Origin of the sequence: uncultured Serinicoccus sp., from assembly GCF_947487915.1 — a bacterium.
In the GTDB taxonomy this organism is placed as follows: Bacteria; Actinomycetota; Actinomycetes; order Actinomycetales; family Dermatophilaceae; genus Ornithinicoccus.
Genome location: NZ_CANKYH010000014.1, coordinates 1 through 54,566, shown reverse-complemented (window position 1 = coordinate 54,566; position 54,566 = coordinate 1). Strand labels below are relative to the sequence as shown.

The 54,566-nt window shown below is 72.7% G+C and carries 58 protein-coding genes (1 of these 58 running past the window's edge); 27 read left to right on the top strand and 31 right to left on the bottom strand.

Going from position 1 to position 54,566, the window contains the following annotated elements:
• The 3 genes in view from Q0795_RS16180 to Q0795_RS16170 are tightly spaced (at most 35 nt apart) and all read right to left on the bottom strand, a layout consistent with a single transcriptional unit that may run on beyond the window.
• Positions 1–229: the 5' portion of a maleylacetate reductase gene (locus tag Q0795_RS16180; protein ID WP_298891410.1), read on the bottom strand. Its footprint begins 836 nt before the window's first position; the window shows 229 of its 1,065 coding nt (coding positions 1–229); its start codon is at positions 227–229; its stop codon lies off the left edge, out of view.
• A 35-nt stretch (positions 230–264) separates the two neighbouring features.
• Entirely contained in the window at positions 265–951 is a 687-nt protein-coding gene (locus Q0795_RS16175; RefSeq protein WP_298891408.1) for a phospholipase, read from the bottom strand.
• The gene (locus tag Q0795_RS16170; protein ID WP_298891406.1) at positions 948–1,901 is read right to left on the bottom strand and encodes a VOC family protein; all 954 of its coding nucleotides are present in this window, start codon (positions 1,899–1,901) and stop codon (positions 948–950) included. The genes Q0795_RS16175 and Q0795_RS16170 overlap by 4 nt, the downstream gene beginning before the upstream one ends.
• A gap of 160 nt (positions 1,902–2,061) precedes the next feature.
• On the opposite strand from Q0795_RS16170, the gene Q0795_RS16165 reads away from it, so the two are divergent.
• Positions 2,062–2,751 (top strand): GntR family transcriptional regulator, encoded by a 690-nt coding sequence (locus Q0795_RS16165; RefSeq protein ID WP_298891404.1) that lies wholly within the window; start codon positions 2,062–2,064, stop codon positions 2,749–2,751.
• Positions 2,752–2,818: 67 nt separating this feature from the next.
• On the opposite strand, the gene Q0795_RS16160 is transcribed toward Q0795_RS16165, so the two are convergent.
• A complete protein-coding gene (locus tag Q0795_RS16160; RefSeq protein WP_298891402.1) occupies positions 2,819–3,232 on the bottom strand; it encodes a hypothetical protein in 414 nt (137 codons plus the stop codon).
• A 113-nt stretch (positions 3,233–3,345) separates the two neighbouring features.
• Positions 3,346–4,527: a DUF429 domain-containing protein gene (locus Q0795_RS16155; RefSeq protein WP_298891400.1), complete on the bottom strand. Its 1,182-nt coding sequence runs from the start codon at positions 4,525–4,527 to the stop codon at positions 3,346–3,348.
• A 53-nt stretch (positions 4,528–4,580) separates the two neighbouring features.
• On the opposite strand from Q0795_RS16155, the gene Q0795_RS16150 reads away from it, so the two are divergent.
• Complete coding sequence (locus Q0795_RS16150) at positions 4,581–5,819, top strand: hypothetical protein (protein ID WP_298891398.1); 1,239 nt, start codon at positions 4,581–4,583, stop codon at positions 5,817–5,819.
• A 65-nt stretch (positions 5,820–5,884) separates the two neighbouring features.
• On the opposite strand, the gene Q0795_RS16145 is transcribed toward Q0795_RS16150, so the two are convergent.
• From Q0795_RS16145 to Q0795_RS16135, 3 genes are all read right to left on the bottom strand, one after another.
• Positions 5,885–6,280, bottom strand: coding sequence for a type II toxin-antitoxin system VapC family toxin (locus tag Q0795_RS16145; RefSeq protein WP_298891397.1), 396 nt, complete (start codon positions 6,278–6,280; stop codon positions 5,885–5,887).
• Positions 6,280–6,555 carry a type II toxin-antitoxin system Phd/YefM family antitoxin gene (locus tag Q0795_RS16140; RefSeq protein WP_298891396.1) on the bottom strand — a complete coding sequence of 92 codons (276 nt, stop codon included), beginning with the start codon at positions 6,553–6,555 and terminating at the stop codon, positions 6,280–6,282. Before Q0795_RS16140 ends, Q0795_RS16145 begins: the two co-directional genes overlap by 1 nt.
• A gap of 141 nt (positions 6,556–6,696) precedes the next feature.
• A complete protein-coding gene (locus Q0795_RS16135; RefSeq protein WP_298891395.1) occupies positions 6,697–7,482 on the bottom strand; it encodes a DUF4352 domain-containing protein in 786 nt (261 codons plus the stop codon).
• Positions 7,483–7,651: 169 nt separating this feature from the next.
• On the opposite strand from Q0795_RS16135, the gene Q0795_RS16130 reads away from it, so the two are divergent.
• Both Q0795_RS16130 and Q0795_RS16125 read left to right on the top strand, forming a co-directional pair.
• Complete coding sequence (locus Q0795_RS16130; RefSeq protein ID WP_298891394.1) at positions 7,652–8,941, top strand: histidine kinase; 1,290 nt, start codon at positions 7,652–7,654, stop codon at positions 8,939–8,941.
• Positions 8,938–9,657, top strand: coding sequence for a response regulator transcription factor (locus tag Q0795_RS16125; protein WP_298891392.1), 720 nt, complete (start codon positions 8,938–8,940; stop codon positions 9,655–9,657). Before Q0795_RS16130 ends, Q0795_RS16125 begins: the two co-directional genes overlap by 4 nt.
• Before the next feature lie 134 nt (positions 9,658–9,791).
• On the opposite strand, the gene Q0795_RS16120 is transcribed toward Q0795_RS16125, so the two are convergent.
• Positions 9,792–12,923: a BTAD domain-containing putative transcriptional regulator gene (locus Q0795_RS16120; protein ID WP_298891390.1), complete on the bottom strand. Its 3,132-nt coding sequence runs from the start codon at positions 12,921–12,923 to the stop codon at positions 9,792–9,794.
• A 90-nt stretch (positions 12,924–13,013) separates the two neighbouring features.
• Here Q0795_RS16120 and Q0795_RS16115 point away from each other — a divergent pair, with 90 nt between their 5' ends.
• Together Q0795_RS16115 and Q0795_RS16110 are read left to right on the top strand one after the other, a co-directional pair.
• Entirely contained in the window at positions 13,014–14,213 is a 1,200-nt protein-coding gene (locus Q0795_RS16115; protein WP_298891388.1) for a class I SAM-dependent methyltransferase, read from the top strand.
• A 51-nt stretch (positions 14,214–14,264) separates the two neighbouring features.
• On the top strand, positions 14,265–15,362 hold the full coding sequence (locus tag Q0795_RS16110) for an alpha/beta fold hydrolase (RefSeq protein ID WP_298891386.1): 1,098 nt from the start codon (positions 14,265–14,267) through the stop codon (positions 15,360–15,362).
• Between the two features lie 103 nt (positions 15,363–15,465).
• Here the strand turns inward: Q0795_RS16110 and Q0795_RS16105 are convergent, their stop codons facing one another.
• Complete coding sequence (locus tag Q0795_RS16105; RefSeq protein WP_298891384.1) at positions 15,466–17,001, bottom strand: trypsin-like peptidase domain-containing protein; 1,536 nt, start codon at positions 16,999–17,001, stop codon at positions 15,466–15,468.
• 251 nt (positions 17,002–17,252) lie between these two features.
• On the opposite strand from Q0795_RS16105, the gene Q0795_RS16100 reads away from it, so the two are divergent.
• From Q0795_RS16100 to Q0795_RS16085, 4 genes are all read left to right on the top strand, one after another.
• Positions 17,253–18,656: an HNH endonuclease signature motif containing protein gene (locus Q0795_RS16100; protein ID WP_298891382.1), complete on the top strand. Its 1,404-nt coding sequence runs from the start codon at positions 17,253–17,255 to the stop codon at positions 18,654–18,656.
• 178 nt (positions 18,657–18,834) lie between these two features.
• Entirely contained in the window at positions 18,835–19,056 is a 222-nt protein-coding gene (locus Q0795_RS16095) for a hypothetical protein (RefSeq protein WP_298891380.1), read from the top strand.
• Positions 19,057–19,142: 86 nt separating this feature from the next.
• Positions 19,143–19,484 (top strand): DUF2200 domain-containing protein, encoded by a 342-nt coding sequence (locus Q0795_RS16090; protein WP_298891378.1) that lies wholly within the window; start codon positions 19,143–19,145, stop codon positions 19,482–19,484.
• A gap of 82 nt (positions 19,485–19,566) precedes the next feature.
• Positions 19,567–19,701: a hypothetical protein gene (locus tag Q0795_RS16085; RefSeq protein ID WP_298891376.1), complete on the top strand. Its 135-nt coding sequence runs from the start codon at positions 19,567–19,569 to the stop codon at positions 19,699–19,701.
• A 36-nt stretch (positions 19,702–19,737) separates the two neighbouring features.
• Here Q0795_RS16085 and Q0795_RS16080 read toward each other — a convergent pair whose 3' ends face one another.
• Positions 19,738–20,154 (bottom strand): organic hydroperoxide resistance protein, encoded by a 417-nt coding sequence (locus Q0795_RS16080; protein ID WP_298891374.1) that lies wholly within the window; start codon positions 20,152–20,154, stop codon positions 19,738–19,740.
• Between the two features lie 52 nt (positions 20,155–20,206).
• Between Q0795_RS16080 and Q0795_RS16075 the strand changes: the two genes are divergently transcribed.
• Positions 20,207–20,662, top strand: coding sequence for a MarR family transcriptional regulator (locus tag Q0795_RS16075; protein ID WP_298891372.1), 456 nt, complete (start codon positions 20,207–20,209; stop codon positions 20,660–20,662).
• Positions 20,663–20,735: 73 nt separating this feature from the next.
• Here the strand turns inward: Q0795_RS16075 and Q0795_RS16070 are convergent, their stop codons facing one another.
• The 3 genes from Q0795_RS16070 to Q0795_RS16060 all read right to left on the bottom strand — a co-directional run bounded on the left by Q0795_RS16070 (position 20,736) and on the right by Q0795_RS16060 (position 23,030).
• Complete coding sequence (locus Q0795_RS16070) at positions 20,736–21,314, bottom strand: DUF2231 domain-containing protein (protein ID WP_298891370.1); 579 nt, start codon at positions 21,312–21,314, stop codon at positions 20,736–20,738.
• A 136-nt stretch (positions 21,315–21,450) separates the two neighbouring features.
• Positions 21,451–22,632, bottom strand: a complete 1,182-nt coding sequence (locus Q0795_RS16065; RefSeq protein WP_298891368.1) for an FAD-dependent oxidoreductase — start codon at positions 22,630–22,632, stop codon at positions 21,451–21,453.
• A 77-nt stretch (positions 22,633–22,709) separates the two neighbouring features.
• The gene (locus Q0795_RS16060) at positions 22,710–23,030 is read right to left on the bottom strand and encodes a type II toxin-antitoxin system VapC family toxin (protein WP_366942471.1); all 321 of its coding nucleotides are present in this window, start codon (positions 23,028–23,030) and stop codon (positions 22,710–22,712) included.
• 44 nt (positions 23,031–23,074) lie between these two features.
• Here Q0795_RS16060 and Q0795_RS16055 point away from each other — a divergent pair, with 44 nt between their 5' ends.
• Positions 23,075–25,753 carry a DEAD/DEAH box helicase gene (locus Q0795_RS16055; RefSeq protein ID WP_298891366.1) on the top strand — a complete coding sequence of 893 codons (2,679 nt, stop codon included), beginning with the start codon at positions 23,075–23,077 and terminating at the stop codon, positions 25,751–25,753.
• The gene (locus Q0795_RS16050) at positions 25,750–26,433 is read left to right on the top strand and encodes a haloacid dehalogenase type II (protein WP_298891364.1); all 684 of its coding nucleotides are present in this window, start codon (positions 25,750–25,752) and stop codon (positions 26,431–26,433) included. Before Q0795_RS16055 ends, Q0795_RS16050 begins: the two co-directional genes overlap by 4 nt.
• A 109-nt stretch (positions 26,434–26,542) precedes the next feature.
• On the opposite strand, the gene Q0795_RS16045 is transcribed toward Q0795_RS16050, so the two are convergent.
• The 4 genes from Q0795_RS16045 to ctlX all read right to left on the bottom strand — a co-directional run bounded on the left by Q0795_RS16045 (position 26,543) and on the right by ctlX (position 29,770).
• Positions 26,543–27,454 (bottom strand): TrmH family RNA methyltransferase, encoded by a 912-nt coding sequence (locus tag Q0795_RS16045; protein WP_298891362.1) that lies wholly within the window; start codon positions 27,452–27,454, stop codon positions 26,543–26,545.
• Between the two features lie 240 nt (positions 27,455–27,694).
• Positions 27,695–28,129, bottom strand: a complete 435-nt coding sequence (locus Q0795_RS16040) for an SRPBCC family protein (protein ID WP_298891360.1) — start codon at positions 28,127–28,129, stop codon at positions 27,695–27,697.
• A complete protein-coding gene (locus tag Q0795_RS16035; RefSeq protein ID WP_298891358.1) occupies positions 28,126–28,512 on the bottom strand; it encodes a thiol-disulfide oxidoreductase DCC family protein in 387 nt (128 codons plus the stop codon). The genes Q0795_RS16040 and Q0795_RS16035 overlap by 4 nt, the downstream gene beginning before the upstream one ends.
• Positions 28,513–28,705: 193 nt before the next feature.
• A complete protein-coding gene (gene ctlX / locus Q0795_RS16030; protein ID WP_298891357.1) occupies positions 28,706–29,770 on the bottom strand; it encodes a citrulline utilization hydrolase CtlX in 1,065 nt (354 codons plus the stop codon).
• Between the two features lie 199 nt (positions 29,771–29,969).
• Between ctlX and Q0795_RS16025 the strand changes: the two genes are divergently transcribed.
• Together Q0795_RS16025 and Q0795_RS16020 are read left to right on the top strand one after the other, a co-directional pair.
• Positions 29,970–30,323 carry a YciI family protein gene (locus Q0795_RS16025; protein ID WP_298891355.1) on the top strand — a complete coding sequence of 118 codons (354 nt, stop codon included), beginning with the start codon at positions 29,970–29,972 and terminating at the stop codon, positions 30,321–30,323.
• A gap of 5 nt (positions 30,324–30,328) precedes the next feature.
• A complete protein-coding gene (locus tag Q0795_RS16020; protein WP_298891353.1) occupies positions 30,329–31,612 on the top strand; it encodes a DUF6596 domain-containing protein in 1,284 nt (427 codons plus the stop codon).
• 314 nt (positions 31,613–31,926) lie between these two features.
• On the opposite strand, the gene Q0795_RS16015 is transcribed toward Q0795_RS16020, so the two are convergent.
• From Q0795_RS16015 to Q0795_RS15985, 7 genes are read right to left on the bottom strand one after another with little or no spacing between them, the layout of a single operon-like run.
• Entirely contained in the window at positions 31,927–33,069 is a 1,143-nt protein-coding gene (locus Q0795_RS16015; protein ID WP_298891351.1) for an amidohydrolase family protein, read from the bottom strand.
• Positions 33,070–33,077: 8 nt separating this feature from the next.
• The gene (locus Q0795_RS16010; RefSeq protein ID WP_298891349.1) at positions 33,078–34,568 is read right to left on the bottom strand and encodes a glycoside hydrolase family 3 N-terminal domain-containing protein; all 1,491 of its coding nucleotides are present in this window, start codon (positions 34,566–34,568) and stop codon (positions 33,078–33,080) included.
• Positions 34,565–35,386, bottom strand: coding sequence for a carbohydrate ABC transporter permease (locus Q0795_RS16005; RefSeq protein ID WP_298891347.1), 822 nt, complete (start codon positions 35,384–35,386; stop codon positions 34,565–34,567). Before Q0795_RS16005 ends, Q0795_RS16010 begins: the two co-directional genes overlap by 4 nt.
• Positions 35,383–36,288, bottom strand: a complete 906-nt coding sequence (locus Q0795_RS16000; protein ID WP_298891345.1) for a carbohydrate ABC transporter permease — start codon at positions 36,286–36,288, stop codon at positions 35,383–35,385. Before Q0795_RS16000 ends, Q0795_RS16005 begins: the two co-directional genes overlap by 4 nt.
• The gene (locus Q0795_RS15995; protein ID WP_298891343.1) at positions 36,285–37,589 is read right to left on the bottom strand and encodes a sugar ABC transporter substrate-binding protein; all 1,305 of its coding nucleotides are present in this window, start codon (positions 37,587–37,589) and stop codon (positions 36,285–36,287) included. Before Q0795_RS15995 ends, Q0795_RS16000 begins: the two co-directional genes overlap by 4 nt.
• Before the next feature lie 47 nt (positions 37,590–37,636).
• A complete protein-coding gene (locus tag Q0795_RS15990) occupies positions 37,637–38,401 on the bottom strand; it encodes a GntR family transcriptional regulator (protein WP_298891341.1) in 765 nt (254 codons plus the stop codon).
• Positions 38,398–40,002 carry a family 10 glycosylhydrolase gene (locus Q0795_RS15985; protein ID WP_298891339.1) on the bottom strand — a complete coding sequence of 535 codons (1,605 nt, stop codon included), beginning with the start codon at positions 40,000–40,002 and terminating at the stop codon, positions 38,398–38,400. The genes Q0795_RS15990 and Q0795_RS15985 overlap by 4 nt, the downstream gene beginning before the upstream one ends.
• An 81-nt stretch (positions 40,003–40,083) precedes the next feature.
• Between Q0795_RS15985 and Q0795_RS15980 the strand changes: the two genes are divergently transcribed.
• The 3 genes from Q0795_RS15980 to nagB are packed head-to-tail and all read left to right on the top strand — an operon-like array spanning position 40,084 to position 44,017.
• On the top strand, positions 40,084–42,006 hold the full coding sequence (locus Q0795_RS15980) for an N-acetylmuramic acid 6-phosphate etherase (RefSeq protein WP_298891490.1): 1,923 nt from the start codon (positions 40,084–40,086) through the stop codon (positions 42,004–42,006).
• A complete protein-coding gene (locus tag Q0795_RS15975; RefSeq protein WP_298891337.1) occupies positions 42,003–43,232 on the top strand; it encodes an anhydro-N-acetylmuramic acid kinase in 1,230 nt (409 codons plus the stop codon). Before Q0795_RS15980 ends, Q0795_RS15975 begins: the two co-directional genes overlap by 4 nt.
• Positions 43,232–44,017, top strand: coding sequence for a glucosamine-6-phosphate deaminase (gene nagB, locus Q0795_RS15970; RefSeq protein WP_298891336.1), 786 nt, complete (start codon positions 43,232–43,234; stop codon positions 44,015–44,017). Before Q0795_RS15975 ends, nagB begins: the two co-directional genes overlap by 1 nt.
• A 4-nt stretch (positions 44,018–44,021) precedes the next feature.
• On the opposite strand, the gene Q0795_RS15965 is transcribed toward nagB, so the two are convergent.
• Positions 44,022–45,389, bottom strand: coding sequence for a TIGR00366 family protein (locus Q0795_RS15965; RefSeq protein WP_298891334.1), 1,368 nt, complete (start codon positions 45,387–45,389; stop codon positions 44,022–44,024).
• An 86-nt stretch (positions 45,390–45,475) separates the two neighbouring features.
• Between Q0795_RS15965 and Q0795_RS15960 the strand changes: the two genes are divergently transcribed.
• Positions 45,476–46,204 (top strand): VOC family protein, encoded by a 729-nt coding sequence (locus Q0795_RS15960; RefSeq protein WP_298891332.1) that lies wholly within the window; start codon positions 45,476–45,478, stop codon positions 46,202–46,204.
• Positions 46,205–46,256: 52 nt separating this feature from the next.
• On the opposite strand, the gene Q0795_RS15955 is transcribed toward Q0795_RS15960, so the two are convergent.
• A complete protein-coding gene (locus Q0795_RS15955; protein ID WP_298891330.1) occupies positions 46,257–46,607 on the bottom strand; it encodes a hypothetical protein in 351 nt (116 codons plus the stop codon).
• Between the two features lie 66 nt (positions 46,608–46,673).
• On the opposite strand from Q0795_RS15955, the gene Q0795_RS15950 reads away from it, so the two are divergent.
• On the top strand, positions 46,674–47,036 hold the full coding sequence (locus tag Q0795_RS15950) for a VOC family protein (protein ID WP_298891328.1): 363 nt from the start codon (positions 46,674–46,676) through the stop codon (positions 47,034–47,036).
• 16 nt (positions 47,037–47,052) lie between these two features.
• Here the strand turns inward: Q0795_RS15950 and Q0795_RS15945 are convergent, their stop codons facing one another.
• Positions 47,053–47,994, bottom strand: a complete 942-nt coding sequence (locus tag Q0795_RS15945) for a cold shock domain-containing protein (RefSeq protein ID WP_298891326.1) — start codon at positions 47,992–47,994, stop codon at positions 47,053–47,055.
• Between the two features lie 178 nt (positions 47,995–48,172).
• Here Q0795_RS15945 and cysM point away from each other — a divergent pair, with 178 nt between their 5' ends.
• Positions 48,173–49,060 (top strand): cysteine synthase CysM, encoded by an 888-nt coding sequence (gene cysM / locus Q0795_RS15940; protein ID WP_366942472.1) that lies wholly within the window; start codon positions 48,173–48,175, stop codon positions 49,058–49,060.
• A 37-nt stretch (positions 49,061–49,097) separates the two neighbouring features.
• On the opposite strand, the gene Q0795_RS15935 is transcribed toward cysM, so the two are convergent.
• On the bottom strand, positions 49,098–49,766 hold the full coding sequence (locus Q0795_RS15935) for a TetR/AcrR family transcriptional regulator (RefSeq protein ID WP_298891322.1): 669 nt from the start codon (positions 49,764–49,766) through the stop codon (positions 49,098–49,100).
• Positions 49,767–49,830: 64 nt separating this feature from the next.
• Between Q0795_RS15935 and Q0795_RS15930 the strand changes: the two genes are divergently transcribed.
• A complete protein-coding gene (locus Q0795_RS15930) occupies positions 49,831–50,271 on the top strand; it encodes a VOC family protein (protein WP_298891320.1) in 441 nt (146 codons plus the stop codon).
• Between the two features lie 57 nt (positions 50,272–50,328).
• Here Q0795_RS15930 and Q0795_RS15925 read toward each other — a convergent pair whose 3' ends face one another.
• A complete protein-coding gene (locus Q0795_RS15925) occupies positions 50,329–50,904 on the bottom strand; it encodes a 1-acyl-sn-glycerol-3-phosphate acyltransferase (protein ID WP_298891318.1) in 576 nt (191 codons plus the stop codon).
• A 333-nt stretch (positions 50,905–51,237) separates the two neighbouring features.
• Here Q0795_RS15925 and Q0795_RS15920 point away from each other — a divergent pair, with 333 nt between their 5' ends.
• The 5 genes from Q0795_RS15920 to Q0795_RS15900 all read left to right on the top strand — a co-directional run bounded on the left by Q0795_RS15920 (position 51,238) and on the right by Q0795_RS15900 (position 53,559).
• Positions 51,238–51,465 (top strand): hypothetical protein, encoded by a 228-nt coding sequence (locus tag Q0795_RS15920; RefSeq protein WP_298891316.1) that lies wholly within the window; start codon positions 51,238–51,240, stop codon positions 51,463–51,465.
• Positions 51,466–51,598: 133 nt separating this feature from the next.
• Positions 51,599–51,913 (top strand): hypothetical protein, encoded by a 315-nt coding sequence (locus Q0795_RS15915; RefSeq protein ID WP_298891314.1) that lies wholly within the window; start codon positions 51,599–51,601, stop codon positions 51,911–51,913.
• An 81-nt stretch (positions 51,914–51,994) separates the two neighbouring features.
• Positions 51,995–52,897, top strand: a complete 903-nt coding sequence (locus tag Q0795_RS15910) for an NAD(P)-dependent oxidoreductase (RefSeq protein WP_298891312.1) — start codon at positions 51,995–51,997, stop codon at positions 52,895–52,897.
• A 105-nt stretch (positions 52,898–53,002) separates the two neighbouring features.
• Positions 53,003–53,236 carry a YlcI/YnfO family protein gene (locus Q0795_RS15905; RefSeq protein ID WP_298891310.1) on the top strand — a complete coding sequence of 78 codons (234 nt, stop codon included), beginning with the start codon at positions 53,003–53,005 and terminating at the stop codon, positions 53,234–53,236.
• Entirely contained in the window at positions 53,233–53,559 is a 327-nt protein-coding gene (locus tag Q0795_RS15900) for a type II toxin-antitoxin system PemK/MazF family toxin (RefSeq protein ID WP_366942470.1), read from the top strand. Before Q0795_RS15905 ends, Q0795_RS15900 begins: the two co-directional genes overlap by 4 nt.
• Positions 53,560–53,620: 61 nt before the next feature.
• Here the strand turns inward: Q0795_RS15900 and Q0795_RS15895 are convergent, their stop codons facing one another.
• Positions 53,621–54,355, bottom strand: a complete 735-nt coding sequence (locus Q0795_RS15895; protein ID WP_298891309.1) for a peptidase E — start codon at positions 54,353–54,355, stop codon at positions 53,621–53,623.
• Positions 54,356–54,566 lie beyond the last annotated feature (211 nt).

Here is a 54,566-nt window from a genome sequence, read left to right as displayed (position 1 = left end):
CATCGCGTGCCCGCTCCGCCGGAACGTGCTGGACGACCTCACGGACGTGGCCCGCGACGGCGAACTGCTCGGAGATCTGGTCCACGACCTCAGCAGCGTGACCCCCTCCCACGAGCAGCGGCCGGGAGGCTCCCAGGTCGCGTAGGGCTGCGGCGATGTTCGTCGCGGCCGCGCCGGTGCCGAAGAGCACGCGCTGGCCCAGGGTGGTGTGGTCGAACCTGATCTCCATACGATCCTCTCCCTCGTCCCGCACCGGCGGCGCGGTCATCGGCGTCCTGTGGCGCTCACGGTATGCCGCAGCAACCGGGCTGTGAGCTCGGCCGCCGTGCCGGTGACCTCGTGCTCGCTGCCCGGTTCGATGAGCGAGGTGAGCTGAGCCCCCATACCTCGCAGCCAGCCCTCGGTCTGCGCCATCCGGGTGCGGGGCACCCAGGGGTCGTCCTCGCACCCGGCCAGCAGGGCCGGCGTCGCACCGAAGTCACCCGAGAACGAGACCTCCTCGCGCTCGGCCCCGACGTAACCCCCGGTGAGGAGGACGAGACCGGCATACCTCCTGGGGTGCAGGAGCGCCCAGTGCGCGAGCAGGCAGGCCCCCTGGGAGAACCCGAGCAGCACCACCCGCTCCGGCGGCCACCCCGCGGCGCCGAGGCGACCCAGGTGCTCGTCGACCGCCTCGAGCGACCAGGTGAGCCACGGGTCGTCGTCGGGTCGCTCCTCCATGAAGCCGTACGGGTACCAGCTCTGCCCGGCTGCGGCCGGCGCCAGCCACCGCAGACCCTCGACGTCGAGGCGCTCGGCGAGAGCGCGCATGTCGTCGGGGGACTGGGTGCGTCCGTGCACGGCGAGCACCGCGACCGGCGCGTCCTCCTCCTCGCCCCAGCACTCCGCGCCCGCGGCGAGGTGCGGGTTCTCGCCGGATCGCGGTGGTGCCGGGGCCGCGGAGCTGGTCACACCTCGATCGGTTCGAGCTGGCCCATGATGTGGCTGCGCTCGGACTCGAACTGGGGCGGCAGCATGAACGCCTGGCCGAGCTCCTCGGGGGACTCGTCGCAGTCCCAGCCGCCCTCGTCGTGGGTGACGGCCAGCTCGAAGAGGGCGCCACCGGGCATACGGACGTAGTGGGACTTGAAGTAGGTGCGGTCCTTCAGCTCGGAGATGTCGGTGTAGCCGGCGCCCTCGATGTCGAACTTGACCTGCTCCTGATTCTCCAGGTTGCCGAGGTTCCAGGCGAAGTGGTGGTAGGTGCCCGCGCCGAACCGCCACGTGCCCTGGTCGTCGGTGCGGTTGCCGCGCAGCTCGACCCAGTTGCCGTGCTTGGCGTCGCCGACCCGGAACCGGGCCAGGTCACCCTCCTCCTCGACGTCACCGGCGAGGAAGAACGCCTCCTGGCCGAAGTCGACCGAGCGGTCCTGGTCGTAGACGTGGATGCCGATGCCGTGGATGCCGTGGACCGCGTGCTCGCGGGTCACCCCGTTGCCCTCGTGGCCGACGCGGGGGTCGTCGTCGCTCTCGATGAGCTGGTACTCGATGCCGGACGGGTGCGCGAAGGTGAGCCGGCGGGCGCCGAAGACCTCGACCGAGGTGCTGTCCACCTCGTGGTCCGCCAGCCGCTTCGTCCACCAGTCGAGCGAGCCGTGGGGCACGGCGAGCAGCACCTCGCGGGCCTGGTTGGTGCCGCGGCTGCCGTAGAGGTTGGCCTGCGCCCACGGGAACGTCGTGATCACCGAGGACGGGTCGCCGTTCGCGTTGGAGTAGTAGAGGTGGTAGACGGGCTTCGAGCCGTCGTACAGCACGGTCTTCTTGATGAAGCGCATGCCGAGGATCTTGGTGTGGAAGTCGACGTCCTCCTGGGCGCCGGCGACCGAGAGCGTGACGTGGTGGGAGCCGTTGATGTACGTCATGGGCGAATCTCCTTTGATGTGCACCCAGAGCGGTGACCGACCCGATCGTCGGTCCTCGGACGCTAGCACTCGCGGTCTTGTCGGACAATAGATGCGAGGTATGCCGTTCTTGTCCGGTTTGTGACCACGTCGTCCGATGCTGGGCGCTAGGCTCAGCCGCATGACTGCAGCCACCACGCACCGGGAGGTCACGACGGCCGAGGCGCCGACGTCCCGGTCGGAGCGGGTCCACCAGGAGCTGAGCCGGCAGATCCTCGACCATCAGCTGGCGCCGGGGCAGCGCCTCATCGAGCGTGACCTCATCGATCGGTTCGAGGTGTCCCGGGCGACTGTGCGCGAGACGCTTCGCCAGCTGGCTGCCGAGGGGCTCGTCCAGATCCAGCCGCGGCGCGGAGCGGTGGTGCGGGCCATCGACAGCGACGAGGCGAGGGACCTCTACCGGTTGCGCGCCGCGATCGAGGGGTTGCTCGTCGAGTGCTTCGTCGAGCGCGCCGCCGTCGCCGACGTCCAGCGGCTCCAGGAGGCGCTCGATGCGCTGGACGGCGCGGTCGAGGCCGGGTTGGCGGCCTCCGAGGTGATGCGGGTCCGTGATGCCTTCTACGAGGCGCTGTTCGCCGGTGCGGCGAGCACCGTGCTGCGCGAGGAGCTGGGGACGGTCCAGGCGCGGGTGCGGGTCCTGTGCGTCTCCAGCCTGTCCGAGTCCGGTCGCGGCGCGACAGCGGTCCGCGAGCTGCGGGCGGTGACCCAGGCGATCATCGAGTGTGACGGTCCGCGCGCAGCCGCCCTGATGCGGGAGCACATCGCCTTCGCGGCTGCTGCCACGCTGCGCACCCTTCCGCGTCCCGACTGAGGACGCCGTCCTTGCCCAAGTCTGAGCGTCACGGCCCGGGTATGCCGCGGGATGGTTTCCGCCCGCCTCAGCCCAGCTCTCGGTCGTCCTCTCCCGCGGCCATGTAACGGCGTTGGGTGATCAGGAAGGCGACGTCGGCCTTCCGCGCCAGGCGATAGGTCCCCATACACAGGACGATGATGCCGACGATGTTCATGAGTGCGGACACCACGAACCAGGCAGATCCGTCGCCGTCCGAATACATCGAGGCGTTCACCATCCCGCGGAACCCCAGGACGAAGGGAAGAGCAGCCGCGAGGAGGAGCCCCAGACCCCAGCCGATGAGGCCAGCAGCCGGTGCCGCGGAGGTCCACTTCATGCCCCCGGGACAGGGTTCACCCGAGGCGCTGTGGTGAATAGCGATATCGCCATTCACATCGGTGTTCTGCTCGCTCCTACACGCGTCACAGCTACGCGTGGCGCTGCCGGTCGGTTCGGTCACTGCCCCTCCTGAGTCATTGGCGGTATGCCAGTGCAGTAGAACAGGGGATGTTGGTGCTATCGCGTTCAATCGCCCCACTTGCCCGGTTCGCCCTGCTGCCGGCACTACCTCGACTATGGGCTTTCTGTCCCGCTAGGCGTGGTCGATCCGATCGTCGAGATCACGAGGTGCGCGCCTGGTTGCTCGTCAGACTCTGCCGGGCGCTTCCTGGCCATGATCTCGTCGACCCGTTCGTCGTCAGGCTGCGCGTGGTGCCACTGGCCCGCACGCGGTCCGATGACGGGTGTGAGTGCGTCGATGGTCGGCTTGATGAGGTTGTCGAGGTCCCAGCCCGGGTGCCCGCCCTGTCGCTGCGCGGTGATGAAGTCGACCCTGACGCTCAGCCGGCCCTCCAACGCCCGGCGTCCGTTCATGACCTCGACTGCCGCCTGCTCCACTAGTTGCCGCCACGCCCGTTCGCCTGTCGTGGCGAAGGTTGCAGGTTGTCCCGAGACGAAGAAGCTCACGCTCATGGGTCCCCGTTCGTGGGCATCATCGGAGACACGTGGTGCAGCCTGAGTGATGCGAGGGGTCGTCGCGTGCGTGGGAGGGGGAGGAGCGACGATGTACCCGGAGATGATGTCGCCATACACCTCGAGATCGTCGCGACGGTGGCGCCAGGACCACCCGAGGTAGGCGCAGAAGATGGCGTCGATCTCGTCCTCGATGCCCTCCAGGTGCACGGGTCGCGTGGCGTTGTTCGCTGTCCTTCTGAGCTGCTGCCACCGTTCGTTCTCGACGACGTCCAAGTGGTCGAGATCTTCCATACGGTCCAGCAGCTCCAGGGTCGCCGTCCGTCTCACCTCGACGGTGCGGCCACGCTTTCCCTTGTAGGGCAGGATTCGCCCCAGACGGAAAAGGCCGACCATGGCTGGGTGCGGGTAGACCTCCAAGCAGACGCCGGGCCCGTTCGATCCGGGATCGGGATTCCACCCTCTGCGGTCCGCCAACACCTGTGCCCGCGGAGGATTGAAGTACGGCTTGCTCGTGTTGCTGGCGTGACAACCGGCGTCGTAGCGCCCGAACGCCGCCGTGACCATGCGCTCGCAGGGTCGCTGCCCGTCCGGGTTGTTCACGATGAGGGGGGCGTCCACGGCAATGACCTCAGGGACGGAGGAGGTATGCGTGTCGAGCCAGTCGTCGATCGCTGTGTTGCTCCTCACGGAGGCAGACGCCGCGAGGCGGCCGTCATCATCCAGTGCCGCGAGCCCGGTACGCGCTCGGTCGTTCCATGCCAGGTCGATTCCCACGAACATCTGGGGATTGTGCCAAGAATGGTGGCGCCCAGACCATAGGTACCATCAGCGGCATGGCGAGCGACGGGGCGACGGTCCAGGTATTCGAGGCGGGCGACGGCCTCCTCCTCTTCGGGGACGAGGAAGCCCTCCTTCATATCGACGACCACTCGCTCACCCCCACCAAGAAGATTTCGCGCCAACAACTGGCACGAGTCGCCGGCTACGCCGGAGCGGCGGCAGGGGAGCTCATGGCCAACAGCGGCCGGTGGGTCAAGCTCACCAGCGAGTCTCATGACGCCGTCGAGGCGGCCGGGGGCGTGGAGCGTCTTGTCTCGGGTGTGCTTCGGGGGGACAAGGGGCAGATCGCTCAGCACCTGCGGTTCGACAACCTCGCCGTCGGCGGTTTGCTGACGCCGACGGCCCCCGCCGTCCTCGGCAGCATGGCCGCTCAGTACGCGATCGAGGCCGCCCTCGACGACATCACGGCATACCTGGAGCTCATCGACGCCAAGCTGGACAAGCTGCTGAAGCAGCGCAAGACGCAGACGCTGGGCCAGCTCGGTGGCGTGAGCGCGGTGATCGACGAGGCAACGAGCATCTATGAGCAGACGGGCAGGGTGTCGTCGACCACGTGGTCGAAGGTCCAGAGCAACTCGCTCGCGCTGGCGACGATGCAGTCCGAGGCCATCGCCGAGCTGGCAGGGCTTGCCGAGGAGGTGGCGAGGAGCACGGGTGATGCCGACCAGGCTGCCAAGGTGCTGGGGGAGGCGGCGGACGACGCGGAGTTCTGGCTGGGCGTGCTGGCGCGGTGCATCGCGTTGCAGGACCGGCAGTACGTCCTCGAGCTCGCCCGGGTGTTCGACGAGGATGCTGAGCAGCTCGACAGTCATCGGCAGGGCATCGAGATCGCCCGCGCCGAACGCGTGCGACGCATCGAGCAGGCTTTGCAGGCCATCGCGGCGTCAGTCTCGGACTCCGCTGTGCTGTCGAACCTCTCGACCGTCGTCAACCCGCTGAACGCGCCGCGTGTAGCCCGCCGTGCGGGTGCGATCACCACCCACGTCGCGACCTTCGCCGAGCACGCGGACCTGCAGGTCGCGGGCATCGAGGTGGCGTCGACTCCCTGGCGACGGGCAGCGCGCGGGCTCCTCGATGAGACCTCTGGTGCGGTCGGCAGCGTGGGCACCAGCGCCGTCGGCAAGGCCAGGGGTGCCGGCCAGAGGGTCGGGAAGTTCCGGGACGACCGGGTGCTTCGTCGGGCGCGCAAGATCGAGGAAAGGCGCGGGCTCGGGGCCGACGGCGAGTCGTAGCGCCGTGGACCAGGCAAGACCGGTGATCCCTGGTGAAGCCGTTGTGGTCGATGTCGATTTGATCCTCAGCGGCCCGGCGCGAGGGCGGCGAACCCGAGACGCCGAGCCGCCTCAGCGAGCCGTTCGTCGTAGGTCACCACGCCGAGCAGGTCGTCCTCGAGCATCAGCGCCGCCGCCAGGTGCAGCGCATCCAGCGAGCGAAGCGCCGGTGGCTCGAGGCGGGCCGCCTCCTCGAAGACGCCGGTCTCGAGCCGGAGGACTGTCAGCGTGTCCAGGACCTCTCGGGCCAGCGGAGCCAGTTCTGGCCGCACGCGCCGGACCGCGCGGAAGAGCTCGGTCCGGGCGAGATCGGACGTCACGAGCGCGTCAGCACGGGTCTCGAGCCACTCACGCAGCGCATCGGACTCGGGTTCCGGGGCGACCAGCTTCACGAGCGCCGAGGTGTCGAGATACCAGGCCATCAGTAGCGCTGGTCCTCACGATCCTGGCCGAGAGTCTCCGAGACCGTGGTGCTCGGCGCGCCCTCCGGTCGAGGAAGGTCCGCCAGATCCGCCCGGGGCGCGCGGGCAAGCCCAGCGGCCACGAGCTCGGATGCGCGGCTTGCGCCGAGGGGCACCAGGCGGGCGACCGGCCTTCCGTGGTCGGTGACCACCAACGCCTCCCCGGCGGCTGCCCGGGAGACCGCCGCCGAGGCGTTCTGCTTGAGCTCGCGGATGCCGATCGACTGGTCTGACACGTCGCCCTCCGTCTCGTTGTTTGTGCTACAAAGTAGCACTTTGCATCACGTCCCGGTCGGCTGTGGCGCCGATGTCCGGCGGCGGGCGAGGAAGACGGGCTCGGCCGCACCCTGCGCGGCCGAGCCCGATCGGCATACCCGTCAGCCGTCGAGCGAGACCCGCACCGGCGAGCTGAAGAAGCCGCCCTGCAGGTCGATCGCGGTCGGCACGGCGTCCTCCGGGATGTCGTAGAGCAGCACGCCCTCGACCCGGTTGCCGGGGTTGATCTCGGTGAGGAAAAGGCTCTCCTCGTCGAGCAGCCATGACGCGGACGACGTCGAGTGCTGCCGGTCGGAGTCGTCGATGAGCTTCTGCTCGCTGTCGAGGAAGTACTCCGCCGCGTCGCCGGTGTTCTCCACCGTCACCATGACCTTGACGAACTGACCCTGCGCCTCCTCACCGAACGCGTCGTCCCCGATCTGGGCGAGGCCGCCCTCGACGCCGGTGACGCTCACCTCGAAGTCGCCGATCTGCACGACGTCACCCTGCTGCGGGTCGCCGCCCGCCTCCTCGGCAGGCGCCTCAGCCTCCTCGGCCGGCGCCTCCGCCGCCTCCTCCGTCGTCCCCTCCTCGACGGAGGCCTCGGCCGGCGCCTCCTCCTCGGCAGCGGACTCGTCGGCCGTCGATCCCGACGAGCTGGCCGACGAGTCCGCGCCTTCCTCGGCCGAGCTGGTGCTCGTGGCCGAAGGCTGTGCGGCGCTGTCGGCGGGGTCCTCGTCCCCGCCCATCGCGCCGATGATGATGAAGAGGCCGAGCACCACGAGGATGCCGGTGATGATCTTGTGCCGGGCGAACCAGCTGCGCCTCGGGGGCTCGTCGTGGCCCCAGGTCGTCTGCGGACCGGCAGATCCGGGCTGCGGGGGCGGGGTGTGGTCGGGGGTGCTCATGGGAGCCTCCTTGGTGCTCGCGGGATGGACGTCGTCAGTCCACCCGCGGGCGGCGGAACTCTCATCGGCCGTCCGGGCACATCGCGCTGGCCGATCGGTCAGGTATGCCGTGGCGAGACTGCCCGAGTAGCTGACGGGTCTGTCGGCGCTCGGCTCTAGCCTTCGCGTCATGGAGGACAGGAGCACGAGCGCGAGGGCGCCCCGGGACCGCGGCGTGAGGTACTGGTCGCGCACGGCGGCGCTGATGTTCGCCGCGCTCATGATCACCGTGCTCTCGGTCAGCTCGGCGGAGGAGCGCAACCGGGTCTGGGCGTGGACCGGGCCGGTGGGAGGTGCCGCCGACGCGGTGCAAGGGCTCTCCACGCTGGTCGCCCTCGGCGCCCCGTTCCTGCTGCTCCTGCGCCGCAAGGACCTCGCCAACACGGCCTGGGGTCTGGGCTTCCTGCAGCTGTTCTTCCCCATCGGCCCGGTCATGGCGCTGGTCCTGCCGCAGGTGCTGGTGCGGGAGAAGCGCAATGAGGCCGAGACGCTGGCCTTCCTGCACGTGCTGGGCGGGACGGTGTGGTTCGTGCGCGACGCGCTCGGGCCGACGCCGGCCTCGTCGTTGGTCCGCTTCTTCTCCTCGACCGAGACCGTCCAGACCGACCCGGTCGACTTCAACGTGTATGCCGCGAGCGTCGTCTATCTCGTCGTCATCGTGCTGCCCGTCGTCGTCGGATTCTGGCTGCGGGCCCGGCACGAGATCGACGACACCCGGCACGAGGTCGAGGTCGAGCGGGCCACCGCCGGGGCGCTGTCCGCCGAGCTGTCCCGTCAGGGAGAGCGCGAGCTCATCGCGCGCGAGGTCCACGACGTCATCGGGCACCGGCTCTCCTTGCTGGTGCTGCACGCCGGCGGCATCGAGGTCGCGGCGGGTGACGACCCAGAGCTGCGCAACAGCGCCCGTGCCGTCCGCGACAACGCGCAGCGCGCGATGGACGACCTGCGCTCCCTCGTCGGGGTGCTGCGCGACCCGGTCGCCGGCGCGAGCGACGCGCCGCTGTCGCCGGTGTCCGTCCGCTCGCTCGCCCAGCTGTCGTCGGTCATCGACGACATGGCCGACGCCGGCGTGCCGGTAGCGTCGACGGTCTTCCTGCACTCGGCCGACCAGGCGGACCCGGTCCTGGCGCACTCGGTCTACCGCATCGTCCAGGAGCTGCTCACCAACGCCCGCAAGCACGCGCCGACCGAGCTGGTCCGGCTGCAGGTCTCGGGTGGCCCGGGCGAGGGCATCCGCATCGAGTCGTCGAACCCGACCTCCGCCCGAGTGCCCGTCCTGGCGGGGGTCGAGGGCTTGGGGTCCGGGCTCCGCGGCATCGACGAGCGCGTTGAGATCCTCGGCGGCACGAGCGAGGTCAGCACCGACGGCGGGCGCTTCCGCGTCACGGTGACGCTGCCCTGGTCGGGGGACGCGGCATGAGCGCGCCGGAGGGGTTGGAAGAGCGAGAGCGGCCACTGGGGGAGCGGCCGGTGGGGGAGCGGCCGGTGCGGGTGCTCCTCGTGGACGACGACCCGATGGTCTGCTCAGGGCTGCGGATGATCCTGCAACGCGGCAGCCAGGGGCGGATCGAGGTGGTCGGCTCGGTCGCGGACGGTGACGAAGCGGTCCCGGCGGTCGAGCGCCATCGGCCCGACGTGGTGCTCATGGACGTGCGGATGCAGCGTCTCGACGGGTTGACCGCGACGGCGCGGGTCCGGGCGCTGGCGCGGCCACCGGAGGTCATCGTGCTGACGACCTTCGACAGCGACGACGAGCCGTTCCGGGCGGCGGCCGCCGGGGCCAGCGGCTTCCTGCTCAAGACGGAGTCGCCGGAGGACCTGGTCGCCCACGTGCTCGCCGTCGCCGCGGGGGAGGGAGCGGTGTCCAAGCGCACGGCGCGGCAGTTCATGCAGCACCTGCACACCGTCTCCTCCGCCCCCGAGTGCGTCGAGGCCCGCCAGGCGCTGGCCCGGCTGACGGATCGGGAGCGGGAGGTGGCGACCCTCGTCTCGCAGGGCCTGTCGAACGTCGAGCTGGCCCAGCGCCTCTACGTCAGCGAGAGCACGGTGAAGACCCAGCTGTCCTCGATCCAGACCAAGCTGGGGGTGGGCAACCGCATCCAGGTCGCCGTCCTCGTCGCGCTCGCGTCGGTGTGAGGCGAGGCCTCCGCGCGTCGCGTTCCCTCGGGGTGAGCTGAGGCCCCCGCGTCGCGCTCGCGTCGGTGTGAGGCGAGGGCTTCCCGGCGCGTGGGCCGGCTCGGGTGATCAGCGGGAGGTAGCTCCGGCCGCTCTCAGGCCAGCAGCGTGAGGGCGCGGCGCAGGACGTGGGGCCGCGGTGTCGCGGACGCCATCGCGGCGATCTGCTCCAGCACGCCCGCTCCCACCTCGTCGACCAGACGCTGCCGGATCGCGGCATGCCGAGCGATGTCCTCACCCATCAGGGGAGGAGCCGAGGGATCCTGCTCGGCCGCACCGAGCAGGAAGGCGGCGCCCGAGGCCTCGCCCTCCTCGAGGAGCAGCTCGGCCAGCACCCGGAGCATGGTCCAGATCTGGGCCCAGGACCCGGTGCGCTGCAGGTCACGGAGCAACGCCCCGCCCAGCGTGCGTGCCTCCCCGCCGTGACCGTCGCGCACCAGCCGGGCGAAGAGCGCCAGCCGCGCCACCTTGCTCACCTGGGCCGCGCTGATCTGGGCGGCCAAGGCCGCCGCCTCCCGGAAGCGGTCGGTCGCCGCCTGGGTGTCGGTGACTGCCATGACCTCCCCCTCGGCATACAACGCGAACGCCCGCGAGGCGTCCGCGCCGGAGCCCGCGGCTGCGCGCGCCACGGCGAGGTGGTCCTGCGCTGCCGCCAGGTCACCGGCATACAGCGCCATCAGCGCCCGGGAGGTGTGGCTCTCACCGGCAAGTCCGGGGAGGCGGCCGAGGCGGGTGAACCACTCGGTGCAGGTGGCGGCGTCCCCGCGGTACATCGCCTCCACCCCCAGCACCAGACAGACCATCGGCTCGTCGGCTCCACCAGCGAGCTGGTGCCCGGCCAGCGCCAGTCGGCGCGCCCGGTCCAGCTCGCCGCGCTCCACCGCGACCATCGCGCCCGCCCCCACCCCGTTCGCGACGACCGGTGCGTCACCGACCGCGAGGTCGCGGGGCCCCAGCCGGGAGACCGCCAGCTCGGCGACCGCCAGGTGGAGGTCGCCGAGGTCCGGCGGGGGCACCCAGTGCAGGCACCGTCCCACCGCGCCGGCGGTCCGCAGCGCGACGAGCAGGCCCGGGTCAAAGCGGGCGGTCCTTGTGCTGTCCACCGTGCGGCGCAACGCCGCCACCACGTCCGGCACCAGCTCCTCGAGCCGGCCGGCGAGGAGCGCCCCGTCCTGAGTGGCCCACACCTCGGCCACCTGCTCGCACTCGGTGGCTGCCCAGGTCGCATGTGCCCGCTGCACCGCGACCTCCTCGGTCCCGCGTCCGCGCAGCCGACGAGCGGCATACTCCCGCACCACGCCCAGCAACCGGTGCCGCGCGCGCGGACCCTCCACCCGCGCTGTGACGAGCGAGGCCTCCACGAGTCCGGCCAGCGCCGCGCCTGGGTCCGGGGCGACCTCGAGGCCGGCGTAGACCGCCCGGACCGCCTCGATGTCGAAGTCACCGGCGAAGACCGACAGCCGCGCCAGCAGGACCTGCTGCTCGGCGTCGAGGAGCCGGCAGGACCAGTCGACCGTCCGGTCGAGCCCGAGCCCGTCGGGAGCCGGGGGTGGCGGGCCGTCCTGCGGAGTCACGTGCCCAGTGCCGGCCCGGGCGGGTGCCAGGCTGTCCCCCGGAGTGAGGTGCCCGTCATCGGCGCGGTCGGGTGTCGGCAGCAGGGCCAGGACCTCCTCCAGCCCCAGCGTCACCGTGCGCGCGGCTGCCAGCTCCAGCGCCAACGGCAGCCCGTCGAGACGGCGGCAGAGCTCGCCCACCGCCACCGCGTTGTCCGCGGTGACGCCGAACCCGGGGCTCAGCCGCCGCACCCGGTCGGTGAAGAGGCGGACCGCCGCCGAGGTGCCCAGCCCGTGGCCGTCGTCCGGGCCGGGCACCGCCAGCGGTTCGAGCGGCAGCACCACCTCAGAGCCTAGACCGAGGCGTTGGCGGCTGGTGACGAGCACGTGCGTGCCGCTGCACCGCCGCGCCACCTGGGCGAGCAGCTCGGCGACCTCCCCGAGGAGGTGCTCCGCGTCGTCGACGACCAGCACGTGCGGAGCGATCGTCAGCAGGTCGACGACCGCCTCGGCCGGGTCCGCGATCCGGCGCCCCAGCCGCAGCGCGCCGGCGAGGGTGGTCGCGACCTCGCCGGGCCCGGCGCCGGCGAGCTCGGTCACCACGACCGGCAGCGCCGACTGGCGCGCGATGACGCGGACAGCCTCCCCGGCGAGTCTGGTCTTGCCGACACCGCCCGGGCCCGTCACCGTCGTGAGCGGACCAGCCCGCACCGCCTCCAGGACACGGGCGAGGTCGTCCTCCCGCCCCACCAGGGGGGCCGCTCCCCGGAGCCAGTCCGGCGGCGAGGGCCTGGGCGCTGGCCCTGGTGCGGGTCCCGGTGCGGCCCCCGGTGCGGGCCCCGGTGCTCGTCCTGCCACCGCTGGGCCGTCGACCGGCTCGGCGGTGTCCGAGAGGTCGGGGTCGTCCCGTCGGCGGGGTCGCCCGGCCGGGGTTGCGACGGGGGCCTCCAGCTCGTGCCCCAGCACCCGTGCCTGCAGGTCGACCAGCTCCGGGGACGGGTCGAGCCCCAGCTCGTCGGCCATGCGGCGGCGGTGTCGGTCGAGCAGGTCGAGCGCCTCGGTCTGCCGTCCCAGACGGTAGAGGGCCCGCGCCAGCACGCCGACGGCGCGCTCGCGGTAGGGCTCCTCGGCCAGCAGCTCGCCCAGGAGCGGCACCGCGGCGGCCTCCTCACCCAGGTCGAGCAGGGCCGAGGCCTGCAGCTCGGTGGCGTCGTGCCGCATACCCTCCAGTCGTGCGGCCGCGGCCACCACCGGCTCCCGGTCGGTGAGCGCACCGAAGGGCGGCCCTCGCCACAGCGCCCGGGCCTGCTCCAGGAGAGCTGACGCGCTGGCAGGCTCGGCGGCCCGAGCCCGGGTGACCAGGTCCTCCAGCTCGAGGGCGTCCACCTGCGCCGGGGGAGCCGGTAGGCGGTAGCCGTGCTCCACGGTCTGCACCGCGTCCGGTCCGAGGAGCGCTCGCAACCGGGAGACCACGGTCTGCAGCGCGCCGCGTGGGTCGGCCGGTGGCTCGTCGCCCCACGCCGCCTCGACCAGGGCGTCCGTGGAGACCGGGGCGTCCGCGTGCACGAGCAGGCAGGTCAGCACCGCCCGACGACGTCCGGCGGGGACGTGGACCGGTCGGCCGTCGACGAGCACCTCCAGCGTGCCGAGCACGCCGAACCGCAGCTGGGGCACGTCGACCAGTCTGCCTGACAGTGGGGTGACAGCGCCGTGCAAGCGCGGCGGTCCACGGTGGGACGGTCAGCACGACGAGAGAGAGGCGACATGACCACGCACACAGCACCCCACCACGCCGACCAGGCCGACCACGGCGGTCCGACCGGCGGTCCGACCGGCACCACGGCCGGCACCACGGATGGCACCCCGGCCGGCACCCCGGGCGCCGCTGAGGCGGCCTCGTCCGAGCTCGATCTCGAGCAGGTCGGCGCCTTCGCGCAGCAGATCGCGATGATGCTCGCCGGGGGCGCGACCGCCGCGATGATGGCCGTCGGCGACCGCGTCGGACTGTATGCCGCGCTCGCCGGCTCCGGCCCGGTGACCCCGGCCGAGCTGGCAGCATCGACCGGCACCGCGGAACGGTACGTCCGCGAGTGGCTCGCGCAGCAGGCCGCCGTCGGCATCCTGCTCCACGACCCGGACGCCGGCACCTTCACCCTCCCGGCGGAGCACGCTGCCGTCCTGGCCTCGGACGACTCGCCGGCCGCGATGATCGGGGCAGCCCCGCTCATCAGCGGTCTGCACCGACGGACCGAGCGGCTCAGCGAGGCGTTCCGCACCGGGCACGGCATCCCGTGGTCGGAGCAGGACCCGGCGATCTTCGAGGCGATCGAGCGATTCTTCCGCGTCGGCTACCGCAACAGCCTGCTCTCCGAGTGGGTGCCCGCCGTCGAGGGCCTGTCGCAGCGGCTGGAGGCCGGGGCCACGGTCGTCGATGTCGGTTGCGGTCGCGGGGCCCCGCTGGTGCTGCTGGCCCAGGCGTTCCCCGCCTCGCGCTTCGTCGGCTACGACGCGCACGAGCCCTCTGTCGAGGTCGCCCGACGCCGTGCGCAGGAGCACGGGGTGAGCGACCGGGTGCGCTTCGAGGTCGACGACGCGCAGAGCTACCCGGACCGGGAGGTGGACCTGATCACCTACTTCGACACCTTGCACGACCTGGGCGATCCGGTCGGGGCAGCGGCGCACGCCCGTCGGGCACTCGCTGCCGACGGTCGGCTGCTGCTCGTCGAGCCGCTCGCCGCTGACGACCTGTCGACGACCCTGGCGACGGTGCCGATGGCACCGGTCAGCTTCGCCGCCTCCACCTTCCTGTGCACCGCCAACTCGCTGTCCCAGCCGGTCGGTCTCGCGCTCGGGTCGCAGGCGGGCGAGAGGAAGCTGACCCAGGTGCTCACCGAGGCCGGCTTCGGCACGGTGCGCCGGGCCGCGGAGAACGACTTCAACATGGTGCTGGAGGCCCGGGTCTGAGGGCGCGGCACCTTCCGGCGGCGGACCCTCGCGGCTAGGCTCACGACCACCGTGACCGCGCTCGACGAGGAGTCCGCCATGCCGATCGACAACCCCTTCTACACACCCGAGGTGCAGGGCGCCTACGAGCTCCACAGCCTCGGGCGGTTCGAGCTCGAGGAGGGCGGCGTCATACCGGACCTCGAGCTCGCGGTCGCCACCTACGGCGAACTCAACGAGGCCAGGGACAACGCGATCCTCGTCCCGACCTGGTTCTCCGGCACCCACCAGACCTGGGACCTGACCTACATCGGGGAGGGGCGCGCGTTGGACCCGTCGCGCTACTTCATCGTCGTCGTCAACCAGATCGGCAACGGGCTCTCGACCTCCCCGCACACCGCCGAGGGCGAGATCGCGATGGCGGGCTTCCCGCACGTGCGCATCGGTGACGACGTGCGTGCGCAGGAGCAGCTGCTGCGCGAGACGTTCGGCATCGACCGGCTCGCGCTCGTCGTCGGCGGGTCGATGGGCGCCCAGCAGACCTGGGAGTGGGCGGTGCGTTTCCCGGAGAAGGTGCAGCGCGCGGCGATGATCGCCGGCACGGCGCAGAACACCCCGCACGACTTCCTCTTCACCCAGACGCTCATGGACGCCATCACCTCCGACCCGGGGTGGAACGGCGGCGACTACGCCTCGCCGGCCGACGTGGGCGAGGGTTTGCGCCGGCACGCCGACATCTGGGCGGTCATGGGCCTGTCCACCGAGTTTTGGCGCTCGGAGTTCTGGCGCGGGATCGAGCTGCCCGACGTCACCTGGGACACGTTCGAGGAGTTCCGCGACCGGTTCCTGCGGCCGACGTTCGCCGCGATGGACCCGAACGCCCTGCTGAGTATGGCGTGGAAGTGGCAGCGCGGGGACGTCGCGCGGCATACCGGCGGGGACCTCGCGGCCGCGCTCGGGCGGATCACCGCCAAGACCTTCGTGCTGCCGATCGACGAGGACATGTTCTTCCCGCCCCGCGACTGCGCCCGGGAGCAGGAGCTGGTCCCCGGCAGCGAGCTGCGCACCCTGCACTCGGTCGCCGGGCACTTCGGGCTCTTCGGGTTCGAGGAGTCCTACCTCGCCGAGCTCGACGGCCACCTCTCGGAGCTGCTCAGCGCCGAGGTCTGACGCGCTCCTGCCGTCAGCAGGACCGCACGTCGAGACGCCCTGCTCGCCGCGGTGGCGCGAAGGGAGCGGACCGAGGGTCACCGGGGTCAGCGCGGCTGGTGGCTCACTCGTCCTCCTCCTCGGCCCAGACGCAGGAGCCACCCTCGCCCGGGTAGCGGCCGCCGCAGTCCTCCGCTATCGCCTCGGCCTCGCTCCCGGACGGGGACTGCCAGTAGAGGTCGTCGCAGGCCTGCAGGTCGCCCGCCTCGCACGACCCGACCAGCGTCGCGATCTCACCGGCCTCGGCCTCGCGGTCGACGCAGGAGCCCCAGTAGTCCGCGAAGTGTCCGCCGCAGTCCGCGGCCGTGGCCTCGGCCTCGCTGCCCGACGGGGACTGCCAGTAGAGGTCGTCGCAGGCCTGCATGTCGCCCGCCTCGCAGGCGGAGAGCAGGGCCGCGACGGCGGCCTCCTCCTCCGCCTGGGCCTGCTCCTCGGCGGCCTGGTCTGCCGCCTCCTCGGCGGCCCGGTCGGCCTCGTCCTGGACCCGCTCCGCCTCCCACGCAGCCTCCTGGGCAGCCCACCCGGCGTCCGAGACGCAGCTCCCGTGCGACGCCTCGCTGGTGCCCCCACACGTGGCGGCGAACGCCTCATACCCCGAGCCGATCGGCGAGTCCCACCACAGCGAGTCGCACGCCTCCAGGTCCCCGGCGGCGCACGAGTCCCACAGGGCGTCCAGCGTGGCGTCGTCCCCGTAGGCGTCCGGGCCGCTCGCGGACCAGTCCTCGAAGTCGTCACCCCACTCGTCCGGGAGCTCGGCGACCTCCTCGTCGCAGGACTCCTCCACGGTCTGCGGGTCGTCGATGAAGTCCTGCACCGTGGACCGCAGGGCGTCCGCGGTGAAGAGCAGCGGCACCATCTGCAGCTGGTTGGCCTCGCGCACCATGACGGTGGCGACCCCCGCGACCTCGCCGTCGGTGGTCAGCGCCGGACCGCCGGAGTTGCCGTGGTCCAGGGCGCCGTCGCCCCGGATGGCCTCGCGGGTGGGCCCGTCCATCTGGAAGCTGAGGATGGTGGACGGGGTGACCGAGAAGTCGCCGGCGGGAGCGGGGTAGCCCAGGGAGACGATCTCCTCGCCCTCCCGCAGGTCGTCGGTGTTGGCCCAGTCGAGGGCAGCCCCTCGGATGGGCTCGTCGACCTCGATGACGGCGATGTCGGGCTCGGTCCGGCCGCCGATGACGGTGCCGGTCATCGTGGTCCTGCCGTCCCGGCTCACCAGCTCGGGCGTCGGGTCGATGCTGACGACGTGCCAGTTCGTGACCAGGTGGTGCTCGTCGAGGACCCAGGCCGAGCCGGAGCCGCTCATGTTGCACCCCTCGACCTCGACCTTGAAGACCCCTGAGGCGTACCGGTCGGCGAGCTCGTCGGTGCTGAGGGAGTCGGAGGCCGGCTCCGCCGTGGCGACCACAGGGTCGGGCGTGGCGACGGCGACAGGCTCGGGCTCGGGCGGGGCCGCGGTGGTGTCACCACGCAGCGTCATGCCGAGATAGACCCCGCCCAGCCCGATGACGACGGCGAGGACCGCCCCCAGGGCGACGAGGAGGACAGGATTGACGCGACGCTGCGGGGCAGGGGTCGCGGACAAGGGTGGTTGAACGTTCACGGGTCCCTGCTCACGGAAAGGTACGAAGCCTCGTCAAGTTCCCCAGGAGGCAGCAGAATCATAGGGCGGAATGCGTGATCAGGGAAGAGTCACTGGAAAGGGATTCAGAGTTTCGAGGCAGGCGGTCGTCCCTTCGCGGCGCCGGGGTGGGGCGGGGTCCGGCGCGTGGTCCGGAGCGGGTGGGCGCGATGCGCTGCGGCATCACCGCGTGAGCGGAGGGTCTGTCAGACCCGACTCGTACACTAGTTCGCATGAGGGGTAGGTGGGGCAGTGAGGCCACCGGCGGCCGGGACGGCGGCGCCGGGGGTGGTGCGGTCGCGGCCGTGGCGCAGTTGGCTGACGCGGTCGAGCGTTCCGTGGCGGCGTTGGCGTCGCCTGCGTTGTTGCAGGAGCGTGAGCTGGGTGAGGTGCTGGGGGCGCTGGATGGGGTCGCTGCCCGGACGCACGCGCTGCTCGTGGCGGTAGCGCGCGAGGGGCTGAGTCGGGGGTTGCACCAGGAGGCCGGGTTCTCCGACGTGGACTGGGTGAGACTGGTATGCCCCGGGCTCGCCTCGAGGACCGCGATCGAGATCGCGATGATCGCCCGCGCCGCCCAGCAGGGCGTGCACGGACCGTTGGCGGACGCCGTGCAGGACGGGTCGGTGCCGGTGCACCGCGCGGCGCAGGTCCTGCGGGCACTCACCAGGATCCGGCCGGCGCTCGGGGAGGCCGAGTATGCCGAGGCGACCGACCTGCTGACCGTCGCCGCCGCGAAGGAGGAGTTCGACGAGCGGGACCTGGCCAAGATCACCACCAAGCTCGTGACGACCTGCCTGTCCGAGAAGGAGCAGGTCGCCCGCGCCCAGGCCAAGCACGAGCTGCGCGACGTGCACGAGTCATCGCTGGCTGACGGGTCGCTGCGCCGGTTCGTGCTGACCGTGGGCAGCGACGCCGACTACGAGGCAATCAAGGCCGTGCTCATGTCACCACTGGCCGCGCCGGCACCGCACCAGGACGACGCCGCGCAGGGTGACCCGCACCGTAATCGGGTCGCAGGTGATGCTGGCCCGGGTGATGGTGGCCCGGGTGATGGTGCCTCTGGTGGTGGCCACCGGGGTGACGGCACCACGCCGGGTGATGGTTCGGCTGTTGCCGAGCTGGACCTGCGCACGGCCGGGCAGCGCCGCTACGACGCGTTCATGACGGTCTTCCGACGCGGCGTCGCGGGCACCGAGGGGCAGCCCACAACACCCAAGGCGCAGGTCATGGTCACGATCGGGCTGCAGGAGCTGCGCGGCGCCCTGGCTGGTGCCGGGCACACCGTGCACGACGGCACGATCCCCGCCCACCAGGTACGCCAGCTGGCGTGCGAGGCCGACATCATCCCCGCCGTGCTCGGGGAAGCGGGGCAGATCCTGGACCTCGGCCGCGCCAAGAGACTCGTCACCCCGGGCCAGCGACGCGCCCTGGCGCACCGCGACGGCGGCTGCACCTTCCCGGGCTGTCACGTGCCCGCGACCTGGTGCGACGCGCACCACGTCGTCCACTGGGCCCGCGGCGGCCGCTCGGATCTTGGCAACTACGCGCTGCTCTGCCCCAGGCACCACACCTGGGTGCACCAGCACGACGCGACCGCCGACGTCGAGGCGACCGGGGTCCGCTGGAGACTGCGATGACCCCGCCCCGCACCCGACCCCTGCGTGGGCCGGGCCACCGGCCTGCGCACCGGCCGAGACGCCAGACGTCGCCGGGGGTGCAGGGTCGCCGGGGGTGCAGGGGGTGATGCCGAGAACGCAGCGCGCACCCCCCCGGGTCACCACGACCGTCAGCTCGCCGGCGCGTAGATTGAGAAGCATGACCAACGACTCCGACCAGGGCGGCACCGTCTCCGAGGGTGGCTCCGGCTCCCTCAACGAGGAGACCATCCGCGGGGGCGCCGACGCCGTCCCCGAGACCCCGGACACCAACGACACCGGCCCCGACGACGCCACGGCCGAAGACAACCACGAAGGCGAGGACGGCGACGCGACCGCCAGCCGCGGTCGGCAGAGCGCGGTCGAGGACGCCGAGCGCTGACCTGACGACCACGACCCGTTGATCACGACCTGACGGCCAGGACTTCACGACCTCACGACTTCACGACTTCACTACCAGGACCTGACATGAGCCGGATCTTCACCGCCACCGTCGCTTCCGTCTACCCGCTCTACGTCACCAAGGCCGAGCGCAAGGGCCGCACCGAGGCCGAGGTGCGGGAGGTCATCGAGTGGCTGACCGGCTTCGACGACGCCCAGCTGAGCCACCACCTGGCCGCCGGGACGACCTTCGAGGACTTCTTCGCCGCCGCTGACCTCAACCCTCGTGTCGACCAGATCACCGGGTCGGTGTGCGGTGTCAAGGTCCAGGAGGTGGAGGACCCGTTGATGCAACAGATCCGCTACCTCGACAAGCTCGTCGACGAGCTGGCCAAGGGTCGTCCGATGGCCAAGGTCCTGCGCTCCTGACGGCGCTGGCCCGCTGAGGCGGGCAAGCGCGTAGTGTCGGAGCTAGCGGGACCACTCAGGTCTCCCCATCAAAGGCCACGCCATGACAGACAAGTCGCCGCGCCAGACCATGTCCAAGAAGTCCGGCAAGAGCATCAAGGAGAAGCGGGCGGAGAAGCGGGCCAAGGGGGACGACGCCAGCACCCTCGAGAACGCCGTCCGCCCCAAGAAGCGCTGAGCATCCTGGCCTGACTCCCCGCGCTCGGCGCGAGGGTCAGGCGACGGTGAGGGTGACCTCGACGTTGCCGCGGGTGGCGTTGGAGTAGGGGCACACCTGGTGTGCCTGCTCCACCAGTTTCTCGGCGTCGGCGCGCTCGACCTGGGGGAGCGTCACCTCGAGGCCGACCGCCAGGCCGAAGCCTCCCTCGCCGTTCGGGCCGATGGACACGTCCGCCACCACCTCGGAGTCCGTGACGTCGGCGCCGGAACGCTTGGCGACACCCCGCAGGGCGGAGTGGAAGCACGCGGCGTACCCGGCGGCGAAGAGCTGCTCGGGGTTGGTGGCGCCACCCGGGCCGCCCATCTCCTTCGGGGCCCGGACGTCAGCGGCGAGGATGCCGTCGCTGGACTCGACGCGGCCGTTGCGGCCGTCTCCGGTGGCAAGGGCAGTAGCGGTGTAGAGAGTTTCCATGTGCACAACTGTATTGCGCGCAATCTCATGGTGCAAACGCTAGGATGGAGGGATGGACGGCTACCCGCAGCTGGCGCTCGACCAGCAGATCTGCCTGCCGCTGTACGCCGCGTCCCGTGCGGTCACCCGGCGCTACGCCGAGTTGCTCGTTGAGGTCGGGCTGACGTACCCGCAGTACCTCACACTCCTCGCCCTCTGGGACTCGGCGGAGCCGCTGAGCGTGCGCGACCTGGGTGCTCGCCTGCACCTGGACTCCGGCACCCTCACGCCGCTGCTCAAGCGGATGGAGACGTCCGGTCTGGTCGAGCGGGTGCGCGACGGACGCGACGAGCGACGTGTGCTGGTCTCGGTGACCGACGAGGGGTGGCACCTGCGCGACCGCGTGGCCGACGTCCCGCAGCGGCTGGCCGGTGGCATGGGGATGACCGAGGAGCAGGCGCGCTCCCTGCGCTCCTTGCTGGACACCGTCATCGACGCGCTCGAGGGCGAAGGGCCCCGGACCGGCTGACCTCCTCTGGCGCAGCCACCCGCCCCAGGAGCCGGAGACCATCTGGCACAGCCACCCGTCGCAGGAACCGAGACTAGGTGACGATCTGGGCCGGGTCGTCGAACGCCGGGTGCTTGCTCCCGACGCCGCGCGCCACCGCCAGGTGACCGCCGAGGTATGCCGCAACGCCCGACGCCCCCGCCCCGCCGATCGCGAGCACCGCACCGAGGCGGTGGTTGCCGGTGCGGCGGGCGATCCAGGACGCGGCATACGCGGTGGCGGCGAGCCCGTTGCCGGCGGCGTGGACGAGGCCGACCCGCTTGTCGCGGGTGCCGGTCTCGGACCACTCGGCCCAGCCCGACCACGCGGTCGGTGCGGCCGTGAGCAGCCCGAGCCCCACCAGTCGTTGCGCAGCCGGCGCGGAGGCGGGACCACCGACGAGGTCGAGCACCGTCGCCGAGGTCCACGATCCCATGGTGATATCGGTGAGCAGGGGGTGCAGCGCGTGGCCGAGCCACTCGCCGCGCAGGACCCAGCCGGTGGTGCCGGACCCGAAGAGGGAGGTGATCTTGGGCTCGATGGCCTGGACCGGGCCGTCCAGCGCCTCGGTCTGCTCGAGGCGCTCGGTCCACCGCACGATCGCGGGCACGGGCTGGGACTGAATCTGCTCCATACCCACATCGTCCGCCTGCTGGTGGTCGACCGCACCTCGAGATGGAGGTTTGCCGACGGTGGCCACCCGCGTCGGCGGCCGACACCGGGCCGCCCACTCCACGCCCGCCGACCTCACGGGGGCCACGGCGACCCGCTCAGGGGATGAGCAGGCCCCGTAGCAGCGCACGGAAGTAGAGGACCGGCTCGACGTAGCGGTCGAAGAGCCACAGCGCGCGGCGTGGGACGCTCAGGTCGACCAGCCCGGTGGTCGGGGCCTGGGCGCCGGTGCGGTCGAACTCCGCGAGCAGCAACCGGTGCCGATCGATCGTGATCGGGATGATCGTGTAGCCGTTGTAGCGGCGCAGCGGCTGGTCCAGCCGGTGGCGGGCGATGTTGTCGGCGAGCACCTCGACCTGCTGGCGCAGCGCGCCACCCGAGGGCCGGGTGTCGAGCGCGGCCGCGTCGCCGAGGCTCCACACCCGCGGCACCGAGCGGTGGGCCATCGTCTCGGGATCGACGTCGACCTGGCCGCTCGCCCCCGTCCGGGCCAGCGGGGCCAGCCAGTCCTGGCCGCGGTAGGGCGGCACCACGAAGGCCCGGTCCACGTCGTGCAGCACCGTGGCGGCCGGTCCGTCGAGGGTCACCGCCCGCTCCTGATGGTCGACCGAGGCCACTCTCGCCTCCTGGTGCACGGTGACCCCGAGCTCGCGCAGGCGTGCCTCGAGCCGGTGATCCACGAACGGCAGGCCCAGGACGCCGGCGAAGGGGGTGATCAGGTGCACGTCGACGTCGCTCAGCACCCCGCGTCGGCGCCACCGGTCGCACGCCAGGAAGAGCGGCTTCAGCGCGGTCCCCCCGCAGGGAGACGGCTCCGGAGGGAGGGTGAAGACCACCCGGCCGCGCGTCATCTGTTCGACCGCGTCCCAGACGGCCGGCGCCTGGGACGCCACGTGGGCGGTCAGCGACCAGCCGGCCGTCATGGCCTCCGCGAGCCCCGGCACGGCACCGAGGTCCTCCTCCAGGCCGGGGGCGAGGACGAGGTCCTGGTACCCCACCCGGTCGCCGCCCGCCAGCTCGACCTCGCGCTCGTCGGTGTGGACCGCCACCGCCCGGTCGCGGACCCAGGTGCAGTCCGCCGGCATGACCGCAGCGGTGCTGCGCGTCAGCTCGCTCAGCGTGGCCTGCCCGCCGGCGACGTAGTTCAGGAGCGGCCGGAACAGGTGCGGCCGGTCCGGCGACACCACGGCCACGTCCTTCGCTCCGACCCGCAGCAGCCGCGCGGCGAGAGAGATACCGGCGTTGCCGGCACCGATGATGACCACGTCGTGCCGGGCCATGGCGTTCCTCTCGCTGGGTGCTGCGTCTCGTCACCCTATCCGGGACCCACCGGGATGCCCTCCGCCCAGCCGCCAGGTCACTGGTGCGGCAGGTCGGCCACCACGCAGTGCAGGGAGGTTTTGCGAGCGAGCCGCCGGTCGGTGGTGACCAGCATGGCGTCCAACCCCACCGCGAGGGCGACGTAGGCCGCGTCGTAGGCGGAGATCGCACTCCGCAGGGCCCACATGTGCGGCGCCAGGGGACTCAGCCGGTGCAGGTGCAGGTCGAGGTCCAGCAGGTCCTCGACCGCCTCGGCCGCACGTTCGTCCGTCATCTCTCCCCGGCTGCAGAAGTGGCGCAGCACCTCGAGCACCTCGGCGAACACGAGCTCGGTGCTCGCGACCTGGTGCTCGCGCACGAGCCGGTCGATCTCGTCGGACCGCCCCGCTACGCTCCCCGGTGATGGACAGGGACGAGCGGGCGCGCCTGGAGGAGGTGATCGCGCAGGGGGAGCGGCTGGCCCCGGTCGCCGCGCGCGTGCACGCGCACCGCCGGGAGGTCACCCGGGCTGCCGAGGACGCGGGCGCCCGGCTCACCGCCCGTATGACGCGGCTGCGGCCCGCGGGCACGCGCGGGTGGCGGGCGCTCACCCTCGGCCGGGGGGACGACGTCCTGCTGGGCCAGCTCGCCGCTCGGGCCGCGCTGACCGGCCTCAGCGCGTCGGAGCGGGCGGTGCTGGACGACCTGGCCCTGCGGGTGCCGCGGGCGGTCGAGGCCGCCCGGCCGCTCGTCGGGCTGCGCCGCCTCGTGACCTTCGGCGCCCGCCGGGCCCGGGCGGAGGCGCAGGCGGAGTGGCTGCTGCTGCACCAGCGCGACTGGGGCGCGGACCCCGAGGCCTGGCTGGCCCGGCTGGACGCACAGACCCGCGAACCCACCCTGCCGCTCGCCCGCGGGTCCGCCCTCCACCCGCACGTGGGTCTGGTCGACCTGCTCGGCGGCCCCACCGACCACCAGGAGGTCATCGCGGTCGGCGACGCGCGCGGTGCGCCCGACCTGCGCGACGTACGTGACCTTCCCGCCGTGCTGCCGCCCCTCGCCACGGTCATCACCCGCGCCGACGAGACCCGGCAGCATGCCCTGGCCGCCGGCGAGGCCGTGCGCGCCGTCGCGGCGGACCGGCTGCTGGCGCAGATGCCGGTCGACCGGCTCCGCGAGGCCACCGGCGAGCGCCTGCGCATCGGCCCCCTGACCGAGGCGGGCATCACCACCGTGGCGCAGGTCCTGGCGCGAGACCACGACCACGGCCACGACCTCGACGCCGTTCCCGGCGTCGGCCCGGTCACCGCGCGGCGCATGCGCGGCGCCGCCCAGACCCTGCGCACTCTCGCGCTCGACGACGCGCCCGTCCGGCTCGACCCCGGCGACCGCACCCCGCAGGCGACCCGCCTGCTGGAGCGGCTGCATACCTGGGACCTGCTGCGCCAGACCGCCAAGGCGACCGACCTGGTGGCCCTCGCCCAGACGCTGCTGCCGCTCGCCGACCACGTCACCGACCGCACCACCCACCTCGCCGTCCTCGGCGACGCCCCGGCCCAGGACCTGCTCGACCTCGTCCTCCCCGTCCTGGAGCGGGCCCGCGAGCTGCGCGACGCCCTCGCCCGGGCGCAGCAGGACGACCCCTGGGCCGACTTCGCCGAGCGTCCGGCGCACTACCTCGCGCTGCTCTCCGAGCTCGGCCTCGTGGAGGAGACCGGCACGCACGGCGACCTGCCCGAGGACGTCGTCGAGGCGGTCCGCGCCCAGGAGCTGGACACGGCATACCTCACGGTGCCGCTGCGCGGATACCAGAGCTTCGCCGCCCGCTTCGCCCTCGTCCAGGAGAAGGTCCTCATCGGAGACGAGATGGGCCTGGGCAAGACCGTCGAGGCGCTCGCCGTGCTCGCCCACCGCGCCACCGAGGGAGCCCGCTGGTTCCTCGTCGTCTGCCCTGCGGCCGTCCTCAGCAGCTGGGTGCGCGAGGTCGACGCGAAGACCGGGCTCGAGCCGCGCCGGCTGCACGGCGCCGACCGGCGGGCCGAGCTGGCACGGTGGCGCGCCGACGGGGGAGTCGCGGTCACCACCTACTCCACGCTCGCGGCCCTCGGCGAGGATCTGGACGGGTTCGAGGTCGACGCGCTGGTGGTCGACGAGGCGCACTACGTCAAGAACCCTGCCGCCCAGCGCTCCCGCCGGGTGGCGGCGCTCGTCGCCCGCACCCAGCACGTCCTGCTGCTCACCGGCACCCCGCTGGAGAACAGGGTGGGCGAGTTCGCGACGCTCGTCGGCTACCTGCGCCCCGACCTGCTGGACGGTCTCGGCGCCTCCCCGGTGGACTTCCGCCGCCGCATCGCCCCCGTCTACCTGCGCCGCAACACCGAGGACGTCCTCGTCGAGCTCCCCGAGCTGGTCGAGGTGGAGGAGTGGCTCGAGCTGTCCGCGGCCGACGAGGCGGCCTACCGCGACGCCGTCGCGTCCGGCAGCTTCATGGCGATGCGGCGGGCCGCCTTCGCCTCGGGGATGCGGTCGGCCAAGCTCGCCCACCTGCTCGAGGTCGTGGCCGAGGCGGAGGAGAACGGCCGCCGCGTCATCGTCTTCTCCTACTTCCGCGACGTGCTGGACCGGGTCGCGGCGAGCCTGCCGGGGCCGGTCTTCGGGCCGCTCACCGGCTCGGTGCCGCCGGCCCGCCGCCAGCAGGTCGTCGACGACTTCTCCCGGGCGGCCGGCGGGGCCGCCCTGGTCGCGCAGATCCAGGCCGTGGGGGTCGGGCTCAACATCCAGGCGGCCTCGGTCGTGGTGCTCTGCGAGCCGCAGCTCAAGCCCACCACCGAGTGGCAGGCGGTCGCGCGGGCCCGCCGGATGGGCCAGCTGCAGACCGTCCAGGTGCACCGCCCGCTCACCGAGGACAGCGTCGACGAGCGGCTGGTCGAGCTGCTCTCGGTCAAGGCCGGCGCCTTCGACACGTACGCGCGGGTCAGCGAGACCGCCCGGAGCGCTCCCGAGGCCTACGACCTCAGCGAGGCCGACCTCGCCCGGCGGGTCGTCGCCGCCGAGCGGGCACGGCTCTTCCCGGCGGAGGACGACACGGCCATGATGGGGCGATGACCTCCGCGCCGGCACTCCTGATCTTCGACGTCAACGAGACCCTGTCCGACATGAGCCCGATGGCCGACCGGTTCGTCGAGGTGGGTGCCCCTCGGGCGATGGCCACGACGTGGTTCGCCTCGCTGCTGCGGGACGGCTTCGCCCTCCATGCGGCCGGCGACAACCCGCGCTTCGCCGACGTCGGTCGCGCCGTGCTCCGGCCGATGCTCGCGCGCGAGCTGCGGCATACCGAGGTGGAGGGGGCGGTCGAGCACGTGCTGGCTGGCTTCGGCCGGCTCGCGCTGCACCAGGACGTCGAGGCGGGGGTGCGCCGGCTCCACGACGCCGGCGTGCGCCTGGTGACGCTGAGCAACGGGTCGACGGCGGTGGCGCAGGGGCTCCTCGAGCGGGCCGGGCTGCTCGACCGCTTCGAGCGGCTGCTGACCGTCGAGGACGCGCCGCGGTGGAAGCCGGCGCCGGAGTCCTACGCCTATGCCCTCGAGGTATGCCGGGTCGCCCCCGCCGACGCGATGCTCGTCGCGGTGCACCCCTGGGACCTGCACGGCGCCCGGGCGGCCGGGCTGCGGACGGCGTGGGTCGAGCGCGGCGCGGCCCGGTACCCCGGCCACCTGGCCGCCCCCGAGCTCACCGTCAACGGGATCGACGACCTGGCCCGCCGGCTGGGGGCCGCCGAGAGCTGACGGCGGGCTGACGCGGGAGCGAGCGTGAGCGGCCAGACCCCGACTCGTGTGCCGAAGATGCACCTCTGCCGGGATGCATCAGGGCAGAGGTAACACTTCCGCGCAGGAGTCAGCGTGAGCGGCCGCGCATCGCGGCGTGCAGCACGATCGACCCGGCGACGGCCGCGTTGAGCGAGCTGGCCGACCCCACCATGGGGATGCTGAGGACGCCGTCGCAGGCCTCGCGCCACGTCTTCGCCATGCCGCGCGTCTCGTTGCCCAGCACGAGCACGGTCGGCAGCTCCCAGGGCACGGCCGACAGGTCGGTCTCGCCGTGCTCGTCGGTGCCCCAGACCTGCATCGGCACCCCGACCCGACGCTGCGCCTCCACCCAGTCGAGCACCGACTGCGCCGCGTCGACGCGCACGGTCGGGACGGCGAAGCAGGAGCCGGTCGAGGCGCGGACCGCCTTGGGGTCGTAGGGGTCGGCCGCGTGCCCGGTCACCACGAGGCCGGTGCCCCCGAAGGCGTCGATCGAGCGCTGCAGCGTCCCGATGTTGCCGGGCTGCCCCGGCCGGTCGAAGACCGTGACCAGCGGCGGCCGGTCGCTCGACGCTGCAGGACCGCCCGCACGACCCTCGACCGCAGCAGCACCGAGACCGTGCGTCGTCGCTGCCTCAGTCCCCGCCGACCCCGCCACCCGCCCCAGGTCGTCGGCGGGCATCCCGACCACGGCGACGAACTCGGTCCGCTCGTCCTCCCGCTGGGCCAGCTCGGCCAGCAGCCCGGGCGCGACCTCGAAGCGCTCGCCAGCCGCGTCCGCCCACACGTGGGCGGCCCACTCTGAGGGCCGGCCGCCGAGCGGGCGCAGCAGCGCGCGCACCGGCCAGCCGTGGGCCAGCGCCTGGTCGATCGGGCGGACGCCGTGCACGAGGAACTCACCCGCCCGGTGCCGTGCCCGGCGGTTGCCCAGGAACGACTCCCACCGCTGGAAGGTCGCGTTGCGGGTGGTGACGCGCAGCGTCCGGCGGGGGGCGGGCATACCCCGATCGAACCAGACCGCCCGACTCGACCAGTCACCGATCCCCCGGGACTCGCCAGCCCCGCCGCCCGGCATCGTCCTCAGTGCCGGACGTCGTACACGGCCATGGTGACCTCGTTGCCGTAGGTCTGCGACTCCACCAGCGTGAGCCTCTGGTGCGGCCCGTCGGCGAACAGCCGGATGCCGGGGGAGTCGACGACCCCGTCGAGGGTGATGATCAGCTGGCGCAGGAATCTCGAGCTAGCTCACCAGGCGTCGCAGCGCCCACCGCGCCACCGGCCGGTAGGCGAGCACGACGGGTGCCGGCCCGCGCAGCACGAGGCCGGCCTCGGTGCTCGACCCGGTGCTGTCCGGGACGTCCACGAGGGTGTGGTGCAGGTCGAGGCGGAAGGGGCCCGGCACCGGGCGCACCAGCCGCACGGTCCACGACCACGTCCGCGTCGGCTCGTCCACCGCGGTGACGACGAAGTCCACCGCGAGCCCGAGCGTCCCGTGCACCCGACCGGACATCCCCGCGTGCAGCCGGGTCGAAACCCCGGCGGGCACCCCGTCGACCTCGACGCGGCGCAGGTGCGGCGCCCAGTCCGCCCAGCGGGTGGGGTCCGCATACCGCTCCCAGGCCTCGTCGACCGGCAGCGGCCCGCGCGCCGAGGTCGAGACCTCGCTGCTCCTCACCCGTGGTCCGGGACGGCGCACTGGGCGGTGCCGCCGGGCAGCCGACCCCGGTTGGCCGCCACCAGCCGGTAGACGGCGGCGCCCGGGCGCTCCATGACCCGCGAGCCCAGGACCAGCCCGAGGGTCCGCAGCGGCTGGGGGCAGTGGGCGAGGATCTGCGCCCACGCACGGTGGCCATAGGCGACCTGCCCGCCGGGCAGCACCACCGGCATCTCCAGCTCGGTGCGCCCGGCGTCGACGCCCAGGGCGGCGAGGTCGTGCTCCTGCAGCGACGAGACGTCCACCCGGGCGCCCAGCCGCGGGATCCACCCCGCCGCCCGCGTGCAGAAGCCGCAGTCGCCGTCGTAGAGCGCGAGGGGCCGCCGCCGGGGTGTGGTCGTCATGACCTCATGCTCGCGCACCGGGGGCCCGGCGGCGAGTCGACCGGGCGTGCCGACGAGGCAGCGGGCCCCTCGACCGGGCGTCCCGACGAGGCAGCGGGCCCCTCGACCGGGCGTCCCGACGAGGCAGCGGGCCCCTCGACCGGTCAGGGGAGCCCCTGGATCAGCGCTCGGTACCTCGGTGCGCTCGGCGCCCTCAGACCGGCTGCGGCTGCTCGGCCTCGCGGCCGGTGCTCCGCGGGCGGGGCTCCTCCACCTGGCCGTCCGCGCTGACCGGCGCCTCGTCGATGGCCTCGGCGGTCGCCGTCGGCTCGGGCGCCCCGGTGCGACGAGGGTCCAGGTGGACCCCGGCGATCATGCACCGCACCGAGCCACCGGCCAGCTCGATGGTGGGGATGTCCACCGACACGATCTGGCAGGACCGCTCGATCGCGGTGATCTGCGGCCCGGTGAGGCTGCGCCGGGCCCGCCCGGACATGGCCATGACGTGCTGCCGCCGACCCTCCGGGGTCCGCCCCAGCAGCTCGACAGCGTTGCCCGCGAACTCCCGCACCTGGTGCTCGCTGAGCTCGACGATCTCGCGCCCGGTGACCTCCAGCCGCTCGCGCACCTCCCGGCGGCGCTGCTCGTCGCGGATCATGTCGAGGGCGATGAGCGCGACGTCGGTACCGATGCAGGCGATGACGTTGGTGTGGTAGACCGGCACCCCGCCCGCGTCGACCGCCTCGAACGGCATCGGCTCGTAGTTGAAGTCGCTGCAGAAGCGCTCCAGCACGTGCGTGTCGGCCCGGTGGCTGACGGCCGTGTAGGCCACCCGGGAGACGTGGTCCAGCACCATCGCGCCGGTGCCCTCCAGGAAGATGCCGTCCGGCTCGAGCCCGGAGTAGTCGACGATCGTCTGCAGCCGGTAGTCCGCCTTGAGCATCTCCAGGATGTCGCCGCGCCGCTCGTGCCGGCGGTTCGAGGCATACATCGGGTAGACCGCGACGTAGCCGCCCGGGTGCGTGGACAGCCAGTTGTTCGGGAAGACGCTGTCCGGCCGGGTGTGGTCGGCGTCGCTGAAGACGTGGACCCGCACCCCGACGTCCCGCAGCGCCTGCGCCACCGCGTCCATCTCCGCCAGCGCCGCCGCCGAGGTCACCTCGACCGACTGCCCCACGGGCACGTCGTGCTGGAAGGCGTTGTCGGTGGCGGTGGCCGGGTTGGGCACGAAGTTCTCGGCACGGATGAGGATGACAGAGGACGGGGCTTGGGCGCTCACGCCCGGCAATCTAGGGCATGCCGGGCCTGCCCCCGAAAAAGTCCTGAGTGATCTGTCGATCTCGCGCCTCCTCGTCCGACATGCTGGTGAGGTCGCGCCCGGCGGCCCGCGGAGACGATGAGGAGAGACGTATGAGGCGACGCACCGTTCGCAGCACCGGCACCCCGGGGTGCCCGGGTGGGACGAGGAGGTGGCAGCGATGAGGTATCTCGTGCTGCTCGCGGCCGACGGGGAGGTGCCCGCCTGGTCCACGATGAGCGAGGCGGACAAGCAGGCGATCATGGGGCAGTTCGAGTCCTTCGACGCCGCCTGCCGGGACCGGGAGGGCGTGGAGATCCTCGCCGCCGAGGCGCTGGGGGCGGGTGACACGGCGACGGTCGTCCGCACCCGTGGCGGCGAGCGCACGGTCACCGACGGTCCCTACGCCGAGGCGGTCGAGCAGCTCGGCGGGTTCTACCTGCTCGAGGCTCCTGACCTCGACGTGGTGCTCGACCTGCTCACGGTGCTGCCGCCCTACGACATGCAGGTCAGCCCGGTGATCGACCCCTCCTGACCGCGATGCCCACCGAGCTCGACGAGGTCGTGCGCGAGGAGTGGGGCCGCCTGGTCGCCCTGCTCCTCGCCCGTTTCCGGCGCCTCGACCTCGTCGAGGACGCCCTCGGCGACGCGGTGGAGGCCGCCGCCCGGCAGTGGCCGCGGGACGGCGCGCCGGCCAACCCGGCCGGCTGGCTGCAGACCGTGGCCCGCCGCCGCGTCGTCGACCGGCTCCGTGCCGAGGCGATGGCCGGCCGGCGCCGCGGGCTGCTCGCGACCGACCTCGACCGCCGTCCCCCGCGGGCCATGGCCGACCCCGGTGACCTGGTCGAGGACGACCTGCTGCGGCTGGTGCTGATGTGCACCCACCCGGCCCTGGTCCCGGAGGCCGCGAGCGCGCTGGCCCTGCGGCTGGTGCTGGGCGTGAGCACCCACGACGTCGCCGCGCTCTTCCTCGTGCCCGAGCCCACCATGGCCGCCCGCCTCACCCGCGCGAAGAAGAAGATCGTCACCGCCGGCATCCCCTTCGCCGTCCCCGACCTCGCCGCCCTGCCCGGGCGCCTCGAGACCGTCGCGCAGACGGCATACCTCGCCTTCACGGCCGGGTACGCCCCGGCCAGCGGCCCGCACCTGCTGCGCGCCGAGCTCGCGGGAGAGGCGGTGCGGCTGGTCCGCACGGTGCGCGCGCTGCGACCCGAGGACCCCACGCTCACGGCCCTGCTGGCGCTAGTGCTGCTGCAGCACTCCCGCCGGGACGCCCGCGTGGACGACCAGGGCCGGCTGGTGCTGCTGGCCGACCAGGACCGCGACCGGTGGCACCACCGCGAGATCGAGGAGGCTCGGCAGCTGCTCGCCTCGCCCGTGGTCGTCGGGACCCCGCTGCCGGAGCTGGCGGGGACCTACCTGCTGCAGGCGCTCGTCGCCGCCGAGCACGCCGCCTCCCCGGGCAGCGCGCAGACGAGGTGGGACCGTGTCGTCGCGCTCTACGACCAGCTGCTGGTCCTCGCCCCGTCGCCGCCCGCCCGGCTGGCGCGGGCCGTCGCCGTCGCGGAGGCGCACGGTCCGCAGGCCGGCCTCGCCGCCCTCGACGGTCTCCAGATCGCGGGCAGCCACCGGCTGCCCGCGATCCGCGCCGAGCTGCTCGCCCGGTCGGGCCAGGTGGCCGCGGCGCTCCAGCAGCTCGACACCGCCCTGGCCGCGTGCGGCAACGAGACCGAGCGCGCCCACTTGCGGCGGCGCCGCGACGAGATGACCGGGCCGGTCGGGCCCGAGGTCGGCTGCCAGGGCGACATCGGCATCGAGTGCTGAGGACCGTTGCCCAGGGTCGCCAAGGTCTCGCTTCGGCAAAGGTTTGTCACAGGACCTTTCGCTGCGGGCCCGACAGACGTACCGTCAGCACCGTGAGAGCAACTGTCTCTTCCCCGGCGCACGGCGCGGCGACGCGTCGGTGCGCCACACGGTGATCGACGTGGAGACCACATCACAGGCGATCACCGACAGGTCCATCGAGCTGGCGGACACGGAGTCCGGCGGTCCATCTCGCACGCTGGAGTGGTGCCACCCGGACGCGTGAGCTCGTGAACCCGGGACTGAGCCGGTCTGCAGCCCTGCTGCAGGTCGGCTCAGTCGTCGTGGGGGGGACGGTCCGCCACGTCGTCTCGGAGGAGCTCGCCGTGCCGCAGGACGAGGCGCACGCCCAGGTCACGGTCGAGACCCACGACATCGGCGCGGTGCCCGGGCGCCAGCTGGCCGGCGTCCAGCCCGAGGGTCCGGGCCGGGCCCCAGGTCGCCGACAGCAGGGCCGCGCAGCGTGCGACCCCGGCCGCGACGCTGGTGCGCACCGCCCGGTCGAGCGTGAGGGTGCTCCCGGCGATGCTCCCGTTGTCCAGGGTCCGTGCCACCCCGTCGACCACCTCGACGTCCATCGGGCCGAGGCGGTAGCGGCCGTCCGCGGCCGCCGCACCGGCCATGGCGTCGCTCACCAGCACGATCCGCGACAGGGTGCTGCGCACCGTGAGCTCCACGACGTCGGGATGGACGTGGACGCCGTCCACGATGAGCTCGACCGCGAGCCGGGGGTCGGCGAGGGCGGCCACCACCGGGCCGGGGTCACGGTGGTGCAGGGGACGCATGGCGTTGAAGAGGTGGGTGACCACGGTGGCCCCGGCGTCGACCGCCTCGCGCAGCTGGTCGGCGTCGGCGTCGGTGTGCCCCACGGCGACCACCACGCCGGCCGCGACGAACCGGCGGACCGCCTCCATCCCGCCGGGCAGCTCCGGTGCGAGGGTCACCATGCAGATCGTGCCGGCGCCGGCCTCCAGCAGCGCGTCGATCTCCGCCGGGTCCGGGTTGCGCAGGTCCTCCAGCCGGTGCGCGCCGCGGTGCAGCGGGCTCAGCCAGGGACCCTCCAGGTGGATGCCGGCGATCATCGTGCCGCGCACGAGCGGCGCCAGCGCGCGGACCTGCCCGAGCAGGGTCTGCGGGTCGGCCGAGACGAGGGAGGCGACCACCGTGGTCGTGCCCGCCGCGTGGTGGGTCGCGGCGGCGGCGCGGACCTCGTCCGGGTCGGTCGTGGCGAAGGTATGCCCGCCCCCGCCGTGGCAGTGCATGTCGACGAACCCCGGGGCCAGGAACGGGGTGTGCCGGTCGGCGGGGTAGAGCGGGGCGTCCCGCCCGACCTGGGTGATCCGGTCACCCTCCACGGCGATCCAGCCCCCGGCGAGGGTGCCGTCGGGCCACAGGACCTGCTCGCCGGAGATGATCATCCGCTCCCTCATCGGGCCCCCCGCAGGACGTCGGCGGCGGCGGCCGCGCTCGCGGCGCCCCCACCATGGGTCCGCACCACGCAGGCCGGCGCGTCCCCGTCCGGCAGCTCCCGGATCCCGGTGTGCACGAGGACGTCGCACCGGGCCAGCAGTGCGCGGGCGATCTCGGCGCCGGCGTCGTCACCGAGGTCGGTGTGGTCGTCGCTCACGAGGACCAGTCCACCACGGTCGGTGGTGTCGGCGACAGCCCTCGACGGCTCCACGACCCGGCCCCCGAGCTCTCGCGCCAGGACCCGGGTGAGGACCTCCTGGCGCGCGCCGCTGGCGATGTTGGCGCCACCGCCCAGCGCGGCGACGTCCGGGCCGCGCAGCACGGGGGTCTGCCCGACCACCCGCACGGCGCGCGCGGCGGCGGCCCTCCCCGCCCGGGCCGCCGCCGCGTCGCTGGTCTGCTCGCTCGGTGCGCCCCGCCGCTGCGCCTGCTGCCGACCCAGCCGGGCCACCCTCCCGGCCGCCTCGAGCAGCCGCTCCCGGGATAGGTCACCCCGCCGCACGGCGCCGACGACCGCGTCGGCCAGCGCCAGGGTGTCCTGCCGGGCGTCGTAGTCGCCGGGGTGGACGGGGTTGCCGATGCACAGCAGGTCGGCGCCGGCGGCGAGGGCCAGCACGGCCGCCCCGGCCCGGCCCCAGCCCTGCGCCACCGCGGCCATGTCGAGGGCGTCGGTGCAGATGACGCCCTCGAAGCCGAGGTCTTCTCGCAGCACGCGCAGCACCGAGGGGTTGAGCGTGGCCGGGAGGTCGCCGTGCCCGGGCACCACCAGGTGGCCGGTCATGACCATCGGCACCCCCGCGTGGACCGCGGCGGCGAAGGGCACCAGCTCGCGCGCCCGCAGGACCTCGTCGTCGACGTCCAGCACCGGCAGGTCGAGGTGGGAGTCGACGCGGGTCGAGCCGTGGCCGGGGAAGTGCTTGGCGCAGGCGAGGACGCCCGCCTCGTCCAGGCCCTCGACGGCCGCCGCGACGTGCCCGGCGACCCGCTCGGCGTCCGGTCCGAAGGAGCGCACCCCGATGACCGGGTTCGCCGGCTCGGTGTTGACGTCCGCGTCCGGCGCGGCGGTGACGTCGATGCCGACCTCCCGCAGCTGCCGGCCCAGACCGGCCATCACCTCCCGGGTGAGCGCGACATCGTCGGCCACCCCCAGTGCCCACGCCCCCGGCCACGGGGAGCCGTCCCGGTGGTGCAGCCGGGTGACCGTGCCGCCCTCCTCGTCCGCGGCCACCAGGGCCTCCGGACGTCGCGCGTGCACCTGCGCGGAGAGCGCCCTCACCTGCTCGTCGTCCTGGACGTTGTGGCCGAAGAGCCAGACGCCGGCCATACCCTCCTCGAGCAGCTCCCCGAGCCAGTCCGGCAGGGTCGTCCCCACGAAGCCGGGGACGAGCACGCCGAGCGCCGCCCGGCGCAGCAGCTGGTCGTCGGTGGATGCGTCGGTTCCGGTCATCCCTTGGTCGCTCCTGACATGAGTCCGCTGGAGAGCCGCGACTGGACGGCGACGAAGAAGATCATGACCGGGACGGTGATGATCGAGCTGGCCGCCATGACGGCACCCCAGTCGGTGCCCCCGCGGGTGAAGAAGGTCCGCAGGCCGACGGCGGCGGTGTACATGTCGTCGTCGGCCATGAAGGTGAGCGCGAAGATGAACTCGTTCCACGCCAGGATGAAGCTGAACACGCTGACCGCGACCAGCCCGGGAGCGACGAGCGGGAAGAGCACCTTCCAGAACATCTGCCACCAGCTCGCCCCGTCGAGGTAGGCCGCCTCCTCCAGCTCGACCGGCACCGCGGCGACGAAGCCGCGCAGCGTCCAGATCGCGAAGGACAGGCTGAAGGCGATGTAGACCACCGAGAGCCCCAGCAGGCTGTTGAGCAGGCCCAGGGTCTTGGCCTGCAGGAACAACGGGATGACGAGCGCCTCCATCGGCACCATCTGCACGATGAGGATCATCATGAGGATCTTGGTGCGCCCGGAGAAGCGGAAGCGGGCCACGGCCACGGCGGCGAAGAGCGCCAGCAGGCCGCTCGCCACGACGGTGACCACCGCGACGATGAGCGAGTTGAGCAGGTAGTCCGGGAATCGGGTCTCCGAGAGCACCCGCCCGAAGTGCTCGAAGGAAATCCCGGAGGGTATGACGCCGCGCCCGCCCGCGTTGGCGGCCGGGTCGAGCGCGGTGCCGACCATGACGAACACCGGGAAGATGCTGAAGACCACGACGACGACGCTGGCCAGGACCAGCCCGCCGCGCCCGAGCAGCCGCCTCACAGCTCCTCCTCCTTGAACAGCGTCCGCAGGTAGACCGCCGTGATGACCAGCAGCAGGACGGTGAGCAGCACGGCGATCGCCGCGCCGAGACCGAACTGGTTCTGCGACATGGCGGTGATGTAGCTCCACGTGCCCAGGTTGAGCACCTCACGGTTGGAGCCGTCGCCGCCGGGCATGAGGTAGATCTGCGTGAACACCTTGAAGTCCCAGATGGTGGACAGGATGGTGACGATGGCGAAGACCGGCTTGAGCATGGGCAGGGTGACGTGCCGGAACCGTTGCCAGGCGTTGGCGCCGTCGATCATCGCCGCCTCGGGCAGCTCGGAGGGGATCGTCACGAGCCCGGCGAGCACGGTCACCGCGACGAACGGGAAGCCGTGGTGGACGACGTTGAGGGTGGCGATGGCGTAGAACCAGCCGCGCTCGGTGAAGAGGTTCTGGGTGGCGACGTCGACGAGCCCTAGCTGGCCGAGCACGCCGGTGAGGAAGCCGGCCCGGGCGTCGAAGAGGTAGACCCAGACGTAGGTGCCGGTCACGGCCGGGATCGCCCAGGCCGCCATGACCGCCATCATCACCAGGGTCCGCCAGCCGGGGGAGAGGCGGTGCAGCAGCAGCGCCACGAGGGTGCCGACGACCACGGTCAGGACGACGCAGACCAGGGCGAAGACGACGGTGTTGGGCAGCGCCACCCGCCACAGCCGCTCGTCGGTGAGGATGTCGCGGTAGTTCTGCAGGCCGATCAGCTCGGCGCCGCCGCGGACCAGCTCGCGCAGGCCGAAGTCCTGGAAGGACAGGACGACGACCCGCACCATGGGCCACAGCAGCAGGATGCCGATGACGGCCAGGGTCGGCGCGAGCAGCAGCCACGGCCGCCGCGCCGACCCCAGGGCGGGCGAGCTCACGAGCCGAAGATCTCGTTCATCTCGTCCGCAGCGGTGGTGGCGGCCTCCTCCGCGTCGGCCCCGCCCCCGAGGATGGACTCCATCATCGCGGGGATGGTCTGCGCGCCCTCGACCTGGCCCCACAGCGGGGTGACCGGGAGCGTGGCGCTGCCGTCCTTCATCTGCAGGGCGAACGGCGCGACCAGCGGGTCCTCGGCCTCCTCGAGCTGGGTGAGCAGGTCGTCCGTCGCGGGGAAGAAGCCGGTCTGCTCGCCCCACATCTGGGCATACTCGCCGGTCGTCATCATCTCGACGAAGGTCCAGGCGAGCTCCTGGTTCTCGGCCGTCTCGAAGACGGACAGGTGCGAGCCGCCCGCGAAGGAGGGCGACATGCCGCCGTCCGGGCCGGGGATCGGCACGACGCCCAGCTTGCCCTCCAGGTCGGCGTTGGCCTCGACGATGGACTTCGGGGTCCAGGAGCCGCTGATGATCATGCCCGCCTCGCCGCGGGCGAAGGCGTCGCGGGTGTCGGCCTCGTTCCACGTGCTCGCGGCCGGGGTGGACAGCTCGTGCTCCTCGACCAGGGACTCCAGGTAGGCCAGGCCCTCGACCGCCTCGGGGGAGTCCAGGCCGGAGGTCCAGGTGTCGCCCTCCTGCACGGCGATCTCACCGCCGGCACCCCAGATGAACGGGGTGGTGGTGTGCGTCGAGTTGGGGATCGGGAAGGGGATGAGGTCCGGGTCGGCCTCCTTGAGGGCGTCACCGGCCTCCGCCAGCTCGTCCCAGGTGGTGGGCGGCTCGATGCCGTTCTCCTCGAAGAGGTCGGCGCGGTAGATGATCGAGCGGACGCCGGCATACCACGGGGCGCCGTAGACGGCACCGTCGTAGGTGCCGGACTCCAGCACGCTCTCCACGTAGGCGTCGCCCAGGCCGGACTCCTCGATCTGCGGGCCGAGGTCCATCAGCGCGCCGGCGTCCCCGAACTCGGGGGTCCAGGTGGTGCCCACCTCCGCGACGTCCGGGCCGGTGCCGCCGGCGATCGAGTTGACGAACTGGTCGTGCGCCGAGGCCCAGGGGATGAACTGGATGTCCAGGGTGGCGCCGGTCTCCTCCTCGAAGGCCGTGCTCACCTCCTCGAAGAAGGGCGTGGCATCGGGGTTCGTGCCCTCCATGATCCAGACGCTCAGGGTCTCACCTGAGGCATCCATGGCCTCGCCGGATCCGTCGTCTCCCGAGCCGGTGTCCTCACCGCCTCCGCCGCAGGCGGTGAGCGTGAGGGTGGTGGCCGTCGCCAGCGCGAGCAGGCGGGTGGTGCGCTTCATGATGGTGTCCTTCCGGTGGTGGTGGTGGGTCTGCCGGTATGCCGTGGTCAGGGTCGTCCGCCGGGGGCGGCGGGGAAGAGGTCGACGAGGATGCGGTAGCGGTCGCCGCGGTAGACCGAGCGGACGAACTCCGCGACCCGTCCGTCGGCGACCCGGGAGGTGCGCTCGAAGAGGAAGGCGGGGCAGCCGGCGCTGGTGTGCAGCTGCTCGGCCTCCTCGGCGGTGACGAGGTGCGGCTCGATGGTCTGGGTCCCGGCGCTGATGGTGAGCCCGTAGCGCGCCTCGAGCAGCTGGTAGAACGAGGCGTCCTCGAGATCGGCGCCGGTCAGCCCGGGGACGAGCTCGGCCGGGACGTGCAGGTCCTCCAGCGCCATCGGCTCGCCGTCGGCGGTGCGGACCCGGCGCACGTGGATGACGGCGGAGGTGGGGTCGGCCCCCAGCACCGAGGCGAGCATCATGCCGGCCGGCTGCTGGCGGGCCCACACCGTGTGCGCGCCCGGCGTCATGCCGCGCGAGCGCATGTCGGTGGAGAACGACGTGGCGGACAGCTGCTGGTCGACCCGCTCGGGCGCGACGAACGTCCCGGCCCCCGGCCGGCGGATGAGCCGGTGGTCGGCGACGAGCGACTCGACCACGCGGCGCAGGGTCATCCGCGCGACCCCGAGGTGGGCCGCGAGGTCGCGCTCCGCGGGCAGCGGCTCGCCGGGGCGCATCGGGGCGATGAGGTCCTCCAGGCGCTGGCGCACCAGCTCGGCCTTGGCGCCCCGGGAGCCGTTCGTGGGCACCGGCTCGCGCGCCGGCTCGGCGCTCATCGTCCGCGCACCGGCCGGGACGCGGTGGACTGGGTGTTGTCGGCGGAGAGCGCGGTGACGACGTAGACGTCGTGCTTGTCGCCCTCGGGGTCGGTCCAGGCGGTGTCGCCGGTGCCCAGGACCGCGACGAGGCTGTCGGCGTCCAGGTCGTCGCAGTCGACGCGGCCCGGGCCGCGGGCGTCCTCGACGCGGTAGACGGCGAACCCGGCGTCGTCTCCGGCGTGGGCCCAGGACACCGCGGTGCCCTCGGCCGTGCGCTCGGTGCGGACCCTCGTCGGGGCGTCGACCTCGGGCGTGGTCCCGGGGTTCAGCGCGGGCGGCAGGGCCGGGTCGGCGTAGTGCTCGGCCTGCAGGAGCGACCAGTGGTCGAGCCGGTTGGCGCGGACGTCCTTGGCGGAGAAGTAGACGTCCCCGGTGACCTGCGGGTACTGCTCGTTGAGGTCGAGGTGGCGCACCATCTCCGCGGGGTCGGACCACTCCGGCGACTGGGTGGAGGTGCCGACCTTGTAGGTCGCCTGCCCGATCCACAGCGCCACGTCGGTGCCCTCCACCTGCTCGCTCCACCAGGGGACCAGGACGTCGTAGGCGGCCGGCTCGAAGCCGATGGCCCAGTAGACCTGGGGCAGGACGTAGTCCATCCACTCCTCCTGCACCCACCGGCGGGTGTCGGCATACAGGTCGTCGTAGGTCTGCGCGCCGGCCGTCGTGTCCGAGCCCTCCGGGTCGGTGCCGGCGTTGCGCCAGACGGCGAACGGGCTGACCCCGAAGGCGACGTGCGGCTTGGCGGCCTCGATCTGCTCGTGCAGCCCCTCGATGAGCTGGTTGACGTTGTCGCGCCGCCAGTCCCCGCGGTCGGCGAACCCCGCGCCGTAGGCGGCGTAGCTCTCGTCGTCGGGGAACTCCTCGCCCGCCACGGGGTAGGGGTAGAAGTAGTCGTCGAAGTGGACGCCGTCGATGTCGTAGCGCTCGACCGCCTCCATGATGACGGCGGTGGTGTGCTCGCGGACGGCCGGGACACCCGGGTCGTAGTAGAGCTTGCCGCCGTAGGCGACGGTCCAGTCGGGGTTGACCCGGGCCGGGTGGTCCTCGGCCAGGACCGAGGGGTCGGTGCCGGTGAGGGTGACGCGGTAGGGGTTGAACCACGCGTGGAAGTCCAGGCCGCGCGCGTGGGCCTCCTCGACGGCGAAGGCCATCGGGTCCCAGCCGCCGAAGTCGGCGCCCTGCTCCCCGGTGAGCCAGGCGCTGCTGGGCTCGAGCTCGGAGGGCCAGAAGGTGTCGGCCGTGGGGCGGACCTGCACGACCACGCTGTTGAGGCCGGAGGCCAGCGCCTCGTCGTACCACGCCTCGAGCTCGGCCTGCGCCTCCTGCGGGCTCAGCCCGGGCCGGGAGGGCCAGTCGATGTTGGCGACGCTGGCGATCCACACCCCGCGCATCTCGTGCAGCGGCGCCTCGGGCGCCGGGCTGCACGTCGTCCACGGTGCTCCGGTCGGCGCGGGGGCCGCCTGCGAGGTCGCGGCACCGCCGAGGGCGAGCGCGGCCCCGAGGGGGAGGACGGCGCCGGCGAGGAGGGCGCGGCGGTGGCGGGGGTGCGGTGCGGGCATCTGCTCTCACGTCCTTGTCAGAGTCTTCTAGACCAACGGTGCTAGACCAATGGTCCAGAGATTGGCATACTGCCTCCCGTGATGTCAACGACGAACGAGCACGACGGCGTGGCGGTCGACCTCCTGGCGGTGGACCTCGGCAAGACGGGAGCCCGGGGCCGCTGGCGCCGCGGCGAGGAGGTGCGCGAGGCCGACGGCCCGGGGGTCGTGGGCCTGGCCGCCGCGGACGGGGTGGAGCAGGTCGTGGGGGCGGTGCGGTCGCTGAGCGGCGCGCTGGGGCTCGGCGGGTCGCGGGTCGACGTGCTGGCCGTCGGGCTCGTCGGCTACCACGCGGCCAGCGCTCGACGGGACGACCTGGCCGCGGCCCTGCTAGAGGAGTTCGCCGACACGGTGGTGCTCACCGGGGACGTGACGACCACCTACGTCGGGGCGGTCGGGGACCGGCCCGGGGTCGTCGTGGCGGCCGGCACCGGCGCCGTCGCGCTCGCGGCCGACGTGGCCGGGCGCACCGCGGTGCGCGACGGGTGGGGCTTCCTGCTCGGCGACGACGGCAGCGGGTATGCCGTGGGCCGCGCCGGCCTGCGCGCCGCCCTCGAGCACCGGGACGGCAGGGGAGGGGCGGCCGCTCTGGAGCAGGCGGCGACGCGGCGCTTCGGCGACCTCGCGGGCTTGCCGTCCGCGGTCCACTCGGCCGAGCACCCCTCTCGGCTCGTCGCCTCCTTCGCCCGGGACGTCGCCGAGGCCGCGCGCGCCGGAGACCCCGTCGCCGTGCAGATCTGGCAGGACGCCGCCGCGGCGCTGGCCCGCACGGCGATGGCGGCACGGGACGCGGTCGACCCCGCCCTCCCCGTCTGCCTGGCCGGGGGGCTGACCGAGGTCGGGCCGTTGCTCACCGAGCCCTTCGCGGCCGCGGTGGGGGGTGCCGTGCTGCCCGCGGCCGGGACCTCGCTGGACGGCGCGGAGACGCTCGCCCGCCAGGCCTGGTCCGGCGAGCTGGCCCCGGTGCTGGCCGGCCAGGTGAGCGTGACCCGCCGCACCGGCCGCGCGGCGGAGCCGGTCCGAACCACCGAGTCCGCCGGCCAGGCCCCCGACGAGGTCATCGGCGCGCTCGCGACCGAGGGCGTGCGGGAGGACCTGCTGGACCTCGACGAGCGCGGCACCGCGGCGGTGCTGCGCGAGCTGTGGGAGGCCGAGGCCACGGTCGCCCCCACCCTGCTCGGCGTGGTCCCCGCCGTGGCGGCGGCCGTCGACGACATCGCCGACCGGCTCCGGGGAGGCGGGCGGATGTTCTACCTCGGCGCCGGGACGCCGGGGCGGCTCGCCTTCGTCGACGCCTCGGAGCTGCCACCGACCTACGGCACCCCCGCCGACCTCGTGCGGGCCTTGCCCGCCGGGGGCGTCGAGGCGATGGTCGAGGCGCGCGAGGGCGCCGAGGACGACGGCGCGGCCGGGGCGGCCATGGTGCGCGAGGCCGGCGTCGGACCGCAGGACGTCGTGGTGGGCATCAGCGCGTCGGGCCGCACGCCCTACGTCCTCGAGGGTCTGGCGACGGCCGCCGAGCTCGGCGCCCTCACCGTCGCGGTCTCCAACAACGAGGGCGCCCGGGCCTCGGCCGGGGCCGACCATGCCATCGAGATCCCCACCGGGCCCGAGGTCATCAGCGGCTCCACACGGCTCAAGGCCGGCTCCGCGCAGAAGATGCTGCTGGGTGCGCTGTCGACCGCGGTGATGGTGCGGCTGGGCAAGACCCACGGGCCGTTCATGGTCGACATGCAGGCCTCCAACGTCAAGCTGCGCGACCGCGCCGTGCGGATGGTCCAGCGGGTCGCCGGGTGCGACGCCGAGGCCGCCGCGGCGGCCCTGGAGGAGGCCGGCTGGAGCACCAAGGTGGCGGTCGTCCAGCTGCTCGGAGGTATGCCGTCCGACCAGGCCCGCACCGCCCTCACCGAGGGCGACGGGTCGGTGCGGGGGGCGCTCGCCCGGGCGGGCGGGGAGCTCCGGTGATCGTCGTCGGCGCCGGCTCCGGGACCAGCGTGGACGGGATCGACGTCGCCGCGCTCGACCTGCGCCTCGACGACGACGTGGTGCGGGCGCGTCTGCTCGGCGCGGGGACGGTGCCCTTCGCCCCCGACCTGCGGGCCGACGTCCTCGCCGCCTTCCCGCCGGGCCGCCTCGGGATGCAGGAGGTGTGCCGCCTCGACACCCGGCTCGGCCAGGCCTTCGCCGACGCGGTGGCCACGCTCGGGACCGAGCTGGCCGGGGGGACCCCGGAGCTGGTGTCCTCGCACGGGCAGACGCTGTTCCACGACGTCGTCGACGGCGAGGTCAGGGGCACCCTGCAGCTGGGCCAGCCCGCCTGGATCGCCGAGCGCACGGGTGCGCCCGTCGTGTCGGACCTGCGCGTCGCCGACGTCGCGGCCGGGGGCCAGGGGGCGCCGCTGGCCAGCACCTGGGACGCGCTCTGGCTCGGCGGACGCGGGCATACCTGCGCCGCGCTCAACCTCGGCGGCATCGCCAACGTCACCGTCGTGCCCGCCGCCGGCGCCCCGACCTCGACGACTACGCCGACCTCGACGACTACGCCGACCTCGACGACCCCGCCGGTGCGGGCCTTCGACACCGGCCCGGCCAACGCCCTGGTCGACGCCGTCGTGGCCCGTGAGTCGGGTGGCCGCCAGACCTACGACGCGGACGGGGCGGGAGCCGCCGCGGGCCGGGTGGACGACGAGCTGCTCGCGCTGCTGCTGGCCGACGACTACTACGCCCAGGCACCGCCGAAGACGACCGGCAAGGAGCGCTTCCACCTCGGGCACGTCGACGCGGCGCTCAGCACGCTCGGCCGCGAGGTCGCCCACCTCGACCTGCTGGCGACCCTCACCGCGCTGACCGCCCGCACCGTGGCCGACGCGCTGACGCCGTTCGCCCCCGCCGAGGTCGTCGTCAGCGGCGGCGGCGCGCGCAACGACACCCTTCTCCGCGGCCTGACCCGGGCGCTCCCGGACGCGCGCGTGACGACGAGCAAGGCGCACGGCATACCCGTCGTCGCCAAGGAGGCGTGCCTCTTCGCGCTCCTCGGCTTCCTCACCTGGCACGGTCTGCCCGGCACCGTCGCCGGCGTCACCGGCGCCCGGCACGCCCGGCTGGCCGGCCGCCTCACCCCCGGTCACGGGGCGCTGCAGCTCCCCGAGCCAGCTCCGACCGCACCGACCCGCCTGGAGGTGGTGGCCTGATGGAGGTCGTCATCTGCGACGACGAGCAGCAGCGGGGGCGGCTGGTGGGCGACGTGATCGCCCGCCTGGTCGGCTCCCGGCCCGACGCCGTGCTCGGCCTCGCGACCGGCTCCAGCCCGCGCCCGGTGTATGCCGACCTCCTGGCCCGGGTGCGGGCCGGCACCCTCGACCTGGGTGGGGTCAGCACGTTCTCGCTGGACGAGTACGTCGGGCTGCCCGAGGGCCACCCGGCCGGCTACCGCACCGAGATCCGCGAGCAGCTCACCGACCCCGCCGGCATCCCCGCGGAGCGGGTGCACACCCCGCCCGGCGACGCCCAGGACCTGCCGGCCGCGGCCGCCGGCTACGAGCGGCGCATCGCCGAGGCCGGCGGCGTCGACGTGCAGCTCCTCGGGCTCGGCACCGACGGGCACATCGCCTTCAACGAGCCGGGCTCCTCGCTCGCCAGCCGCACCCGCATCAAGACACTGACCCGGCGCACCCGGCAGGACAACGCCCGCTTCTTCGACGACGACGTCGACGCCGTGCCCACGCACTGCCTCACCCAGGGTCTGGGCACGATCCTGCAGGCGCGCCACGTGGTGCTCCTGGCCACCGGGGAGCACAAGGCCCGGGCCGCCGCCCAGCTGGTGGAGGGCGCCGTCTCGGCGCGCTGGCCGGCCACCGTGCTGCAGTGGCACCCGCACGTCAGCGTGCTGGTGGACGAGGCGGCGGCGGGCCGGCTGGAGCTCGCGGACTACTACCGGGAGGCGTGGGCGGCCAAGCCCGCCTGGCAGGGGCTGTAGCCGCTCACACCCCGGAGCCGAGGACGAGCAGCGCGGCCGCGAAGAGCACGCCGGTCGTCAGCAGGATGACGGTGGTGTAGCCGAGGATGTCGCGGATCTTGAGCCCCGCGATCGCCAGCAGCGGCAGCGCCCAGAACGGCTGGATCATGTTGGTCCACTGGTCGCCGTAGGCGATCGCCATGACGGCCACCTCGGGGTCGACGCCCAGGCTGCTCGCGGCCTCGAGGAGCACCGGGCCCTGCACGGCGATCTGGCCGCCGCCGGAGGGCACGAAGAAGTTGACGATGCCGGCGGACAGGAAGGCCAGCAGGCCGAACGTGGCGGGCGTGGAGACCGAGACGAGCGCCTCTGAGAGCACCGTGATGAGCCCGGTGCCGGCCATGATGCCCATGATCCCGGCATACAGCGGGAACTGCAGGAGGATCTCGCCGACGTTCGACGCGGCGCGCTGGGTGAGCTCGATGATCTCGAAGGGGTTGCGGACCAGGAGCAGGCACAGGGTGAGGAAGCTCCAGTTGACGATGTCCAGGGTGATGGTCCCGCCGCCGCTGAAGTGGATGACCAGGTATGCCAGCAGCAGCAGACCGGGGACGAGCGTCAGCACGCGCGAGGCGTCGAGGCGGTCGGCGGGGGTGGTGACGTCGTAGGTGACCTCGTCGTCGGCCATCCGGTGCTCGGGCATCTCGACGATCCCGGCGCCGTGGCGCGGGGCCATGAGCGCGATGGTGCCGGCGACCACGGCGACGGCCAGGACGGCGGTGATGATGTTCCACGTCGAGAAGGTGGTCTCGGTGATGGGCAGCGGCTGGCCGAGCTGCTCGCTGACGAAGCTGTCGGGCGTGGCCGCGACCAGCGGCGCCGAGCCGGAGTAGCCCATGTGCCACACGACCATGCCGGTGTAGCCGGCGGCGACCAGCAGGGGGAAGTGCCGTGGCTCGCCCCGGCGGCGGCCCTCGGCGGCGACCTCCTTGGCGAGCAGCGCGCCGACGACCAGCCCGAGGCCCCAGGTGAACAGCCCGGCCACGCAGGTCACCAGGGCGACGAAGACGTAGGGCATGACCCGGCCGCGGGGCACCGCCGCGAGCCGGCGCAGACCGGCCCGGACCGGGCCGGTGTTGGCGAGGATGTAGCCGAGCAGCAGGATGAGCGCCATCTGGGTCATGAACGCCAGCAGCCCGGACAGCCCGTCGCCCCACGCGCGGACCACGTCGACCGGCCCGGCGTCGGTGAGACCGAGGGCGGCGACCATGACGAGGACGGTCAGGACGATCGCGAAGACCAGCGCCGAGGGGATGAAGCGCTCGACGACGGAGTTCAGCGGGCCCATGGCGCGCTGGACCCCGGTGCGGGTCCGGGGCTGGGTCTGGCTCATGCGGGTGACCTCGATGTCGTGGGTGGGACGGGCTCGGCAGACGCTAGCGGACGGCGGCTGTCACCCAGGAGACCTACGCTCGCGACATGCGGTTGGAGAACATCGTCCTGCAGGCCCGTGACCCGCAGGTCACGGGCCGGTTCTGGTCGGCGGCGCTGGGCCTGGTCGACCTGGCCCCGGGCAGCCCGCAGGACTACGAGGGCCGGTTGTGGGTCGACGACGAGCTCTGGCTGGACGTGTGCATCGAGCCGGCCGCCGAGCCTCCGCCACCCGGGTGGCGGCTGCACCTCGACCTGCGTGGTGGGGCGCAGCAGCAGCAGGTCGTGGAGCGGCTCACCGGGCTGGGGGCCACCCCGGTCGACATCGGCCAGGGGGAGGTGCCGTGGGTCGTGCTGGCCGACCCGGACGGCAACGCCTTCTGCGTGATGGAGGAGCGCGCCGCCTACTCCGACACCGGGCCGATCGCCGCGCTCCCGCTCGACAGCGCCGACCCGCAGCGGGAGGCCGAGCTGTATGCCGCGCTCACCGGCTGGGTGCCCGCGCCGGGGGTCGGGCCGGTCACCCTGCGCCACCCGAGCCTGCGCGGTCCGCTGCTCGAGCTGTGCCCCGAGCCCGAGCCCAAGGCCCGCCAGAACCGCACCCACCTCGACGTGCGCCCGACCCCGGGCGGCCCGGACCAGCGGGCTCTCGTCGACCTGGCCCTGTCGCTCGGGGCGACCCTGGCCACCGACGACTGGGCGAAGGGCCACCCGTGGGTGGTGATGCACGACCTGTCCGGCAACGAGTTCTGCGTCCTCGCGGACGCCGGGGACTGAGGACGTCTCCGACAAGATCAGGCTACTGGTGGTCGAGTCGCGGGTTCGGCGGTCACGGCTCTGGGTGCTGTCGGGGCGCCGGCCAGGCCAGTGGCACGGCGGCAGCGGCCGCGATGCCGAGCCCCCCGGCCACCACCACCCCCAGACCTGCCAGCGCGGCGAGCGCGGTGACGGCTGCGGCGAGGAAGACCTGCAGCACCGTCCGCCAGCCCGCCTGCTCGACGCTCACCCGGCCGCGACCCCGAGCGGGCGGCATGAGCGCTGCTGCGGCGACGACGACGACCGCGACGGCCAGCGCCACGGGACGGTCCTCGGGCTCCAGCAGGCGGCGCAGCGCCCTCAGGAGCGCGGAGAGGGCGACGAGGGCGGCCACCCAGGCCACCGACGAGCGGGTCCAGTGCATGACCTCACGCTAGGCCGCCGACGTCATGTCCTGGTGCCCGGCGTGCAGCACGGGCAGACTGGCCGGATGGACATCAAGGCGCACATCCTCGTGCTCGACGCAGCCGACCCGGAGCCGGAGGCCGCCTTCTGGGCCGGGATGCTGGGCGGCACGGCCCACCAGGAGGACGACGACTGGTGGTCGGTGCGGGTGGGCGAGAGCGAGGCCCTGTGCGTGCAGCTGGCCCCGGGCCAGCGGGCCCCCGAGTGGCCGGACGGACTACCCCAGCAGATGCACCTCGACCTGGTGGTCGCCGAGATCGCGTCCGCCCACGGCGAGGCCCTGGGGTGGGGCGCCACCGTGCTCCAGGAGGCGGACGACCTGGCCGCCGAGCACGGCTTCCAGGTGTATGCCGACCCGGCCGGCCACCCCTTCTGCCTGTGCTGGTGAGGTCAGGGCCCGCCGCTCACTCGAGCTCGACGCGGTCGGCCTGCGGTCCGCGGTCGCTCTGGCGCACCTGGTAGCGCACCCGGTCACCCGGGTAGAGGATGTCGCCGTCGCGCAGGACCGACACGTGCACGAAGAGGTCCGCACCACCCGTGTCCGGGGTGATGAAGCCGAAACCACGGTCCGCGTCGTAGCGCGCCACCACGCCCTGGCCGCCGCGAGCCGGGCCGTCGGACCCCCGCCGCGGTCCGGACCGGGAGGGGGTCGACCGCGAGGGGGCGCCCCGGCGCGCGGAGCCGCCCGCGAGGCGCACGTCGCGGGCCTGGGGGCCCCGGTCGCCCTCGACGGTGTCGAAGGTCACCCGGTCGCCCTCCTCCAGCGCGGGGAGGCCGTCGGCGAGCGCCCGGGCGTGGACGAAGACGTCGGGGCCGCCGGTCTCGGGCGCGATGAACCCGAAGCCCTTGTCGTCGTCGTACCAGGACACGGTGCCGTCCGCCCCGTCCGCGGCCTCGGCCTGCTGGCCGGCCTGATCCGACAGGGGGAGCAGGTGGTCCGCCTGCGGACCCTTCTCCCCGTCGACCACGAGGAAGGCGACCCGCTGGCCCTCGGAGACCATGCCCCCCGGCACGATGGCCGAGCTGTGCAGGAAGATCTCGTCACCGTCGCCGTCGGGGGTGATGAAGCCATACCCCTTGGCCGGCTCGAACCACGAGACGGTGCCGAGCAGGCCCAGCGGGGCGTCGGCGGGCTGGTCGGCGGTGACCCGGACGCGGCGCGCGAGCGGGCCGCGGTCACCCTCCCCGATCTCGAACTCGACCACCTGCCCCTCCCGGAGCAGCTTGGTCGTGTCGCTGCCGAGGATGTCGGACGCGTGCACGTAGAGGTCCTCGGCGTCCTCTCCGAGGGCGATGAAGCCGAACCCCCGGTCGGCGTCGAACCACCGCACGGTTCCTTCGCTCACGGCTGACTCCTTCTCGAGGTGACGATCGGTGCACCCCCAGTGTCCCCGACGACCCGGCCGCAGGCCATTCGCCCCTGCGCCCCCGTCGTCGATGCCTGGATCGAGCAGTGGGTTCCGAGGCAGGGGAGGGTGCCGCCGTAGACTCCCGCAGGTGACTGACCCTCGGCCGTACCCCACGATGGAGGACGTCATCGGCGACACCCCGCTGGTGCGTCTGCAGCGCCTGCCGGGGCCGGAGAACGAGCGCCGCGGCAACGTGCTGCTCGCCAAGCTCGAGGGGAACAACCCGGCCGGCTCGGTGAAGGACCGGCCGGCGATCAGCATGATCCGGGGCGCCGAGGAGCGAGGGGAGATCTCTCCGGGCGACACCCTGCTGGAGGCCACGTCCGGCAACACCGGGATCGGTCTGGCGATGGCGGCGGCGATCAGCGGCTATCCCCTGGTCATCGTGATGCCCGAGGACGCCTCGACCGAGCGCATCCAGACGATGAAGGCGTATGGAGCAGAGCTGGTGCTCACGCCTGCCGGAGGCGGTATGGAGCAGGCCCGGGACGTCGTGGCGCGCCTGGAGGGAGAGGGGAGGGGCCGGGTGCTGGACCAGTTCGGCAACCCGGACAACCCGCGTGCCCACGAGGAGGGGACCGGGCCGGAGCTGTGGCGCCAGACCGAGGGTCGGATCACGCACTTCGTGTCCGCGATGGGCACCACCGGCACGATCACCGGGGTCTCGCGGTTCCTCAAGTCGCGCAACCCCAGGGTGCAGATCGTCGGGGCTCAGCCCGCGGAGGGTTCGCGGATCCCCGGGATCCGCGCCTGGCCACCGGGGTACGTGCCGCGGATCTTCGACCCGTCAGCGGTGGACCGGACCGTGGAGGTCGCCCAGGCCGACGCCGAGGAGATGGCCCGCCGGCTGGCCCGCGAGGAGGGCATCTTCGGCGGGGTGTCCGCGGCCGGCGCGTGCTGGACCGCCCTGCAGGTGGCGGAGGAGGTCGAGGGCGCGACGATCGTCTTCGTGGTCTGCGATCGGGGAGACCGCTACCTCTCCAGCGGCGTGTTCCCCGCCTGAGGCCCCGGCGGGCGCCCGGCGGGCCGGTGCTGGGTGCTCAGTGCTCGTGAGTCGGCTTGCTGGGCTCGTCGGTGATCAGGGTGCGTCGGATGGCGTCGTCGAGCCAGTCCCGGTAGGCGGGGCCGTCCCAGCTGCGGTCGTGGCGCAGAAGGGCGTGCACGGTGGGCGAGCACAGGGTGAACAAGATGTCAGCGGCGTGGTCGGCATCGATGCCCGGCCGCAGGAGTCCTGCTTCCGCAAGGGCCACGGCGACGGCTCGGACGTTGGCGTGGGTGGCGGCCGCCCCCTCGTTCGCCAGCCGTCGCATGTGCGCATCGGCGCCGGATGAGGTCACTGTGGTCATGATCAAGGGGCCAGCTCGGTCGAGGAGTGCGGCGGTCTGCTCCACCAGGCGGGTCACGAGCTCGGTGGGCCTGTCCAGCATCCCGGTGGCGGCCATCCGCTCACTCTGAGAGGTGGGCTCCTCATCACCGGCGATGGCGACGTCGAGCGCGCGATGGAAGATCTCCGGTTTGCCGCCAGGGTAGGCCGTATGAACGGTGCGGGCGCCCACCCCGGCGGCATCGGCGATGTCGCGAACCGTCGTCTGGACGTAGCCGCGGTCGATGAACAGCCGGGTCGCTGCCTGCCGCACGCGACGTCGCGTCTCGCGCGCGCGGCCCTCGCGATAGGGGGATCGGTAGTGTCGCTTGACCTGGGGGTCCATGGCTGCCACTCTAGAACATATTCGATGCATCAACGATGCACTCAATTGCTCGGAAGGGTCGGCCATGCCTGCACTGACAGGACTGCGCTTCGTGAAGTTGCCGGTCACCGACCTGGCCCGGAGCCGGGAGTGGTGGAGCCGGGTGTTCGGGTGGTCCGGCCAGCTGGAGTTCCCTGACTCCGACGGCGTGGTCCGAGGGGTGGCGGGGGTGTTCCGCGACTTCGAGCGGCCCGGCCTGTCCCTGCGCGAGAGTCCGGAAGCGCGCAGCGTTCCAGGGCTGGAGCTGATGCTCGGTGTGGCTGACCGGGGCGCCGTCGACGAGTGGGGCCGGTGGCTGGACGACCTGCAGGTGCCTCACTCGCCCGTGATCGACGCAACCGTGGGCTGGCTCATGGTGCTGGGCGACCCCGACGGCCATGAGATCCACCTCTACTCCGACGAGCGGCACGGCATCGATCAGACCGACCGGGCGGGATACGGACGGCCCGCCGCCGATGTGTCCTGAGCCACGTCACGCCCAGGTCCGCAGCCGACGTCCAACAACGGGTGGTGGGCGAGTCCGTCATACGTCTCGAGTCTCCTCGCGCAGCCGGGGCTCGACGCGCAGGTCGGGACGGGCACCTGCCTTGTCCGCATAGAACGCTCGGATGCGGTCCATGTCAGCCGTGACGTCTCCGGTCATCTCCAGGGTCGGACCCAGACCTGTCGTCATCGTGGTGCGGTCGACATAGCCGAGCGTCACCGGCATCCCGCTCTCGCGGGCGATGCGGTAGAAACCGGACTTCCAGTGAGTGTGCCCCCCACGGGTTCCGTCGGGTGTGACCACGAGGCCGAAGACCTCGCCGGACCGGACGCGCTCGAGCACCTCGTCGACGACACGGCCGGCGTTCGACCGGTCGACGGGAATGCCTCCGAGAGCACGCATCAGCGGACCACGCCAGCCCGAGAAGAGGCTCTGCTTGCCCAGCCACCGGATGTCCATGTCCAGGCGCCAGGTGATTCCGAGCATGAGGACGAAGTCCCAGTTCGAGGTATGCGGTGCGCCGACGAGCACCGTGGGCCGCTCTGGTGCGGGTGCGGTGGACAGCCTCCAGCGGCTGAGCGACCAGAAGGCGCGAGCCACCAGGGGTCGAAGCATGAGCACACGCTAGTGGCAGGCCCGACGGCCGGCCGGGACGCCCTGCGCGCCACAGACCTCGACGCAAGGGGCTGCGTCCTCCTACCCTCGCCCGCCGATCAGGCCGCTAGTCGATCAGGTAGCGCTCGACGTCGCTGTGCCGCACCTCCCCCAGAATGCAGACGGCACCCCTGGTGTGGGCTGAAAACGCTGCACCAGCTCGTGCAACACCCTCCAGCCACCATGCCGGACGCGCGCGAAGCGCCGTCCGCCGAAGCGGACGTGTGGCCGTCTCCGCGTCACCTGTTGTCGTCGGTTGTGGCTGGCATGGCTCTGGGAGGCGCATACTGAGGGGTGATCACAACAACCCGGTCCGGAACTCAGCGCCGCCACCTCGCCTCCAGCCCCTTCGAGCCACGAGTCGAGCCGGAGATCGAGCACTTCGAGCTCCATGACCGGGTCTCGCACCAGGCCTTTGGCCTCGGACGTGTGGTGGGCACGGAGGACGAGGCGGTCACGGTGAACTTCGGCGCTCGCACGATGCGCATCGTCAGCCCGTTCCCCAAGCTCGAGAAGCTCTGAGGGCGGATTGCTGCTGGTCGGCGGGTGGGGCCACAGCAGCGTCCAGACGTCGGCACGAGTCTTCGACAGCACGGTCAAGTCATGACCGAGCAGCATCCGGCCAGACCTGAACCTGAGCGGTACGGTGTGTGACATGACGGAGCAGGGTCCGGGAGCCAGGGACGAGAGTGCCACCATCCTGAGTTTTCCGACGGAGCACGAGGCCCCCCGCAGCAGCGAGGTGGACCTCGAGGGTGAGTCGGTCACGGTCATCTACCTCCCGTGGCCGCACGTGGTCGACGGTGCCCACCGACCAGCCGGCCTCTACTACCGCGCCAACGACACCTCCGGGTTCTACCCCGACCCCGCGGTGCGCGGCCTGGACGCGGTGCTCGAGGAGGCCCGCCCTCGGCTGCAGCGGCACCTGCGGCTCATCCGGGAGCCGGGGGAGGGACCCGCGGACAGGTGACCCCGGGGCTCTGTCAGGCCCCAGGACGGCACGAGACGGTCTGTCCGGCGGGCAGAGTCGTGCGGGTGGTGTAATCACGCCATGCGAATCTTCTTCACCGGGGGTAGTGGCAAGGCTGGCAGGCACGTCGCGCCCTACTTGGCCGAGCAGGGTCATCAGGTCACCAACGCCGACCTCGTCCCTCTGAATCATCCGGCCGTGGCCGACCTGAGGGTCGACCTCACCGACACCGGTGAGACCTACTCGGCGTTGTCGGGGCTGGCGCGGATGGGGGAGCTGGAGCTGGCGAGGAAGCCTGCCTACGACGCTGTGGTGCACTTCGCGGCGGTGCCGGCGATCCTGATCGCCTCCGATGCACGCACCTACGCGAACAACGTGCTGAGTACGTACAACGTGCTCGAGGCCGCGACCCGGTTGGGCGTCCGCAAGATCGTGTTCGCCTCTTCGGAGACGACCTACAGGATCTGCTTCGCGCAGGGCGAGCGACGACCGCAGTACGTGCCGGTTGACGAGGACCACCCGACGGTGCCGGAGGACTCCTACGCCATGTCCAAGGTGGCCAACGAGGTGACGGCGCGCTCCTTCCAGGCTCGCAACGGCGGCGACGTCTACGGACTGCGGATCAACAACGTCATCGAGCCGGACGAGTACGCCGAGATGTTCCCGGACTTCCTGGCCGATCCGTCGCTGAGGCGGCGCAACATCTTCGCCTACATCGACACGCGAGACCTCAGCCAGATGGTGCAGCGTTGTCTGGAGGTCGATGGGCTCGGCTACGAGGTCTTCAACGTCGCCAACGCGGACATGTCCGTCGCCCTGACGACCCAGGAAGTCCGGGACCGCTTCTACGACGGGGTGACGCTGAGTCGTCAGATGGGTCGTGACGAGACCTTCTACTCCATCGACAAGGCCCGAGAGCTCCTCGGATACGCGCCGCAGCACTCGTGGCGCGACGTCGTGCCCGCTCCCCAACCAGGGGTCTGACCTGGACGCACCGACCACGCTCCGCCTCCATCTGCAGGTGTGACCCCGCGGTTCGGCGCGGCGTAGTGCATCCCAATATGGGATGTGGTGCGGTATGTTGAGGGCATGACGACCCAGATCGCCGTACGGCTCCCCGATGAGATGGTGCGCTTTCTGGACCGCAGCGTGGCCAGTGGCAAGGCCCCTAGTCGAGCCGCACTGGTGGCCGTGGCCCTGGAGCGCGAGATGCGCCGTCAAGCCGCAGAGCAGGACGCCCACATCTTGAAGGAGAAGGGCACGGTCGATGATCTCGACGAACTCGTCATCTGGTCCGTGGCCCACGCGACGCTGGACGAGTGATCGTGCGCGAGATCTGCCTGGCGCGTCTGGACAAGCCCCGCCCCGTCCTGGTGCTCACCCGCGACACCGCCCGGGCCGTGATGACCAAGGTGACCGTGGCCCCCATCACGTCGACCGTCAAGGGGTTGTCCAGCGAAGTGCCGGTGGGACGTGCCAACGGGCTGGACCACCGCAGCGCTGTCTCGATCGACAACGTCCTGACCATCCCCGTCGACCTCCTGGGCCGGACGCTGGGTTTCCTCACGCCCGAGCAGGAGCGACACCTTGCACGAGCCATCGTGCTGGCGTATGACCTCGAAGCGCCATTGCTCGAAGAGCCCTGACCGCCGCCAACGGCACCCTGGGACCATGGCCTCCGATCCCACGCGGTGGCCCGAGGGTGGCTCAGCTCAGCAGGCGCACGGGGATCTCGTGCTCGACCGCCTGGTCGCCGGCACGCTGGACCCGAAGGGCCGGGTGCTCCTCGGCTTCGCCGATCGCTTCGATGAGTGAGCCGTCGCGCCATACCAGAGCCACGTGGTCGTCGGCGGCGTAGGTGGTCGGCATCTGTCCGGTAGCAACCCAGCGGCGCAGGCTGGCGCGGCGGTCCTGCTCGCCGAGCAGGTGCGGGCACGCCCCTCCGGGTAGGAAGCCGAGACCGTCGCGCAGCGGGGACAGGTCGCCGTAGGAGTCGGTGGAGGATGCCTGGAACCAGCAGTTCATCCCCGCGCTGATCCCGGCCAGTACGGTCCCCTGCCCGGCGGCGCGACGCAGGATGTCGGGCAGTCCGTGAAGACGCCACAGCGCTAGCAGGTTGGCGGTCGATCCGCCGCCGACGTAGACGAGGTCCTGGTCCAGCAGCATGGCAGGGGTGGTGTAACCCCAAGGGTCCTGGCAGAAGAGGGAGAGCACGGACGTCTGGGCTCGACTCGTGAACGCTTGCAGGAACCGCTCGGAGTAGGTGTGGGAGTCGCCGCTGGCCGTCGGGATGAAGCAGACCTTGGGGCGTTCGGTCCCGGTCAGCTCGAGCAGGTAGTCGTCGATCAGGGAGCGGCCGTCCTCAGACATGGAGAACCCACCGCCTCCCAGGGTGACGATCGTCGCCGGGGCGAGGACCGAGGTCAGCATGGCTTCTTCCATGGCCCGCAGGTTACGGACGGCGGCGGGGCGAACTGCTACCGGCGGGGCCAGCGCCTCTGCGGTTGCGAGCATGAGTTGAAGCCGGAGCGCCCGAGTGTCCGAGCCCAGCCGCAGCTCGCGGTGGGGCCCGACCAGCGGCAGTACAGGATGTTCACCGGAGCGCAGTATCGCTGCCGCGCCAAGCTTGTGCGTACCTGACCGGGGCAGCCTG

Coding starts and splice junctions, on each gene's coding strand:
- Q0795_RS16170 (WP_298891406.1), bottom strand. CDS start 1,901: ATGACGTACATCAACGGCTCCCACCACGTCACGCTCTCGGTCGCCGGC.
- Q0795_RS16165 (WP_298891404.1), top strand. CDS start 2,062: ATGACTGCAGCCACCACGCACCGGGAGGTCACGACGGCCGAGGCGCCG.
- Q0795_RS16155 (WP_298891400.1), bottom strand. CDS start 4,527: ATGTTCGTGGGAATCGACCTGGCATGGAACGACCGAGCGCGTACCGGG.
- Q0795_RS16150 (WP_298891398.1), top strand. CDS start 4,581: ATGGCGAGCGACGGGGCGACGGTCCAGGTATTCGAGGCGGGCGACGGC.
- Q0795_RS16145 (WP_298891397.1), bottom strand. CDS start 6,280: ATGGCCTGGTATCTCGACACCTCGGCGCTCGTGAAGCTGGTCGCCCCG.
- Q0795_RS16135 (WP_298891395.1), bottom strand. CDS start 7,482: ATGAGCACCCCCGACCACACCCCGCCCCCGCAGCCCGGATCTGCCGGT.
- Q0795_RS16130 (WP_298891394.1), top strand. CDS start 7,652: ATGGAGGACAGGAGCACGAGCGCGAGGGCGCCCCGGGACCGCGGCGTG.
- Q0795_RS16125 (WP_298891392.1), top strand. CDS start 8,938: ATGAGCGCGCCGGAGGGGTTGGAAGAGCGAGAGCGGCCACTGGGGGAG.
- Q0795_RS16115 (WP_298891388.1), top strand. CDS start 13,014: ATGACCACGCACACAGCACCCCACCACGCCGACCAGGCCGACCACGGC.
- Q0795_RS16100 (WP_298891382.1), top strand. CDS start 17,253: ATGAGGGGTAGGTGGGGCAGTGAGGCCACCGGCGGCCGGGACGGCGGC.
- Q0795_RS16095 (WP_298891380.1), top strand. CDS start 18,835: ATGACCAACGACTCCGACCAGGGCGGCACCGTCTCCGAGGGTGGCTCC.
- Q0795_RS16090 (WP_298891378.1), top strand. CDS start 19,143: ATGAGCCGGATCTTCACCGCCACCGTCGCTTCCGTCTACCCGCTCTAC.
- Q0795_RS16085 (WP_298891376.1), top strand. CDS start 19,567: ATGACAGACAAGTCGCCGCGCCAGACCATGTCCAAGAAGTCCGGCAAG.
- Q0795_RS16080 (WP_298891374.1), bottom strand. CDS start 20,154: ATGGAAACTCTCTACACCGCTACTGCCCTTGCCACCGGAGACGGCCGC.
- Q0795_RS16075 (WP_298891372.1), top strand. CDS start 20,207: ATGGACGGCTACCCGCAGCTGGCGCTCGACCAGCAGATCTGCCTGCCG.
- Q0795_RS16070 (WP_298891370.1), bottom strand. CDS start 21,314: ATGGAGCAGATTCAGTCCCAGCCCGTGCCCGCGATCGTGCGGTGGACC.
- Q0795_RS16065 (WP_298891368.1), bottom strand. CDS start 22,632: ATGGCCCGGCACGACGTGGTCATCATCGGTGCCGGCAACGCCGGTATC.
- Q0795_RS16055 (WP_298891366.1), top strand. CDS start 23,075: ATGGACAGGGACGAGCGGGCGCGCCTGGAGGAGGTGATCGCGCAGGGG.
- Q0795_RS16050 (WP_298891364.1), top strand. CDS start 25,750: ATGACCTCCGCGCCGGCACTCCTGATCTTCGACGTCAACGAGACCCTG.
- Q0795_RS16045 (WP_298891362.1), bottom strand. CDS start 27,454: ATGCCCGCCCCCCGCCGGACGCTGCGCGTCACCACCCGCAACGCGACC.
- Q0795_RS16035 (WP_298891358.1), bottom strand. CDS start 28,512: ATGACGACCACACCCCGGCGGCGGCCCCTCGCGCTCTACGACGGCGAC.
- Q0795_RS16025 (WP_298891355.1), top strand. CDS start 29,970: ATGAGGTATCTCGTGCTGCTCGCGGCCGACGGGGAGGTGCCCGCCTGG.
- Q0795_RS16020 (WP_298891353.1), top strand. CDS start 30,329: ATGCCCACCGAGCTCGACGAGGTCGTGCGCGAGGAGTGGGGCCGCCTG.
- Q0795_RS16015 (WP_298891351.1), bottom strand. CDS start 33,069: ATGATCATCTCCGGCGAGCAGGTCCTGTGGCCCGACGGCACCCTCGCC.
- Q0795_RS16010 (WP_298891349.1), bottom strand. CDS start 34,568: ATGACCGGAACCGACGCATCCACCGACGACCAGCTGCTGCGCCGGGCG.
- Q0795_RS15995 (WP_298891343.1), bottom strand. CDS start 37,589: ATGAAGCGCACCACCCGCCTGCTCGCGCTGGCGACGGCCACCACCCTC.
- Q0795_RS15990 (WP_298891341.1), bottom strand. CDS start 38,401: ATGAGCGCCGAGCCGGCGCGCGAGCCGGTGCCCACGAACGGCTCCCGG.
- Q0795_RS15985 (WP_298891339.1), bottom strand. CDS start 40,002: ATGCCCGCACCGCACCCCCGCCACCGCCGCGCCCTCCTCGCCGGCGCC.
- Q0795_RS15980 (WP_298891490.1), top strand. CDS start 40,084: ATGTCAACGACGAACGAGCACGACGGCGTGGCGGTCGACCTCCTGGCG.
- nagB (WP_298891336.1), top strand. CDS start 43,232: ATGGAGGTCGTCATCTGCGACGACGAGCAGCAGCGGGGGCGGCTGGTG.
- Q0795_RS15965 (WP_298891334.1), bottom strand. CDS start 45,389: ATGAGCCAGACCCAGCCCCGGACCCGCACCGGGGTCCAGCGCGCCATG.
- Q0795_RS15960 (WP_298891332.1), top strand. CDS start 45,476: ATGCGGTTGGAGAACATCGTCCTGCAGGCCCGTGACCCGCAGGTCACG.
- Q0795_RS15955 (WP_298891330.1), bottom strand. CDS start 46,607: ATGCACTGGACCCGCTCGTCGGTGGCCTGGGTGGCCGCCCTCGTCGCC.
- Q0795_RS15950 (WP_298891328.1), top strand. CDS start 46,674: ATGGACATCAAGGCGCACATCCTCGTGCTCGACGCAGCCGACCCGGAG.
- cysM (WP_366942472.1), top strand. CDS start 48,173: ATGGAGGACGTCATCGGCGACACCCCGCTGGTGCGTCTGCAGCGCCTG.
- Q0795_RS15935 (WP_298891322.1), bottom strand. CDS start 49,766: ATGGACCCCCAGGTCAAGCGACACTACCGATCCCCCTATCGCGAGGGC.
- Q0795_RS15930 (WP_298891320.1), top strand. CDS start 49,831: ATGCCTGCACTGACAGGACTGCGCTTCGTGAAGTTGCCGGTCACCGAC.
- Q0795_RS15925 (WP_298891318.1), bottom strand. CDS start 50,904: ATGCTTCGACCCCTGGTGGCTCGCGCCTTCTGGTCGCTCAGCCGCTGG.
- Q0795_RS15915 (WP_298891314.1), top strand. CDS start 51,599: ATGACGGAGCAGGGTCCGGGAGCCAGGGACGAGAGTGCCACCATCCTG.
- Q0795_RS15910 (WP_298891312.1), top strand. CDS start 51,995: ATGCGAATCTTCTTCACCGGGGGTAGTGGCAAGGCTGGCAGGCACGTC.
- Q0795_RS15905 (WP_298891310.1), top strand. CDS start 53,003: ATGACGACCCAGATCGCCGTACGGCTCCCCGATGAGATGGTGCGCTTT.
- Q0795_RS15895 (WP_298891309.1), bottom strand. CDS start 54,355: ATGGAAGAAGCCATGCTGACCTCGGTCCTCGCCCCGGCGACGATCGTC.